57 protein-coding genes (1 of these 57 running past the window's edge) are annotated in these 57,671 nt (G+C 51.8%); 27 read left to right on the forward strand and 30 right to left on the reverse strand.

Features of this window, described 5'->3' with window-relative positions:
* Positions 1-101: 101 nt before the first annotated feature.
* The 4 genes from hemG to pepQ are packed head-to-tail and all read right to left on the reverse strand — an operon-like array spanning position 102 to position 4,094.
* Positions 102-647: a menaquinone-dependent protoporphyrinogen IX dehydrogenase gene (hemG, locus tag BEB54_RS18325; protein ID WP_032185585.1), complete on the reverse strand. Its 546-nt coding sequence runs from the start codon at positions 645-647 to the stop codon at positions 102-104.
* An 11-nt stretch (positions 648-658) separates the two neighbouring features.
* Positions 659-2,110 (reverse strand): Trk system potassium transporter TrkH, encoded by a 1,452-nt coding sequence (gene trkH, locus BEB54_RS18330; protein WP_000545683.1) that lies wholly within the window; start codon positions 2,108-2,110, stop codon positions 659-661.
* A gap of 38 nt (positions 2,111-2,148) precedes the next feature.
* Positions 2,149-2,763, reverse strand: coding sequence for an IMPACT family protein (locus BEB54_RS18335; RefSeq protein ID WP_001353706.1), 615 nt, complete (start codon positions 2,761-2,763; stop codon positions 2,149-2,151).
* Positions 2,763-4,094, reverse strand: a complete 1,332-nt coding sequence (gene pepQ / locus BEB54_RS18340) for a Xaa-Pro dipeptidase (protein WP_000444561.1) — start codon at positions 4,092-4,094, stop codon at positions 2,763-2,765. The genes BEB54_RS18335 and pepQ overlap by 1 nt, the downstream gene beginning before the upstream one ends.
* A 189-nt stretch (positions 4,095-4,283) precedes the next feature.
* On the opposite strand from pepQ, the gene fadB reads away from it, so the two are divergent.
* The gene (gene fadB / locus BEB54_RS18345; protein ID WP_105277608.1) at positions 4,284-6,473 is read left to right on the forward strand and encodes a fatty acid oxidation complex subunit alpha FadB; all 2,190 of its coding nucleotides are present in this window, start codon (positions 4,284-4,286) and stop codon (positions 6,471-6,473) included.
* 9 nt (positions 6,474-6,482) lie between these two features.
* A complete protein-coding gene (gene fadA / locus BEB54_RS18350; RefSeq protein ID WP_000438749.1) occupies positions 6,483-7,646 on the forward strand; it encodes an acetyl-CoA C-acyltransferase FadA in 1,164 nt (387 codons plus the stop codon).
* Between the two features lie 190 nt (positions 7,647-7,836).
* On the opposite strand, the gene fre is transcribed toward fadA, so the two are convergent.
* A complete protein-coding gene (fre, locus tag BEB54_RS18355) occupies positions 7,837-8,538 on the reverse strand; it encodes an NAD(P)H-flavin reductase (RefSeq protein ID WP_032185583.1) in 702 nt (233 codons plus the stop codon).
* Positions 8,539-8,583: 45 nt separating this feature from the next.
* On the reverse strand, positions 8,584-10,077 hold the full coding sequence (gene ubiD / locus BEB54_RS18360) for a 4-hydroxy-3-polyprenylbenzoate decarboxylase (protein WP_105271935.1): 1,494 nt from the start codon (positions 10,075-10,077) through the stop codon (positions 8,584-8,586).
* Positions 10,078-10,243: 166 nt separating this feature from the next.
* On the opposite strand from ubiD, the gene rfaH reads away from it, so the two are divergent.
* Positions 10,244-10,732, forward strand: coding sequence for a transcription/translation regulatory transformer protein RfaH (gene rfaH, locus BEB54_RS18365; protein WP_001192396.1), 489 nt, complete (start codon positions 10,244-10,246; stop codon positions 10,730-10,732).
* Here rfaH and tatD read toward each other — a convergent pair.
* The 8 genes from tatD to rmuC form a co-directional block, all read right to left on the reverse strand.
* Complete coding sequence (gene tatD, locus BEB54_RS18370) at positions 10,729-11,511, reverse strand: 3'-5' ssDNA/RNA exonuclease TatD (protein ID WP_105277609.1); 783 nt, start codon at positions 11,509-11,511, stop codon at positions 10,729-10,731. The genes rfaH and tatD overlap by 4 nt on opposite strands.
* A gap of 41 nt (positions 11,512-11,552) precedes the next feature.
* On the reverse strand, positions 11,553-12,329 hold the full coding sequence (tatC, locus tag BEB54_RS18375) for a Sec-independent protein translocase subunit TatC (RefSeq protein WP_000109943.1): 777 nt from the start codon (positions 12,327-12,329) through the stop codon (positions 11,553-11,555).
* A gap of 2 nt (positions 12,330-12,331) precedes the next feature.
* Complete coding sequence (gene tatB / locus BEB54_RS18380; RefSeq protein ID WP_000459594.1) at positions 12,332-12,847, reverse strand: Sec-independent protein translocase protein TatB; 516 nt, start codon at positions 12,845-12,847, stop codon at positions 12,332-12,334.
* A gap of 3 nt (positions 12,848-12,850) precedes the next feature.
* Positions 12,851-13,120 (reverse strand): Sec-independent protein translocase subunit TatA, encoded by a 270-nt coding sequence (gene tatA, locus BEB54_RS18385; protein WP_001295260.1) that lies wholly within the window; start codon positions 13,118-13,120, stop codon positions 12,851-12,853.
* Positions 13,121-13,198: 78 nt separating this feature from the next.
* A complete protein-coding gene (gene ubiB / locus BEB54_RS18390; RefSeq protein WP_000187541.1) occupies positions 13,199-14,839 on the reverse strand; it encodes a ubiquinone biosynthesis regulatory protein kinase UbiB in 1,641 nt (546 codons plus the stop codon).
* Positions 14,836-15,441 (reverse strand): ubiquinone biosynthesis protein UbiJ, encoded by a 606-nt coding sequence (gene ubiJ / locus BEB54_RS18395; protein WP_001296603.1) that lies wholly within the window; start codon positions 15,439-15,441, stop codon positions 14,836-14,838. The genes ubiB and ubiJ overlap by 4 nt, the downstream gene beginning before the upstream one ends.
* 13 nt (positions 15,442-15,454) lie before the next feature.
* Complete coding sequence (gene ubiE, locus BEB54_RS18400; protein ID WP_000227958.1) at positions 15,455-16,210, reverse strand: bifunctional demethylmenaquinone methyltransferase/2-methoxy-6-polyprenyl-1,4-benzoquinol methylase UbiE; 756 nt, start codon at positions 16,208-16,210, stop codon at positions 15,455-15,457.
* Positions 16,211-16,304: 94 nt separating this feature from the next.
* Positions 16,305-17,732, reverse strand: a complete 1,428-nt coding sequence (rmuC, locus tag BEB54_RS18405; protein ID WP_105277610.1) for a DNA recombination protein RmuC — start codon at positions 17,730-17,732, stop codon at positions 16,305-16,307.
* Positions 17,733-17,947: 215 nt separating this feature from the next.
* Here rmuC and BEB54_RS18410 point away from each other — a divergent pair, with 215 nt between their 5' ends.
* Genes BEB54_RS18410 through BEB54_RS18435 form a run of 6 tightly spaced genes read left to right on the forward strand, consistent with a single transcriptional unit; the run spans position 17,948 to position 23,387 of the window.
* The gene (locus BEB54_RS18410) at positions 17,948-18,715 is read left to right on the forward strand and encodes an IclR family transcriptional regulator (RefSeq protein ID WP_105277611.1); all 768 of its coding nucleotides are present in this window, start codon (positions 17,948-17,950) and stop codon (positions 18,713-18,715) included.
* Between the two features lie 23 nt (positions 18,716-18,738).
* Positions 18,739-19,743, forward strand: a complete 1,005-nt coding sequence (locus BEB54_RS18415) for a 2-dehydro-3-deoxygalactonokinase (RefSeq protein ID WP_105277612.1) — start codon at positions 18,739-18,741, stop codon at positions 19,741-19,743.
* On the forward strand, positions 19,733-20,362 hold the full coding sequence (locus BEB54_RS18420) for a 2-dehydro-3-deoxy-6-phosphogalactonate aldolase (RefSeq protein ID WP_001116474.1): 630 nt from the start codon (positions 19,733-19,735) through the stop codon (positions 20,360-20,362). The genes BEB54_RS18415 and BEB54_RS18420 overlap by 11 nt, the downstream gene beginning before the upstream one ends.
* Positions 20,363-20,386: 24 nt before the next feature.
* The gene (locus tag BEB54_RS18425) at positions 20,387-21,361 is read left to right on the forward strand and encodes a Bug family tripartite tricarboxylate transporter substrate binding protein (protein WP_000589811.1); all 975 of its coding nucleotides are present in this window, start codon (positions 20,387-20,389) and stop codon (positions 21,359-21,361) included.
* A gap of 16 nt (positions 21,362-21,377) precedes the next feature.
* Positions 21,378-21,884 (forward strand): tripartite tricarboxylate transporter TctB family protein, encoded by a 507-nt coding sequence (locus tag BEB54_RS18430; protein WP_105277613.1) that lies wholly within the window; start codon positions 21,378-21,380, stop codon positions 21,882-21,884.
* Between the two features lie 12 nt (positions 21,885-21,896).
* Positions 21,897-23,387 (forward strand): tripartite tricarboxylate transporter permease, encoded by a 1,491-nt coding sequence (locus tag BEB54_RS18435; RefSeq protein ID WP_105271942.1) that lies wholly within the window; start codon positions 21,897-21,899, stop codon positions 23,385-23,387.
* Positions 23,388-23,597: 210 nt separating this feature from the next.
* Here the strand turns inward: BEB54_RS18435 and udp are convergent, their stop codons facing one another.
* Positions 23,598-24,362, reverse strand: coding sequence for a uridine phosphorylase (gene udp / locus BEB54_RS18440; protein ID WP_000045181.1), 765 nt, complete (start codon positions 24,360-24,362; stop codon positions 23,598-23,600).
* A gap of 261 nt (positions 24,363-24,623) precedes the next feature.
* Between udp and BEB54_RS18445 the strand changes: the two genes are divergently transcribed.
* The 10 genes from BEB54_RS18445 (at position 24,624) to BEB54_RS18490 (ending at position 34,851) form a co-directional block, all read left to right on the forward strand.
* A complete protein-coding gene (locus BEB54_RS18445; RefSeq protein ID WP_105277614.1) occupies positions 24,624-25,433 on the forward strand; it encodes a dienelactone hydrolase family protein in 810 nt (269 codons plus the stop codon).
* A gap of 256 nt (positions 25,434-25,689) precedes the next feature.
* Entirely contained in the window at positions 25,690-26,358 is a 669-nt protein-coding gene (locus BEB54_RS18450) for a cysteine hydrolase family protein (protein ID WP_046082265.1), read from the forward strand.
* A gap of 5 nt (positions 26,359-26,363) precedes the next feature.
* Positions 26,364-27,224 (forward strand): DUF2877 domain-containing protein, encoded by an 861-nt coding sequence (locus BEB54_RS18455; protein WP_046082708.1) that lies wholly within the window; start codon positions 26,364-26,366, stop codon positions 27,222-27,224.
* Positions 27,225-27,318: 94 nt separating this feature from the next.
* Positions 27,319-28,878 carry an acyl-CoA synthetase FdrA gene (fdrA, locus tag BEB54_RS18460; RefSeq protein WP_046082707.1) on the forward strand — a complete coding sequence of 520 codons (1,560 nt, stop codon included), beginning with the start codon at positions 27,319-27,321 and terminating at the stop codon, positions 28,876-28,878.
* Positions 28,875-30,299, forward strand: a complete 1,425-nt coding sequence (locus tag BEB54_RS18465; protein WP_105282245.1) for a DUF1116 domain-containing protein — start codon at positions 28,875-28,877, stop codon at positions 30,297-30,299. The genes fdrA and BEB54_RS18465 overlap by 4 nt, the downstream gene beginning before the upstream one ends.
* On the forward strand, positions 30,292-31,248 hold the full coding sequence (gene arcC, locus BEB54_RS18470; RefSeq protein WP_105277616.1) for a carbamate kinase: 957 nt from the start codon (positions 30,292-30,294) through the stop codon (positions 31,246-31,248). The genes BEB54_RS18465 and arcC overlap by 8 nt, the downstream gene beginning before the upstream one ends.
* Before the next feature lie 16 nt (positions 31,249-31,264).
* Complete coding sequence (locus BEB54_RS18475; RefSeq protein ID WP_000214035.1) at positions 31,265-31,654, forward strand: allophanate hydrolase-related protein; 390 nt, start codon at positions 31,265-31,267, stop codon at positions 31,652-31,654.
* Between the two features lie 25 nt (positions 31,655-31,679).
* Positions 31,680-32,903: a cytosine permease gene (locus BEB54_RS18480; RefSeq protein WP_105277617.1), complete on the forward strand. Its 1,224-nt coding sequence runs from the start codon at positions 31,680-31,682 to the stop codon at positions 32,901-32,903.
* Positions 32,904-32,980: 77 nt separating this feature from the next.
* Positions 32,981-33,877: a LysR substrate-binding domain-containing protein gene (locus BEB54_RS18485; RefSeq protein ID WP_105277618.1), complete on the forward strand. Its 897-nt coding sequence runs from the start codon at positions 32,981-32,983 to the stop codon at positions 33,875-33,877.
* 176 nt (positions 33,878-34,053) lie between these two features.
* Entirely contained in the window at positions 34,054-34,851 is a 798-nt protein-coding gene (locus tag BEB54_RS18490) for a fumarylacetoacetate hydrolase family protein (RefSeq protein WP_105282246.1), read from the forward strand.
* A 91-nt stretch (positions 34,852-34,942) separates the two neighbouring features.
* On the opposite strand, the gene metE is transcribed toward BEB54_RS18490, so the two are convergent.
* A complete protein-coding gene (metE, locus tag BEB54_RS18495; protein WP_105277620.1) occupies positions 34,943-37,204 on the reverse strand; it encodes a 5-methyltetrahydropteroyltriglutamate--homocysteine S-methyltransferase in 2,262 nt (753 codons plus the stop codon).
* A gap of 117 nt (positions 37,205-37,321) precedes the next feature.
* Between metE and metR the strand changes: the two genes are divergently transcribed.
* Positions 37,322-38,275 (forward strand): HTH-type transcriptional regulator MetR, encoded by a 954-nt coding sequence (gene metR / locus BEB54_RS18500; RefSeq protein WP_000573618.1) that lies wholly within the window; start codon positions 37,322-37,324, stop codon positions 38,273-38,275.
* On the opposite strand, the gene bioP is transcribed toward metR, so the two are convergent.
* From bioP to pldB, 3 genes are all read right to left on the reverse strand, one after another.
* Positions 38,163-39,062, reverse strand: a complete 900-nt coding sequence (gene bioP / locus BEB54_RS18505) for a biotin transporter (RefSeq protein WP_001196238.1) — start codon at positions 39,060-39,062, stop codon at positions 38,163-38,165. The genes metR and bioP overlap by 113 nt on opposite strands.
* A gap of 75 nt (positions 39,063-39,137) precedes the next feature.
* On the reverse strand, positions 39,138-39,938 hold the full coding sequence (gene yigL, locus BEB54_RS18510) for a sugar/pyridoxal phosphate phosphatase YigL (protein WP_000285353.1): 801 nt from the start codon (positions 39,936-39,938) through the stop codon (positions 39,138-39,140).
* A 7-nt stretch (positions 39,939-39,945) separates the two neighbouring features.
* Positions 39,946-40,968: a lysophospholipase L2 gene (pldB, locus tag BEB54_RS18515; RefSeq protein WP_000487644.1), complete on the reverse strand. Its 1,023-nt coding sequence runs from the start codon at positions 40,966-40,968 to the stop codon at positions 39,946-39,948.
* Between the two features lie 110 nt (positions 40,969-41,078).
* On the opposite strand from pldB, the gene rhtB reads away from it, so the two are divergent.
* Positions 41,079-41,699, forward strand: a complete 621-nt coding sequence (gene rhtB, locus BEB54_RS18520; protein ID WP_000171696.1) for a homoserine/homoserine lactone efflux protein — start codon at positions 41,079-41,081, stop codon at positions 41,697-41,699.
* 61 nt (positions 41,700-41,760) lie between these two features.
* On the opposite strand, the gene rhtC is transcribed toward rhtB, so the two are convergent.
* From rhtC to pldA, 3 genes are all read right to left on the reverse strand, one after another.
* Positions 41,761-42,381: a threonine export protein RhtC gene (gene rhtC / locus BEB54_RS18525; RefSeq protein ID WP_000928844.1), complete on the reverse strand. Its 621-nt coding sequence runs from the start codon at positions 42,379-42,381 to the stop codon at positions 41,761-41,763.
* Positions 42,382-42,444: 63 nt separating this feature from the next.
* Positions 42,445-44,274 (reverse strand): ATP-dependent DNA helicase RecQ, encoded by a 1,830-nt coding sequence (recQ, locus tag BEB54_RS18530; protein ID WP_000035580.1) that lies wholly within the window; start codon positions 44,272-44,274, stop codon positions 42,445-42,447.
* A 131-nt stretch (positions 44,275-44,405) separates the two neighbouring features.
* A complete protein-coding gene (gene pldA, locus BEB54_RS18535) occupies positions 44,406-45,275 on the reverse strand; it encodes a phospholipase A (RefSeq protein ID WP_001259701.1) in 870 nt (289 codons plus the stop codon).
* 164 nt (positions 45,276-45,439) lie between these two features.
* Between pldA and yigI the strand changes: the two genes are divergently transcribed.
* The 4 genes from yigI (at position 45,440) to BEB54_RS18555 (ending at position 48,495) form a co-directional block, all read left to right on the forward strand.
* Positions 45,440-45,907 carry an acyl-CoA thioesterase YigI gene (gene yigI / locus BEB54_RS18540; protein ID WP_001277142.1) on the forward strand — a complete coding sequence of 156 codons (468 nt, stop codon included), beginning with the start codon at positions 45,440-45,442 and terminating at the stop codon, positions 45,905-45,907.
* A gap of 51 nt (positions 45,908-45,958) precedes the next feature.
* Positions 45,959-46,849: an EamA family transporter RarD gene (rarD, locus tag BEB54_RS18545; RefSeq protein ID WP_000379995.1), complete on the forward strand. Its 891-nt coding sequence runs from the start codon at positions 45,959-45,961 to the stop codon at positions 46,847-46,849.
* 303 nt (positions 46,850-47,152) lie between these two features.
* Positions 47,153-48,001: a YPO3983 family protein gene (locus BEB54_RS18550; protein WP_001059681.1), complete on the forward strand. Its 849-nt coding sequence runs from the start codon at positions 47,153-47,155 to the stop codon at positions 47,999-48,001.
* Positions 47,998-48,495 (forward strand): DUF943 family protein, encoded by a 498-nt coding sequence (locus tag BEB54_RS18555; RefSeq protein ID WP_105277621.1) that lies wholly within the window; start codon positions 47,998-48,000, stop codon positions 48,493-48,495. Before BEB54_RS18550 ends, BEB54_RS18555 begins: the two co-directional genes overlap by 4 nt.
* A 35-nt stretch (positions 48,496-48,530) precedes the next feature.
* On the opposite strand, the gene corA is transcribed toward BEB54_RS18555, so the two are convergent.
* Together corA and ysgD are read right to left on the reverse strand one after the other, a co-directional pair.
* Entirely contained in the window at positions 48,531-49,481 is a 951-nt protein-coding gene (gene corA, locus BEB54_RS18560; protein WP_000947159.1) for a magnesium/cobalt transporter CorA, read from the reverse strand.
* Between the two features lie 151 nt (positions 49,482-49,632).
* The gene (ysgD, locus tag BEB54_RS29385; RefSeq protein WP_212723238.1) at positions 49,633-49,689 is read right to left on the reverse strand and encodes a YsgD/CorL family protein; all 57 of its coding nucleotides are present in this window, start codon (positions 49,687-49,689) and stop codon (positions 49,633-49,635) included.
* Between the two features lie 161 nt (positions 49,690-49,850).
* Here ysgD and BEB54_RS18565 point away from each other — a divergent pair, with 161 nt between their 5' ends.
* A complete protein-coding gene (locus tag BEB54_RS18565; RefSeq protein ID WP_105277622.1) occupies positions 49,851-50,615 on the forward strand; it encodes a phosphodiester glycosidase family protein in 765 nt (254 codons plus the stop codon).
* Positions 50,616-50,757: 142 nt separating this feature from the next.
* Here the strand turns inward: BEB54_RS18565 and uvrD are convergent, their stop codons facing one another.
* From uvrD to lptM, 6 genes are all read right to left on the reverse strand, one after another.
* Positions 50,758-52,920: a DNA helicase II gene (gene uvrD, locus BEB54_RS18570; protein ID WP_000383407.1), complete on the reverse strand. Its 2,163-nt coding sequence runs from the start codon at positions 52,918-52,920 to the stop codon at positions 50,758-50,760.
* A gap of 83 nt (positions 52,921-53,003) precedes the next feature.
* Positions 53,004-53,720 (reverse strand): 5-amino-6-(5-phospho-D-ribitylamino)uracil phosphatase YigB, encoded by a 717-nt coding sequence (gene yigB / locus BEB54_RS18575; RefSeq protein WP_001213584.1) that lies wholly within the window; start codon positions 53,718-53,720, stop codon positions 53,004-53,006.
* On the reverse strand, positions 53,720-54,616 hold the full coding sequence (xerC, locus tag BEB54_RS18580) for a tyrosine recombinase XerC (RefSeq protein ID WP_000130685.1): 897 nt from the start codon (positions 54,614-54,616) through the stop codon (positions 53,720-53,722). Before xerC ends, yigB begins: the two co-directional genes overlap by 1 nt.
* A complete protein-coding gene (locus BEB54_RS18585) occupies positions 54,613-55,320 on the reverse strand; it encodes a DUF484 domain-containing protein (RefSeq protein WP_000812785.1) in 708 nt (235 codons plus the stop codon). The genes xerC and BEB54_RS18585 overlap by 4 nt, the downstream gene beginning before the upstream one ends.
* Positions 55,317-56,141 (reverse strand): diaminopimelate epimerase, encoded by an 825-nt coding sequence (gene dapF / locus BEB54_RS18590; protein ID WP_001160654.1) that lies wholly within the window; start codon positions 56,139-56,141, stop codon positions 55,317-55,319. Before dapF ends, BEB54_RS18585 begins: the two co-directional genes overlap by 4 nt.
* 36 nt (positions 56,142-56,177) lie before the next feature.
* The gene (gene lptM / locus BEB54_RS18595; RefSeq protein ID WP_000799889.1) at positions 56,178-56,381 is read right to left on the reverse strand and encodes an LPS translocon maturation chaperone LptM; all 204 of its coding nucleotides are present in this window, start codon (positions 56,379-56,381) and stop codon (positions 56,178-56,180) included.
* A gap of 188 nt (positions 56,382-56,569) precedes the next feature.
* Between lptM and BEB54_RS18600 the strand changes: the two genes are divergently transcribed.
* On the forward strand, positions 56,570-57,671 hold the 5' portion of the coding sequence (locus tag BEB54_RS18600; protein WP_123059748.1) for a DKNYY family protein. It continues 371 nt past the right edge of the window; the window shows 1,102 of its 1,473 coding nt (coding positions 1-1,102); it begins with the start codon at positions 56,570-56,572; the stop codon falls past the right edge of the window.

Genomic DNA, 57,671 nt, shown 5'->3' on the forward strand with positions numbered 1-57,671 from the left:
GTTGTTCCGTGTCAGTGGTGGCGCATTATAGGGAGTTATTCCGGCCTGACAAGAGGAAATTTAAAATAATTTTCCGACCGCGCATTTTTTACTCTTTATGCTTATTTCAGCGTCGGTTTGTCGGTTAAATGGGCGATTTCTCGGGCGAAATTCGCCACCTGCTGCCAATCGGTATAGACAACTTCTTTGCGCGTATCCGTTTCACCGCCTGACATCTTCATAATCAGCTTGATCATAAAGCGGTCGTACCAGCGGTAACGTGGATAACGTAGCGCCCCGGCAATGACGGCACAGCGATCGGGACGCCATTGTGAACTCATCAGAAACTTGCGCGCGTAGCTGTTGGTCTGTGGAGTACGCTTCTCCGGTTTACGCGCCACCAGGTTTACGGAGTAAAAGGCGCTCGGCATCGAATTCAGCCGCGTCGCATGCTTTTTGACAAATTCCTGGAACGCAGAGTGGTAGTGACCATAGCGAATAGAAGCACCAATGACCACACGGTCGTAGTTTTCCCACTGGGGTTCTTCAATGCGGTGCACATTGGCGACATCCGCCTGGATCCCCAGTTCTTTCAGTTCCGAAGCCAGGTAGGAGGCAATCTCGCGCGTTTGTCCGTCCCTTGTTGAGAAAAGAATTAATGTTTTCACGTATTACTCCATCATTCACGCCAGAAAGTCGGGGTAAAGAGCACCAGCAATGTAAAGACCTCGAGACGACCAAACAGCATGTTGGCAATCAGGATCCATTTAGCCACCGGGTTCATACTGGTAAAGTTATCAGCAACCACGCCAAGCCCTGGTCCCAGGTTATTCAATGTCGCAACAACCGAGGCAAAGGCAGAAAAGTCATCCACACCCGTGGCGATAATCGCCAGCATACTGACAATAAACACCAATGCATAGGCGGAGAAAAATCCCCAAACGGCTTCGAGGATACGTTCCGGCAGTGCGCGATTCCCCAGCTTAATGCTATACACGGCGTTCGGGTGCACCAGTCGTTTCAGCTCACGGTTCCCCTGCTTAAACAGCAGCAGAATGCGGATCACTTTCAGGCCACCGCCCGTAGACCCGGCGCAACCGCCAATAAATGCTGAACATAAAAGCAGTACCGGCAAAAAGAGCGGCCAGCGGGCAATGCTATCTGTCGTAAATCCGGCGGTCGTCGCCATCGACACCACCTGAAAAAACGCCTGGTTAATTGTCATCAGCGCCGAACTGTAGACATTATGAAACCACAGCACGAGGGTACAAATAACCACCAGCGTAAACTGTACGCCGATAAACATGCGAAATTCCGGATCGCGCCAATAAACCTTCAGACTACGCCCACTTAACAGCGAAAAGTGCAGACCGTAGTTACAGCCGGAGATCAGCAGGAAGATAGCAATGATGGTGTTAATAGTCGGGCTGTCGAAATAACCGATACTGGCATCATGTGTCGAGAAGCCGCCAATAGCGATAGTCGCAAAGCTATGGCCGATGGCATCAAAGGCATCCATTCCGGCAAACCACAACGCCAGCGCACAGGCGACGGTCAGCAAGACATAAATCAACCACAGGGTTTTCGCCGTTTCCGCAATTCGCGGGCGCATTTTGTTATCTTTCAGCGGGCCGGGCATTTCTGCGCGATAGAGCTGCATCCCACCCACGCCGAGGATAGGCAGTATCGCAACCGCCAAAACGATGATCCCCATCCCGCCAAACCATTGCAGCATCTGGCGATAAAAGAGGATTGCGTGAGGAAGTGTATCCAGTCCCACCAGCGTAGTGGCCCCCGTGGTAGTCAGACCGGAGAAAGATTCAAAAAACGCATCGGTAATCGTGAGGTTTGGGCTTTCCGAGAAGATAAAAGGGAGCGCACCGACGCTACCCAGCACGGTCCAGAACAGCACCACTATCAGAAACCCTTCACGGGATTTCAGTTCGCCCTTCTCTTTGCGGTTCGGCCACCACAGCATAGAGCCAATGGCGAGGGCGACAAAAAAGGTCTGGGTAAAAGCGCGGCCCGCTCCATCCCGGTAGATGAGTGCTACCAGCCCAGGGATAATCATGGTCCCTGAAAATAAGATGACCAGTAGTCCAACAATTCGGGTAATGGCGCGAAAATGCATCTCTGCCGCTTCCTTAGTTCTGCAAAATGAAGTGGGGATTATTCTTCAATCGCTAACAATTGCAATGAACCACGGCTAAAATCCGCCAGTTTTGCGGAAAATTCAGCCACTTTCGCCGCCGGAAGCGCCACCCGCAGCAGAACGAATGCCTGATAATCACTGTTGATAATTTTGCCGCCACACTGCCCCAGCAACGCTTCAATGCCGGTCAACTGACTATATTCACATTGCAAAGTATATTCGGTTAATGGCGTCTTGCGTTGGGTCGTTAGCTGGCGCAGCGCCTGATTCACGCCGCCGCCATACGCTTTCACTAACCCACCGGTGCCCAGCAATATGCCGCCGTAGTAGCGCACCACCACAGCGGTAATTTCCCCGACGCCGCTGCCCATTAGTTGGGCGAGCATCGGTTTACCTGCCGTTCCCGCCGGCTCCCCGTCGTCAGAGAAACCCAGCTGTTGAGAATCATCCGGCGCACCCGCCACCCACGCCACGCAATGGTGGCGGGCATCGGGGTGTTCTGCCCGCACCGATTCAACAAACGCTTTTGCCGCCTCAACGCCATCGGTATGCGCCAACAGCGTAATGAAGCGGCTCTTTTTGATCTCTTCAACGACCGTGACCGGTGCCGCAGGAATTAACCAGCTTTCCATCACGCCAGTTTCAGATCCCGGGTCATGTTTTCCACGTTGTTTTCGTGGATCACCACGTTGTCTTCGATACGAATGCCGCCGAACGGTTTCAGTGCTTCAATTTTCTGCCAGTTGAAGTGTTTGCTGAACTGCCCTTCACGCCACGGTGCCAGAAGCGATTCGATGAAGTAGATACCCGGTTCGATGGTTAAGACCATGCCCGGCTGGAGAATACGGGTGCAGCGCAGGTACGGATATTTTGCCGGTGCCGCGAGGTGCGTACCGCTATCATCCTGCATAAAACCAGCGACGTCATGCACCTGCAGGCCCAGCGGATGGCCGATACCGTGCGGCATAAACGGTCCGGTGAGATCGTTTTCGACCATCGCCTCTTCACTCATATCGGTGATGATTTGATGTTTACGCAGCAGTTTGGCGATGCGCTGATGGAACTGGATATGGTAATCCACATAGCTGACGCCTGCTTTCATGGTGGCGATCAGCGCCAGTTGCTCATCATTTACGTCTTTCACCAGCTGTGCGTAGTCGTTGTCGCTTTTTGCCGACCAAGTACGGGTTAGATCAGCCGCATAGCCGTTATATTCGGCCCCGGCATCCAGCAGGAAGCTGCGCATCTCTTCCGGTGCCTGGTGGTCCAGTTTGGTGTAATGCAACACCGCAGCGTGTTCGTTAAGCGCCACAATGTTGCTATAAGGTACGTCGGTATCACGATGACCGGTCGCGGTCAGATAGGCAATGTTGATATCGAACTCGCTCATGCCAGAACGGAACGCTTCTTCTGCCGCGCGATGACCGTTGACCGCCATTTTCTGCGCTTCACGCATACAGGCCAGTTCGTACTCGGTTTTGAAGGAGCGATAGTAATGCAGGTAGTCGATCACCCCTTTCGGGTTGATATTGCTGGCCTCAATACCCAGTTGCAGCGCACGTTCTGGCACCGGACCGATATAACCGATATTGCCGCGCGCAGCAGGCAACAGACTACCAATGCCATCGGCTTTCGGCAGCGCAATTACTTCCACGTCCTCAGTCCAGAAGGAGGTCGGCAGTGGTTCAACGTTGTGCCAGTAATCAACCGGCAGATAAAACCACAGTTTCGGCTTGTTCACGCCATCTACCAGCAACCAGCAGTTTGGCACCTGGGTTACCGGCACCCACGCTTTGAATTGCGGGTTCACTTTAAACGGATAGGGATGATCGTCGAGAAAAACGTTGAACAGTTCGCCGGAGTGAATAAGTAACGCATCCAGCTTGAAGCGCGCCAGCGCATCGCGAGTCCGTTCCTGTAAGGTAGCTATATGATTTTTATAGAGCGAGGCCAGTGATTCCATTTTTTACCCTTCTGTTTTTTTGACCTTAAGTCTCCGCATCTTAGCACATCGTTCATCCAGAGCGTGATTTCTGCCGAGCGTGATCAGATTGGCATTTCTTTAATCTTTTATTTGCATATTTTTAACACAAAATACACACTTCGTTTCATCTGGTACGACCAGATCACCTTGCGGATTCAGGAGACTGACATGCTTTACAAAGGCGACACCCTGTACCTTGACTGGCTGGAAGATGGCATTGCCGAACTGGTATTTGATGCCCCAGGTTCAGTTAATAAACTCGACACTGCGACCGTCGCCAGCCTCGGCGAGGCCATCGGCGTGCTGGAACAGCAATCAGATCTAAAAGGGCTGCTGCTGCGTTCGAACAAAGCAGCCTTTATCGTCGGTGCTGATATCACCGAATTTTTGTCCCTGTTCCTCGTTCCTGAAGAACAGTTAAGTCAGTGGCTGCACTTTGCCAATAGCGTGTTTAATCGCCTGGAAGATCTGCCGGTGCCGACCATTGCTGCCGTCAACGGCTATGCGCTGGGCGGTGGCTGCGAATGTGTGCTGGCGACCGATTATCGTCTGGCGACGCCAGATCTGCGCATCGGTCTGCCGGAAACCAAACTGGGCATTATGCCGGGCTTTGGCGGTTCTGTACGTATGCCACGTATGCTCGGTGCTGATAGTGCGCTGGAAATCATTGCTGCCGGTAAAGATGTCGGCGCGGATCAGGCGCTGAAAATCGGTCTGGTGGATGGCGTAGTCAAAGCAGAAAAACTGGTTGAAGGCGCGAAGGCGATTTTACGTCAGGCCATTAACGGCGACCTCGACTGGAAAGCGAAACGTCAGCCGAAGCTGGAACCGCTAAAACTGAGCAAGATTGAAGCCACCATGAGCTTCACCATCGCTAAAGGAATGGTCGCACAAACAGCAGGGAAACATTACCCCGCACCCATCACCGCAGTAAAAACCATTGAAGCGGCTGCCCGTTTTGGTCGTGAAGAAGCATTAAATCTGGAAAACAAAAGTTTTGTCCCGCTGGCGCATACCAACGAAGCTCGCGCACTGGTCGGCATTTTCCTTAACGATCAATATGTAAAAGGCAAAGCGAAGAAACTCACCAAAGACGTTGAAACCCCAAAACAGGCCGCTGTGCTGGGCGCAGGCATTATGGGCGGCGGCATTGCTTACCAGTCTGCGTGGAAAGGCGTGCCGGTTGTCATGAAAGATATCAATGTCAAGTCGTTAACCCTCGGTATGACTGAAGCCGCAAAACTGCTGAACAAGCAGCTTGAGCGCGGCAAGATCGACGGTCTGAAACTGGCTGGCGTGATCTCCACGATTCATCCAACGCTCGACTACGCCGGGTTTGATCGCGTGGACGTTGTGGTAGAAGCGGTTGTCGAAAACCCGAAAGTGAAAAAAGCCGTGCTGGCAGAAACCGAGCAGAAAGTACGCCCGGATACCGTGCTGGCTTCCAATACTTCAACCATTCCTATCAGCGAACTGGCCAACGCGCTGGAACGCCCGGAAAACTTCTGCGGGATGCATTTCTTTAACCCAGTGCACCGGATGCCGTTGGTGGAAATTATTCGCGGTGAGAAAAGCTCCGACGAAACCATCGCGAAAGTTGTCGCATGGACGAGCAAGATGGGTAAAACGCCAATTGTGGTTAATGACTGCCCCGGCTTCTTTGTTAACCGCGTGCTGTTCCCCTATTTCGCCGGTTTCAGCCAGCTGCTGCGCGACGGCGCGGATTTTCGCAAGATCGACAAAGTGATGGAAAAACAGTTCGGCTGGCCGATGGGTCCGGCATACTTGCTGGATGTCGTGGGCATTGATACCGCGCATCACGCCCAGGCAGTGATGGCAGCAGGTTTCCCGCAGCGGATGCAGAAAGATTATCGCGATGCCATCGACGCACTGTTTGATGCCAACCGTTTTGGTCAGAAGAACGGCCTTGGTTTCTGGCGTTATAAAGAAGACAGCAAAGGTAAGCCGAAGAAAGAAGAAGATGCCGCCGTTGACGACCTGCTGGTAGAAGTCAGCCAGCCGAAGCGCGATTTCAGCGAAGAAGAGATTATCGCCCGCATGATGATCCCGATGGTCAACGAAGTGGTGCGTTGTCTGGAGGAAGGCATTATCGCCACTCCGGCAGAAGCCGATATGGCACTGGTCTACGGCCTGGGCTTCCCTCCGTTCCACGGCGGCGCGTTCCGCTGGCTGGACACCCTCGGCAGCGCGAAATACCTCGATATGGCACAACAATATCAGCACCTCGGCCCGCTGTATGAAGTGCCGGAAGGTCTGCGTAATAAAGCGCGTCATAACGAACCGTACTATCCCCCGGTTGAGCCAGCCCGTCCGGTTGGCGACCTGAAAACGGCTTAAGGAGTCACAATGGAACAGGTTGTCATTGTCGATGCAATTCGTACCCCGATGGGCCGTTCGAAGGGCGGTGCTTTTCGTAACGTGCGTGCGGAAGATCTCTCCGCTCATTTAATGCGTAGCCTGCTGGCGCGTAACCCGGCGCTGGAAGCTGCGGCCCTCGATGATATTTACTGGGGTTGTGTGCAGCAGACGCTGGAGCAGGGTTTTAATATCGCTCGTAACGCGGCGCTGTTGGCAGAAGTGCCGCATTCTGTCCCGGCGGTCACCGTCAATCGCTTGTGCGGTTCATCCATGCAGGCACTGCATGACGCAGCACGGATGATTATGACTGGCGATGCACAGGCATGTCTGGTCGGTGGCGTGGAGCATATGGGCCATGTGCCGATGAGTCACGGCGTCGATTTTCACCCCGGCCTGAGCCGCAATGTCGCCAAAGCGGCGGGCATGATGGGCTTAACGGCAGAAATGCTGGCGCGTATGCACGGTATCAGCCGTGAAATGCAGGATGCCTTTGCCGCGCGATCACACGCCCGCGCCTGGGCCGCCACGCAGTCGGGCGCATTTAAAAATGAAATCATCCCGACCGGTGGTCACGATGCCGACGGCGTCCTGAAGCAGTTTAATTACGACGAAGTGATTCGGCCGGAAACCACCGTGGAAGCCCTCGCCACGCTGCGTCCGGCGTTCGATCCAGTCAGCGGCACGGTAACGGCGGGTACATCTTCTGCGCTTTCCGATGGCGCAGCTGCCATGCTGGTGATGAGTGAAAGCCGCGCCCGTGAATTAGGTCTTAAGCCACGCGCCCGCGTACGTTCGATGGCGGTCGTTGGTTGTGACCCGTCGATTATGGGTTACGGCCCGGTTCCAGCCTCGAAGCTGGCGCTGAAAAAAGCGGGGCTTTCTGCCAGCGATATCGGCGTGTTTGAAATGAATGAAGCTTTTGCCGCGCAGATCCTGCCATGTATTAAAGATCTGGGGCTAATGGAGCAGATTGACGAGAAGATCAACCTCAACGGTGGCGCGATCGCGCTGGGTCATCCGCTGGGTTGTTCCGGTGCGCGTATCAGCACCACGCTGCTGAATCTGATGGAACGCAAAGACGTTCAGTTTGGTCTGGCGACGATGTGTATCGGTCTGGGTCAGGGTATTGCAACGGTGTTTGAGCGGGTTTAACCACTTGCCGGATGCGGCGTAAACGCCTTATCCGGTCTACCGACCCAGCACTAATGTAGGCCTGATAAGACGCGCCAGCGTCGCATCAGGCATCGTGCAACGATTGCCGGATGCGACATAGATCTAAATGCCACTGTATAAAGTTTTAGTTGCCGTTCTTCCCGCCTGTCAGGGGCGGGTTTTTTATATCTCAGATAAATGCAAACGCATCGCCAAACAGGCGGTCTTCCCGCGCATTACGCTCACTGCAAAACAGGTCACGGGCAATTTTCGCCATCTCAAAACGTCCGGCAATATAGATATCATGCTCTGCCAGCGTACCGTGATCCTGCAATACCGCCGTTAACACAGTGCCAGTACGCCCACGCCAGCCCGCTTCCGGTTGTTCAACCACCGGCACCACTTGCAAACCTGGATGCTTAAGCGAAAGCGCCTCAAGCTCGCAGAGATCATAAAGATGCTGCTCTTCACGCCCACCCCAGTAAATGGTGATATCACGGTTTGGGTTACGCGCCAGCGCCGTCAGCAAAATCGAGCGCGCATAAGAGAAGCCTGTACCGCCCGCAATCAAAATCATCGGACGCTCTTCATCATCGCGCAGCCACGCTTCTCCGTGGGGAATATCGACCACGATTTGATGATCTTTGAGGATACGGTCCATGACTGCTTTCGCGTAAAGGTTGATTTCAGAAGCGCCAATATGCAGCTCGATAAACTCTTTTTCATCCGGCGTCGAAGCCATTGAGAATGGACGTTTATCGCGCTCATCCATCACCACCATCAAATACTGACCAGCACGAAAAGAAAAGGCCGCGTCTGGCACGATTCGAACACGATATACGGTATCGGTGATAGCTTCTACCGAGGTCACTTTACAGCTTAAGGTTGTCATGCGCTTTCTCTGTCGGATCGATAAATAGGGCAAAACAAACGCGCATCAGGCGCTTTTACCGTTGTTAAAAATAGCCAGTTCATCCCAGATGGCGTCAATATGCGCGACAACATCCGGATCTTTTTTGATGGGACGTCCCCATTCACGCTGGGTTTCCCCTGGCCATTTATTCGTGGCATCCAGCCCCATTTTTGAACCCAGCCCGGAGACAGGCGAGGCAAAATCCAGATAATCAATAGGCGTATTTTCGACCAACACCGTGTCCCGCACCGGGTCCATACGGGTGGTAATCGCCCAAATCACATCGTTCCAGTCGCGTGCGTTGACGTCATCATCGCAAACGATCACAAATTTAGTGTACATAAACTGGCGTAAGAACGACCAGACGCCCATCATGACGCGCTTCGCGTGTCCGGCGTACTGTTTTTTGATCGTCACTACCGCCAGGCGATAAGAGCAGCCTTCCGGCGGCAGGTAAAAATCGACAATTTCCGGGAACTGTTTTTGCAGAATCGGCACAAACACTTCGTTCAGTGCGACACCCAGCACAGCAGGTTCATCCGGCGGACGCCCGGTATAGGTGGAATGATAAATCGCATCTTCACGCTGGGTAATATGCGTCACAGTAAATACCGGGAAACTATCGACTTCGTTATAGTAACCGGTGTGGTCGCCATACGGCCCTTCCGGCGCCGTTTCACCTTGTTCGATATACCCTTCCAGCACAATCTCCGCACTGGCGGGCACTTCAAGGTCATTGGAGATACACTTCACCACTTCGGTCTTGGTGCCGCGCAGCAATCCGGCAAACGCATATTCTGAAAGTGTATCCGGAACGGGCGTTACCGCACCGAGAATCGTAGCGGGATCAGCACCCAGCGCCACAGAAACCGGGAAACGTTCGCCCGGATGCGCCGCGCACCACTCCTGATAATCCAGCGCGCCGCCGCGATGCGACAGCCAACGCATAATCAGTTTGTTTTTACCAATCAGCTGCTGGCGATAAATACCCAGATTCTGCCGTTCTTTATTCGGGCCGCGCGTTACGGTCAGCCCCCAGGTAATCAGCGGCGCGGCATCTTCCGGCCAGCAGGTCATAATGGGAATGCGGTTAAGATCGACGTCATCGCCAGAGACGATTTTTTGTTGGCAGGGCGCACCACGCAGTCGCTTTGTCGGCATGTTCAATACTTGTTTAAACTGCGGCAGTTTATCAAACAGGTCGCGGAAACCTTTTGGCGGCTCCGGCTCTTTCAGAAACGCCAATAATTTACCAACTTCACGCAGCGCCGAAACATCTTCCTGCCCCATGCCCATCGCCACGCGCTTTGGCGTACCGAACAGGTTGCACAGCACCGGCATTGAGTAGCCTTTAGGGTTTTCGAACAACAACGCAGGCCCACCTGCACGCAAAGTGCGGTCAGCAATTTCAGTGATTTCCAGATGCGGATCCACCGGGAGAGTGATACGTTTTAGCTCACCCTGCTGTTCAAGCAGCGTCAGGAAGTCGCGTAAATCGTTATATTTCATGGCATCCATTGTAGCCTCTTAATCTGCTCCCATTATACGGCGTTCATCTTTGCGATGCTGTAAATTTGTTAAATTAGCGTGAACTCTGACGGTATAACGCAAACCGGGGAATATAATTAACTTAGCGTAAAGCTTTTGCTATCCTTGCGCCCCGATTAAACGGATAAGAGTCATTATGCAATCCTGGTATTTACTGTACTGCAAGCGCGGGCAACTTCAACGTGCCCAGGAACACCTCGAAAGACAGGCTGTGAATTGCCTGGCACCGATGATCACCCTGGAAAAAATCGTGCGTGGCAAACGTACTGCAGTCAGTGAACCATTGTTCCCCAACTACCTGTTTGTGGAATTTGATCCAGAAGTCATTCATACCACGACTATCAACGCGACCCGTGGTGTCAGCCACTTCGTGCGCTTTGGTGCGTCGCCAGCGATAGTCCCATCGGCGGTGATTCATCAGCTATCGGTATATAAACCGAAAGACATTGTCGATCCGGCAACCCCTTATCCGGGTGATAAGGTGATTATTACCGAAGGCGCGTTCGAAGGTTTTCAGGCCATTTTCACCGAACCCGACGGTGAGGCTCGCTCCATGCTATTGCTTAATCTTATTAATAAAGAGATCAAGCACAGCGTGAAGAACACCGAGTTCCGCAAACTCTAAAACGCAACCCCAAACAGTGTTTTGACATTGGCATCCGTGGTGGCAGCCAGCCATGCGGCATCTTCCCCACGCCATTGCGCGATACGTTGCAAAATATGGGGCAGATAGGCTGGCTCGTTGCGCCGGGATGATGGCTTCGGCGTGAGATCTCGCGGGAGCAGATACGGCGCATCAGTTTCGATCAGCAATTTCTCCGCCGGAATCAACGGCAAGATTTCCCGCAGTTCTAGTCCGCGTCGTTCATCGCAAACCCAACCGGTAATGCCGATATACATTCCACGCGCCGCGCACGCCTGCATCTCTTCACGTGTACCGGTAAAGCAATGAAGAACTGCACCAGGCAGTTTATCCAGCCACGGCTCCAGCAAGGTTATAAACCGATCGTGGGCATCGCGACAGTGCATAAATACTGGCATGTTTAATTCTGCAGCAATGCGTAGCTGAGCAACAAAAGCACGTTCCTGCTCTTCTGGTGTAGAAAAGTTGCGGTTAAAGTCGAGGCCACACTCACCAATCGCCACCACTTCTGGCTGCGAGGCCAGTTCAATGATCGCTTCTTCGGTCGCTGCTTGCCACTGGCTGCTGTCATGAGGATGCACGCCCGCCGTTGACCAACAGGATGAATACTGACGCGCCAGTTTTTGTGCCTGCTGGCTTTCGTGCAGGTTAGTGCCAGTGATGAGCAGCCCATCAACTCCTGCGTCAAAAGCGCGTGCTACAACATCATCACGGTCTTTCGCAAATTGCGAACTGGTCAAATTAACGCCGATATCAAACATCCTGTACTCCATATGACAACCGCCCTGACGGGCGGTTGAATTTATTCTTCAGTTTTTTCGCTTTCTGCTTCAGCGTCGTTTTCCTCTTCCCGGTTTCGACCCTTACCAACGTAAAAGCGTGAGAAGAAGACACCAATTTCAAACAAGCAGTACATCGGGATCGCCAGCAGCGTTTGCGAGAAGACATCCGGCGGCGTCAGCAGCATCCCGACAACAAATGCGCCAACCAGCACATACGGACGTTTTTTGCGTAAGTCTTCTGGCGAGGTAATTCCCATCCAGCACAGCAGCACAATTGCCACCGGCACTTCAAAGGAGACACCAAACGCCATAAACAGCGCCATAACGAAGCTTAAATAGCTGGCGATGTCGGTGGATACCTGTACCCCTTCCGGCGCGGTATTGGCAAGGAAGCCAAATGCCAGCGGAAAGACCACAAAGTAGGCGAACGCCATGCCGATATAAAACAACAGAGAGCTGGAAACCAGCAGCGGCACCACCAGACGACGTTCATGCTTATACAGCGCTGGGGCGATAAACGCCCACACCTGATAGAGAATCACCGGCGCTGACAGAATCAGCGACACCATAAAGGTCAGCTTGATCGGCGTAAAGAACGGTGAGGCCACGTCGGTGGCGATCATCGTTGAACCTTGCGGCAACTGCTTGATCAATGGCGCGGATACCAGGTGATAGATGTCATTGGCGAAATAGACCAGACACAGGAATATCACGATCACCGCGATAATGCAGTTCAGCAGACGCTTACGCAGCTCAATCAGATGCGTGATAAGCGGTTGAGTATCTTCTACAGACATGTTTACGGTTTATCACTCGACGAAGGGGAAGGTGCAGCGGTTTTCGGTTCAGCGTCCGCAGCAGGTTTTACCACCGGCTCTGGCGTGGTTTCTGGCTTCTGTTCCGGCGAACTGGCCTGCGTTTGTGCAGCGGCAGGCGTTACGCCTTCATGCGCAGCTTCATTATCTTTCACCACCGGATTATGGATGGTGTGCGCTTCATCGCTCGCCTTTTCAGGATCGTTTGCAACGTAGGAACGCTTCATCGACTCCGCGGCCTGGCGTAGTTCATCCATCGACGCTTTCAGTTCGGGCGTCAGGTTAGTGAGGCTCGCCTTTTCAACCTTTTTCAGGCTGTCCTGAAACTCCTGGAGTTTTAACTCCTGGGTCAGTTCGTTCTGCACCGTTGTCGCCAGTGAACGCAACGCGCGAATCCAGCCCGCTACCGTTTTTACCGCCACAGGCAGTCGTTGCGGCCCCAGAACGACGAGGCCGATGATGAACACCAATAGCAGTTCGCTAAAACCGATATCAAACACGGATTACACCTGCTCTTTATCGTGGCGCTTCGCGTCTTCTGTTTTAGCCTGTTCCTGATTCGTATCCGCCTGCTTATCGGCGATAGTTTTCGCAGTAAAATCAGCATCCTGACTGGTTTTATCCTGCTTTGGTTCATCATCGCTCATTGCTTTTTTAAAGCCTTTGATCGACGCACCAAGATCGGAACCGATGGAGCCGAGCTTTTTGGTGCCAAAAAGCAGTACAACGATGACGGCAATAATCAATAACTGCCAAATACTGATACCACCCATACATGTTCCTCTGTGGTAGATGATGATTAAACAAGGCCGCATTATACGTTACACGGCCCGCCTTGAGCGATGAAAAAATCAGCGTGTTTTGCGCCAACCGACAAACCAGGCGATCAGACCACCTGCCATTAACCAGCCGGGCATCAACCCCCATTCAGGGCGGCTGACCAACAAGAATGTGCCGCTTAATACTAACGTAGCGCCAATTCCGAGAAAATAACGCGATTGTCCCTGACGTACATGATTTGACTGAAGCTCGCGGGCAATCTTATCAACACTGTGCTGTAAATACTTGCCCTGGCGCAAACTGTCGTAAACCAGTTCAGGCAGTTCTGGCATTTTTTCGACCCAGAACGGCGCTTTTTCTTTAAATGCTCTCACCAGCGCAGGAATACCGACCTGATCTTTAATCCACGACTCCAGGAAAGGCTTCGCCGTTTTCCATAAATCGAGCTGCGGATAAAGCTGGCGACCTACCCCTTCGACGTAGAGCAGGGTTTTCTGGAGTAACACCAGTTGCGGCTGCACTTCCATATTGAAGCGACGCGCCGTATTAAACAGATTTAACAGTACATGTCCAAACGAAATTTCGGCCAGCGGTTTCTCAAAGATAGGTTCACAGACCGTACGAATGGCAAATTCGAACTCTTCAACGTTGGTATCTGGCGGCACCCAGCCTGAATCGACGTGTAGCTCTGCCACTTTGCGATAATCGCGATTAAAGAAGGCGATAAAGTTTTCCGCCAGATAGCGTTTATCTTCTTTGTTTAGCGAGCCAACAATCCCGCAATCAATGCCGATATATTTCGGGTTTTCTGGGTGTTCATAGCTTACAAAGATGTTGCCAGGGTGCATATCGGCATGGAAAAAGCTGTCACGAAAGACCTGAGTGAAGAACACCTGCACGCCGCGTTCCGCCAGCAATTTCATGTTGGTGCCGTTTTTCTCCAGCGCTGCGACATCTGAAACCGGAATGCCGTAAATGCGCTCCATCACCATCATCCCTTCACTACAATAGTCAGGGTAAACTTCCGGGATGTAGAGCATCGGGCTGTCTTCAAAATTGCGCCGAAGCTGAATGGCGTTGGCAGATTCCCGCAGCAAATTCAGTTCATCAATCAATGTCTTTTCGTACTCGCGCACCACTTCGGTTGGGCGCAGACGGCGACCATCCGGCAGCAAACGCGGCACCCAGCGAGCCAGACGGTAGATAAGTTTCAGATCCGCTTTAATGACCGGCAAAATATCCGGGCGGATGACTTTAATCACCACCTCTTTACCATTCGATTTCAATCGCGCGGTATGAACTTGGGCGATAGAAGCAGAAGCCAGCGGCTTGATTTCAAAATCGTCAAACCACGCGTCTACCGGCAAGCCGCCCATTGCAGCTTCAATCTGTTGCTTCGCAAGCTTGCCATCAAACGGAGCAACTTTGTCCTGCAATAACGCCAGCTGATCGGCAATATGCGGAGGAAAAAGGTCGCGGCGGGTTGATAACATTTGCCCGAACTTGATCCATACCGGCCCCAGTTCTTGCAGGGCCAGTCGTAGCCGCTCACCTAAAGGTTTGTCTTTATGCCGATTTGGCATCCAGAATAATGAGTATCGCCATAGCCGTAGCGGCAGGGTGATACGCATTTTGGGGATCAGTTCATCAAGTCCGTAGCTTAAAAAAGTGCGAATGATGAAATATAGGCGCCGTACTTCACCTGGCGTCATTTAGCCTCCAGTTTTTCCAGCCGTTTGGTCAGGGCATCAACAGCACGCTCGACGGCAGCCGTCTCTTCCGCAAACCAGGCCACTTCAAGCGGACCAGGTGCCATACGCCACTCTTCAGTAATGGCTTCTGCCACATAACGTTGCTGGCGTTTAATACCGTGATGCAGGAACTTTGCGCCTCCGCGCAGGGCTTTGCTGATACCTTCAGCGGCGATATCACCGGTATAAGGGGCCAGCAGTTCCGCAGGGTCGAACTCTGCCAGATCTGCCAGCGCAACGAAGTTTTGCACCACCTGAATATCGCCCTGTACTTCCAGCTCACCGCTGCGAATTAACGCAGCAAGCTGCTGGCGATCGCGAAGTTTCGGCAACACGCTGGCGTAGGCGATAACGGTGCAGTCAGCATCTCCTGCCCATTCGCCCAGCACATCGACCTGGCGTTCGCTGAACACCAGAATCAATGACGTCGAAAAGCCTTTTACCTCCACGCGCAAAACTTTACCCAGCAGACGCGAGCGGGCCGTTTTCAGCGCGGGTGAACGATACAGGAAGGTGTTGAGCAGACTTTCAATTCCTGCCGTCACTAAAGGTTTAAAAGGCATTTCCGGTCTCCTGTCAGAACTTATAACCACGATGCAGCGCCACAACCCCTGCCGTCAGGTTGTAATAGTCGACACTTTCGAATCCAGCATCCTGCATCATAGCTTTCAGGGTGTCCTGATCGGGATGCATGCGGATAGATTCAGCAAGATAACGGTAGCTGTCAGCGTCGTTCGCGACCAGTGAGCCAATACGCGGCAGCACATGGAAGGAGTAAGCGTCATAGGCCTTACTTAACGGCTCGATAATCGGCTTCGAGAACTCAAGCACCAGCAGTCGGCCGCCAGGTTTCAGAACGCGATACATTGAACGCAGAGCTTTATCTTTGTCAGTGACGTTACGCAGACCAAACGAAATGGTGATGCAATCAAAGGTGTTATCCGGGAACGGCAGCGCCTCAGCGTTCGCCTGAACATACTCAACGTTGCCAATCACACCAATATTACGCAGCTTCTCGCGGCCCATTTTGAGCATGGATTCATTGATATCAGCAAGGACCACTTTGCCAGTTTCACCCACCAGGCGGGAGAATTTCGCTGTCAGGTCGCCAGTACCGCCTGCCAGATCCAGCACGGTCTGCCCGCGGCGTACGCCACTGCAATCAATCGTGAAGCGTTTCCACAAACGATGTATGCCAAAAGACATCAAATCATTCATGACATCGTATTTCGATGCCACGGAATGGAAAACGTGGGCGACCATATCCGCTTTTTGTTCCTTCGCGACGGTCTGAAAACCAAAGTGCGTCGTTTCTTGTGACTTATCCACCATCTCAATGCCTGCTCATCAAAAAATTGTTCCAGAAGTGTAACAGATTGGGCGTCGATGCCCTAGATTTCTACCCGGCTTAACTACCCCCAATGGGCTAGCGCGACTGCTGATTATATTCATCATCGCGTTGATAAGCTTCATCATTCGGCTGCTCCGGTACCGACCGCAGTCGATACTCTTCATCCTGGCTCACCGCTTGTTCAGCCAAATCCGGATTAATCTCGCGTTTAATTTCTACTCCTAAACCGCGAAACGCTTCTGCTTGCGCCAGCACATTTCCGCGACCTGAAGAGAGTTTTTTCATTGCCTGACGATAGTTGTCCTGTGCTTTGTCCAGACTTTGACCAATCGCGGACATATCATCGACAAACAAGCGCATTTTGTCGTACAACTTGCTGGCACGATCGGCTATTTTCTGAGCGTTGCGGCTTTGATGCTCATAGCGCCAGAGGTTGGCGATAGTGCGCAGCGCCACCAGCAGCGTGGTCGGGCTAACCAGCATGATATTGTTTTTCAACGCTTCGGTGATCAGCTCCGGCTGGCGGTCAAGCGCCAGTAAAAAAGCGGGTTCAACGGGAATAAACATCAGCACGTAATCCAGGGTTCGCAGCCCCGGCAGCTGTTGATAATCTTTGCGTCCCAGCAAACGGATATGGTTACGCACCGACGCGATATGTTCCTGTAGCGCGCTTTCGCGGGTGTAGTCGTCTTCTGCGTTGAAATAGCGTTCATAGGCGACCAGTGTCATTTTTGCGTCGATCACCACATCTTTGCCCTGCGGCAACCGCACGATGACATCCGGCTGCATCCGCGAGCGGGCGTCATTTTCGATGCTGACCTGGGTTTCATATTCATACCCTTCACGCAGACCGGAAGCCTCCAGCACACGCGTCAATACTACCTCGCCCCAGTTGCCCTGGGTTTTATTGTCGCCTTTCAGCGCACGCGTCAGGTTGATCGCTTCCTGGGCCATTTGCGCGTTGAGCTGCTGGAGATTGCGTATTTCGTGAGTCAGGGTATGGCGTTCTTGTGCTTCTTTACCGAAACTGTCCTGAACCTGACGACGAAAACCGTCCAGTTGTTCACGTAGTGGCGACAACAGGCTGTTCAGACTCTGACGGTTTTGCTCATCAACCCGGCGATTGCTGTGCTCGAAAATACGGTTGGCGAGGTTTTCAAACTGCTCACTGAGGCGCTGTTCGCTGTTGATCATTTGGCGAATTTTATCGTCAGCATGTTGCTGTACGGCCTCCATTCGCGTGGTGACTTCACGCAGATCCGCCTCCAGCGAGGTGTTAATGCTTTGCAGACTGCGCACTTCATTATTGAGTAACTCGCACTCAGCACGCCAATGTTCGCTTTGGGTAATTTGTTGTTTTGCCGCACTTAACTCCGCGATCATCTCTTCACGTTCAGCGAATTGCTCGGCTTTTTGCTGCGCATGCTGATAACTGGCAATCAGCCAGCCAATCGCCACGCTCACCAACGCAATAACTGCGTAAACCATGATTGTGATATCCACAACGCCTCCAGCCTCATTACTTACCCGCACAAAATAGAATTGTGCTGTACAAACGTCCAGTTTGAAAGAAGTTTCCTGCGAGGCGCTACGCAAAACGATCCTTAATTTTTATTATTTTATCCCACAATATGAGATGCAGTTTATATTGTGGGATATATCACCTTTTCCCCACGTCATTATGTGGAACACTTCAGCAATATCATCAGGAGAAACGTATGGCAGATACCTCTTCAACCACCGCTGGCGCACAAACGTTATTACGCGGGCTCGCGGTTCTTAATGCTGTTTATAACGGCTGCCATGACCTGAAAAGTATCGGCGAGTTCACCGGCACGACCCGGAGCACAACCCATCGTTTAGTCACCGTTCTGGTGGAACAACGCTACCTGCGCCACGTCCCAACGCAGGGCTACCAACTGGGCGCCAAACTGATCGAATTCGGTGCCAGAGCGCTGGAAAGCACCTCGCTGTACGAAGTTGCGCTGCCCGTTTTGCAACGCCTTGCCCGTTACACCCTGGACACCGTGCATCTGGGGATCGTTGAAGGCGACGAAGTGCTGTATCTGGAGAAGATCAACAGCCAGCGCGGGCTGGAAATGCGCTCACGCCCAGGCCATCGCATGCCACTGGCAATCACCGGCATCGGCAAGGCATTGATCCTCAACCGAACAGAAGAAGAGTGGCGCACGCTGTTTAAGACCTGTGGTGATGAAACAAAACTGGGCGCATTTATTCAGAACATGCGTCGTTATGCCGCGAGTGGTTTTGCTTTTGATCTGGAAGAGAACGAGCCGACTATCCGTTGCGTTGCAGCGCCGGTTTACAACGCCCGGGATGAAATTGTGGCGGCTATTTCTGTCGCCAGTACCACTACGTATATGTCACTGGCGCGTCTGGAAGAACTGGCACCTTACGTCAAATCCTGTGCAGAAGAGATATCCGCTGAACTGGGCTGGGGTAAGCACGTCCGCAAAAATAAATAAACCATGACTAAAGGAAACGGCTAATGTCGGGAAACACCTCATTTATTGCCCTGGACTGGGGAACGTCATCGCTTCGGGCATGGCGTTTTGGCGATTCACCAAATCCACAAGAAAAACGTGAATTCCCGTGGGGGATCATGAAATTACCCTCCCAGGCAGCAACACGTGAGGACGCTTTCCACGATACGTTTTTACGTGTCTGCGGCGACTGGCTGGCACAATCCCCATGCCCGGTTCTGGCTTGCGGCATGATCGGCAGTGCGCAAGGGTGGCAACCCGCAGCTTATTTACCTTGCCCGGTCACTCTCGAGGGTCTGGCAAAGCAGTTGACGCCTGTTATCCACCAGCAGCAGACAATGCTGCACATCATTCCTGGCGTGATTAAAGAAGGTGAAATGCCCGAAGTGATGCGTGGTGAAGAGACACAAATCTTCGGTGCTATCTCGATGGAACCGGCCCTGCAAAACGCGATCCATCAGGGTATGCCTGTGCTGATTGGCTTACCTGGCACACATGCGAAATGGGCTGTAGTTGAAAACAACACCATTACCGATTTCCGAACCTTTATGACTGGCGAGTTATTTGATGTTTTATCCCGCCATTCGATTCTCGGTGCCACCATGCGTTCGGGAGATGAACCGCACTGGGATGCCTTCACCCATGGGCTGACAGCAGCACAAGAGCATCATCAGACCGGATTATTATCGACGCTGTTTTCGACCCGTTCGCGCCTGCTGACCAGTAATCTTACGCCGTCCTCACAGGGGGATTACCTTTCAGGATTACTGATAGGCCATGAATTATGCGGTCTGGCATCCAGTTTGCTACGTGATTTACCCGCCACAACACCGATCGCCTTAATCGGTAGCGCCACTCTGAACAGCCGCTATTCACAAGCATTCAGCCACGTTTTTCCCGACAGACAGCTACACGCCATTCCTAATGCCACTGAACAGGGGTTATGGCGAATCGCCCACGCTGCCGGGCTACTCTCCACCAACGCCAGGGAATGTACCCATGCCATTTAATACGCTTTTGCAAAAAACCGGGTTAGTCGCCATTTTACGCGGCGTGAAACCGGATGAGATTGTCGCCATCGGTGAAAAGCTGTATGCCGCTGGATTTCGCCTGATTGAGATTCCCATGAACTCGCCGGAGCCGTTGCAAAGTATCAGTTTACTGCGCGACGCCCTGCCTAAGGACTGCCTGGTCGGAGCCGGAACGGTGCTTTCGGTGGAGCAAGTCGTCGCGGTTAAAGAGGCTGGAGGCCAGATTATCGTAATGCCGCATTGCGATACTGCGGTGATCCGTCGTGCCCGTGCGCTGGGTATGTATTGTGCGCCTGGCGTCGCTACGCCCACCGAAGCTTTTGCTGCCATTGAACATGGCGCCAATGCCATCAAGCTGTTCCCGGCTGAACAAATTACGCCTGAAGTCACCAAAGCCTGGCGTGCGGTTATTCCACAATCCGTTCCGATGTTACCGGTTGGCGGTATCACTCCAGACACAATGGCGCGTTATCTGAGCCACGGCGCAAACGGCTTTGGCCTCGGTTCTGCGCTATATCGCCCCGGCATGACGCCAGAGCAAGTCTATGAAAATGCAGTACTGTTTATGAACGCATGGAACAATTTAAATAGCAAATAACTGATAAATAAGGATATAAAAGCAATGATAAAACATCTTACCTTACCGAAAAAAATGGCTGCAATGGTACTTCTTGCCGGCGCTGCCCTCAGCACTGCGCCTGTGCAGGCGGCCTCCTGGCCAACCAAACAGATCGAGTTAGTCGTACCCTACGCGGCCGGAGGCGGTACGGATCTGGTTGCCCGTGCCTTTGCTGATGCCGCCAAAAACCATTTGCCCGTCAGCATCGGGGTTATCAATAAACCTGGCGGTGGCGGCGCTATCGGCCTGAGTGAAATCGCCGCTGCCCGCCCTAACGGTTACAAAATGGGTTTAGGCACGGTTGAACTGACCACCCTTCCCAGTCTCGGAATGGTGCGTTTTAAAACCAGCGACTTTAAACCCATTGCCCGTCTGAATGCGGATCCTGCGGCTATCACCGTCCGTGCCGATGCACCGTGGAATAGCTATGAAGAATTTATGACTTACGCCAAAGCGAATCCCGGAAAAGTACGCATTGGTAACTCAGGCACCGGAGCAATCTGGCATCTGGCGGCAGCTGCACTGGAAGACAAAACGGGCGTGAAGTTTTCTCATGTCCCATATGACGGCGCAGCCCCTGCCATTACAGGCCTGTTAGGCGGGCATATTGAAGCGGTTTCCGTAAGCCCAGGTGAAGTTATCAATCATGTGAAAGGCGGCAAGCTGAAGACACTGGTAGTGATGGCGGATGAACATATGAAAACCATGCCTGACGTACCGACGTTAAAAGAGAAAGGCGTTGATCTCTCCATCGGCACCTGGCGCGGTCTGATCGTGTCGCAAAAAACGCCGCAGGATGTGGTTGATGTTCTGGCTAAGGCCGCAAAAGAGACGGCTGAAGAGCCTGCATTCCAGGATGCACTGCAAAAGTTGAATCTCAACTATGCATGGCTTGATGGTGCCAGCTTCCAGACCCAAATCAACGAGCAGGAAAAGTACTTTGACGAGTTACTAACTCGGCTGGGCTTGAAAAAATAATCCCGAGGTACGGTCGATGAACACAAAACAGTCTGTTGCTCAACTCGCCGTACCGCACCGCAAGCGCCTTTCATCCACTGTGGTGGTGGCGCTGTTACTTTGTGTAGTTGCTGGCACGGTGATGATTAATGCCGCTGATTTTCCAGCAACTGCCATTGAAACGGATCCCGGTGCAAGTGCCTTCCCTTCTTTCTATGCCTGCGCTCTGATTGTGCTCGCTGTCTTACTGGTGATACGCGATCTTTTGCTGGCAAAACCAGTCCCTTGCGCCAACGCACAGGAAAAACCGGCATTCAGGAAAACGGCAACAGGAATTGCGGCAACCGCGTTTTATATCGTGGGAATGAGCTACTGCGGTTATCTCATTACTACTCCTGTGTTCCTCATCGTCATTATGACGTTGATGGGCTACAGGCGATGGGTACTCACACCGGGTATTGCGCTGCTGTTAACGGCAATCCTCTGGTTGCTGTTTGTCGAAGCGTTACAGGTGCCATTGCCTGTCGGCACATTTTTCGAATAACAGGGGCCTGCAATGTTTGAAAGTGAACTTTTAACTCAGGGGTTTTCGACATTACTCAGTAATCCTCAGGCGCTGCTGTTTGCCACGTTTGGAGTGATGCTGGGTATTATGATTGGCGCTCTGCCTGGCCTGACAGCGACCATGGGTGTGGCGATTTTGCTGCCTTTCACCTACGGCATGGAGCCTGTTTCTGGCTTATTGATGATTTGCGGTGTCTTTTTTGGTGGTGTGTATGGTGGTTCTATCACCGCAATTTTGCTCAAAATTCCCGGTACGCCTGCCGCCGCTGCCACCGCCATTGACGGATATGAGCTGACGAAGCAGGGAAAAGCCGGGCTGGCGTTAAGTGCCGCCACGTTCTCTTCTTTTAGCGGTGGAACGCTCAGCATTATCGTATTGATGTTTCTCTCTCCGGTACTTGCCAGTTGGGCGTTGAAATTTAGTGCCTCGGAGTCCTTCGCCCTGGCAACCTTCGGACTGAGCATTATTGCCAGTATTTCCGGTGAGTCGCTGATTAAAGGGCTGATCGCCGGGATTGGCGGATTAATGATCGCAACGATAGGCCTCGATCCGATGGGCGGTTTTCCACGCTTTACGGGCGGGTTTGTGGAACTGATGAATGTGCCATTTATCCCGGTGATGATTGGTCTGTTTGCTGCTTCAGAAGCGTTCCGTTCTATGGAACAAAACCAGCAAATTCGTCAGGGTGCGAAAGTGGCTATTGGCAGTCTGTTACTGCCCTGGCAAACACTACGCCGCATCACATTAACCATTTTGCGCTCATCAGGATTAGGGGTTTTTATCGGCATGATCCCCGGTGCGGGGGCGGATATTGCGGCTTTTGTTGCCTATAACGAAACTCGTCGTTTCAGTAAGACACCCGAAAACTTTGGTAAGGGTGAGATTAAGGCGGTGGCCTCCTGTGAGGCAGGCGCGAATGGCTGCACAGGTGGCGCGTTGTTACCTATGCTGACGCTGGGGATTCCAGGCGATGCGGTAACTGCCATCATGCTGGGCGCGTTAACGTTACAAGGGATGCAGCCAGGCCCACTGATGTTTACCGACCACGGCGATATGGTTTATACGCTGTTTGTCGGCATGATCTTTTGTTACTTCATGCTGCTAGTTCTTGGACTGCTCTCTTTGAAAGTCATCGGTAACGTGGTGAAGATCCCCGGCAATATTCTCACGCCGATGATCCTCGCGCTTTGTGTTGTTGGGACTTATGCGCTGAACAACAGCCTGTTTGATGTTGGCATTATGCTGATTGCAGGCGTGGTGGGCTATTTCATGCAAAAAGGGGGGTATCCGGCGTCACCCGTAGTGCTGGCATTGATTATGGGCCCAATGGCGGAAAGTAATTTTCGCCGTGCGCTGTCGCTTTCTGGTGGGTCACTCGACTTTCTGTATACCCGACCGATCACTCTGGCATTGCTGACACTGGCAGCCTTTACGCTACTGACGCCAATAATACGCAAAATTATGCGCTTACGGCGTCAGTAATTGATATCGCTCCCCGACGTTGGGGAGTATGAGACTGATGACAAACGCTAAATTGCCTGATGCGCTGCGCTTATCAGGCCTACCACAGAAATGCAATATATTGAATTTGCATGCTTTTGTAGGCCGGATAAGGCGATCACGCCGCATCCGGTATGAACAAAGGACACGTTAACAACAATCGGAATGCTCCCCTAAGCCAGGGAGCGTTTTTTATTTCAGCAGACGACGCGCCGCTTCCACCACGATTTTCACCGCCTGGCTTTCGGTTTGTTTCATCGTCTCAGCATTCGGGATCTCTTGCTGGGTACGATTGACGATAACGCCCGCCACCATACCCGCACGCAGGCCCTGGCTTGCACACATGGTCAGCAGGGTTGCAGATTCCATTTCATAGTTCATTACGCCCATCGCCTGCCACTCTTCCATAGAACCTTTAAAGTGACGGACTACGCGACCAGAGTAAGTATCGTAACGTTCCTGACCCGGGTAGAAGGTATCAGAAGAAGCCGTCACACCAACGTGAGTGGTGGCACCAATTGACTTCGCCGCTTCAACCAGCGCGGTCGTACATTCGAAATCTGCCACAGCCGGGAACTCCAGCGGAGCGAAGTGCAGGCTCGCGCCATCCAGACGAACAGACGCCGTGGTCACCAGCACATCACCCACATTAATATGCGGCTGGATAGCGCCCGTTGTACCGATACGCAGGAAGGTGCGAATGCCCAGCTGTGCCAGCTCTTCAACCGCAATAGAGGTAGACGGGCCGCCGATACCGGTAGAGCAGACGATAACAGGTTTACCATCCAGCTCTGCACGCCAGGTGGTGAATTCGCGGTGAGATGCCAGCTTAACCGGCTTATCCATCAGCGCGGCGATCTTTTCCACACGATCCGGGTCGCCAGGGACGATGGCAAGCGTAGCCCCTTGTAAATCGTTTTTAGTGAGGCCGAGATGAAAAACATCAGACTTGGACATATACAACTCCTCTGTGAATCGGTTTAGTCAGAAGAAGCAAAAAGACACTTTACCGAAGGGTTTAACATTTTTTCGTGACACTCATCACCTTGATGCAAATGCGTTGCATAAATTTACCCAGCAAAAGTGATGCGAATCACATAAATCACTCTTCATTCTGCATGACTGCATAAAAGATGAGCCGATTCAGGCAATGTGATTTGTTGCATGCTGACTATAGTTAACATTGCGCAACATTTTTATAAGGGTACGGAGAATACCATGGCAACAACACAACAATCTGGATTTGCACCTGCTGCATCACCTCTCGCTTCGACCATCGTTCAGACCCCGGATGACGCGATTGTAGCAGGCATCACCTCTATCCCTTCACAAGGGGATAACATGCCTGCTTACCATGCCAGACCAAAGCAGAGCGATGGCCTATTACCAGTGGTCATTGTAGTGCAGGAAATTTTTGGCGTGCATGAACATATCCGCGATATTTGTCGCCGTCTGGCGCTGGAGGGGTATCTGGCTATCGCACCTGAACTTTACTTTCGCGAAGGCGATCCGAATGATTTTGCCGATATCCCTACGCTGCTTAGCGGTCTGGTAGCAAAAGTGCCTGACTCGCAGGTGCTGGCCGATCTCGATCATGTCGCCAGTTGGGCGTCACGCAACGGCGGCGATGTTCATCGCTTAATGATCACCGGATTTTGCTGGGGTGGGCGCATCACCTGGCTGTATGCTGCGCATAATCCACAACTGAAAGCAGCGGTGGCATGGTACGGCAAATTAACCGGCGATAAGACGCTGAATTCACCGAAACAACCTGTTGATATCGCAACCGATCTTAACGCTCCGGTTCTCGGCTTATATGGTGGTCAGGATAACAGCATTCCGCAGGAGAGCGTTGAAACCATGCGCCAGGCGCTGCGGGCTGCTAATGCGAAAGCAGAGATTATCGTCTACCCGGATGCCGGGCATGCATTCAACGCCGATTATCGCCCGAGCTATCATGCCGAATCTGCGAAAGATGGCTGGCAGCGAATGCTGGAGTGGTTTAAGCAGTATGGTGTTAAAAAGTAACGCCATAGCCGCTAAATCTGATGATTAAGCTCACACAATTTCAACGATTTTTTTAATCTCAAAACCATACAGCATCAAAAAATTTGTTGCTGTATGCCACTCTTTGACTCCCTTCACATTCGTCATCACACCACCTGTTGAATGCAAAAATTTCGTTGCTGTGCGGCAAACTTTTTTCCTGTTTTATGCCGCTTTTCTCCTGAATACTCGCTCTCAGAACAACTGGATCGTTTAAACATCAGACAGGAGATTTACCATGACGCAATCCATTTTTCAGGCTCAACCCTTTGAATTACCTTTTGATCCGCGCACAACTGCACTGGTCATGATCGACATGCAGCGTGACTTTGTCGAAGCAGGGGGCTTCGGTGAGGCACTGGGCAATGATGTTTCACTGGTACGCACGGCTATCGCACCATGTACAGAGGTGCTGGCAGCCGCACGTCAAAAAGGAATTATGGTTATTCATACTCGTGAAGGCCATCGTGCAGACTTAAGCGACTGCCCGCCAGCCAAACTGACGCGCGGCGGAAAAACCTTTATTGGTGAACCAGGACCGATGGGACGCATTCTGGTCAGAGGTGAAGCGGGTCATGACATCATTCCTGAACTGTACCCAGTGACAGGCGAACCGGTGATTGATAAGCCCGGTAAAGGCGCTTTTTATCAAACCGACTTACATCTGATTTTGCAAAACCACGGTATCAAGACGCTGATAGTTTGTGGTGTAACAACCGAAGTTTGCGTAACCACCACCGTGCGCGAAGCAAATGACCGTGGCTATGAATGCATTATCCCGGAAGATTGTGTCGGCTCCTATTTCCCGGAATTCCAGAAATATGCCCTCGAGATGATCAAAGCACAAGGTGCCATTTTCGGTTGGGTGAGTGATTCCAAAGCCATTATTGCAGGTCTGGAAGGCTAACGCCGATGGTACAGGTGACGCTTTGCGCATCATCGTTGGGATATCTTTTCCCGCAAAATGAAACGCAAGATTTACGTCTGCATAGTGCTTTTAAACATGCGGTAAATCTGTATTCAGAAGCGGGAACATTCATCACTCTGTTGTGTGCGCAAACGTATCTGAATCTCCCTGATGCCGCCAGAGTCAACCTGCCTGAGAATTGGGACTGGCGAAGAGAGATTGCCCATTCAGATCCCATTCAGTTAACCCCAGGCTTGTTACAAACACCTCGCTTTTGCGTGGTGCTTCATAACACAACACTTTGGCAACCGCCATTTGTGGGGGGAATGCTGACACTTGAGGCATTCCCTTTGGTTTTCCAGCACTACCCAACGATGGCATCGCAACGGCTTTTATTTTGTCTGGAGCATAACGTTCAAAGCACATTGCACCTGCCGGATAGTCTCACGCACCAGGGATTAGCGATTATGGAACATCCAGATGCACTGGAACGCCAGGTGCCACAACTGATCGGCTTTGGTAAAGGCTTAACGCCCGATGGAGATGACTATTTGTTGGGCTATCTGGCAGCGCTCTGGTTATGGCAACTCCCTGCAACACTTGCCGATCATCAATACCGGTTGCAGCAGGCAATTGATCAACATGCGCACAACACCACGGATATCAGTCGTCATTATCTGGAGCGTGCGCTTCAGGGGCATTTTTCAGAACCGATTTGCCAGTTACTCGCACAACTGGTTGGGGGCGCATCGGAAATGACAATCGCATCCTGTGCAGAACAGGTCATGCAATTTGGCGCAACGTCAGGAGTAGATTGCCTTGCAGGAATGCTGCATGGCTTTCGAACCCTGAACACCATGAATTGATTTCAACCTTTTCTCCCGTAGCCCATTTATGGCGCTACACGGGGATGCTTTGCCCGAATTTTGCTATCGGGCGGAATAAAACAGGCGTAACAGCATGAAAGTTAAATATAAAGTTTTCAGCAATCTTTATCAGGACTCGGTTTCTCTGATGCAGATTTCCGCGCAAATCAGTAAGTTGCCCGGTATTCAACAGGCCTCGGTCGTCATGGGAACACCCAATAATCTCGAACAATTGCGCGATGCGGGTCTGGGTAACGAAATCAACGCCAGTCCCAATGATTTAGTGATTGCAGTCATGGGTGAAGAAGATATTTGCAATGAAGCACTGATACTGGCCCAGCAACGTCTGACCAGCAAACCCGATGATGAAACGGATAGTGGCATTAAAACACCGGAAAATGTCAGCCTGGAAATGGCACTGGAAGCCGACACCGAAGCCAACCTGGCACTCATTTCTGTACCGGGAGACTACGCCGCCGCCGAAGCAATTAAAGCGTTAAACCTCGGAATGAACGTGATGATGTTCAGCGATAACGTCAGTATCGGGCAGGAAAAATCCATCAAAACACTTGCCCGAGAACGTCAGCGCATCGTAATGGGACCTGACTGTGGAACCGCCATTGTTAACGGCATTCCGTTAGGCTTCGCTAATGTGGTGAAACGCGGAGCAATTGGTGTTATTGGCGCGTCAGGCACCGGGCTACAGGAAGTGACTTGCCGAATCGACCAGCTCGGAGCGGGTATTTCTCAGGCGTTGGGAACAGGCGGGCATGATCTCAGTGAAGAGATTGGTGGAATATCGATGCTCTTCGCTTTAGATGCGCTGGCGCAAGACGATGAAACTCGCGTGATTGTGCTTATTTCAAAACCGCCTTCACCGATCGTTGCCCGGGCTATTCTGGAGCGCGCCGAGGCTTGTGGAAAACCCGTGGTGGTGAATTTCCTCGGTGCGAATCCGCATGATCTGGCACGTCCCAATATCACCGCTGCCGCCACACTTGCCAGCGCCGCAAATATCGCCGTGGCAGTACTGAATGATCAGCCACTTCCGACTGTCGAGACCGAGATTTCCTGCGACGATCTCACAATGTTACAAAACGCCTGCCAGCGTCTGCCAGCCCATCGCCAGGCGATACGCGGTGTTTTCGCCGGAGGAACCTTCTGTTACGAAGCGCAACTTATCTGCCAGCAAAAGGGATTCAGCGCCGCCTCCAATACGCCAGTTGCGGGTAATCGTACTCTAGCAAATATCTGGCAAAGCGAAGGTCACACGCTGATCGATATGGGCGACGATGATTTCACCCGTGGCAAACCGCATCCAATGATCGACCCGACTCTGCGCAATCAACGTCTGCTCAACGAACTCAACGACTCACACACTGCCGTCGTGTTATTCGACCTGGTACTTGGTTATGGCGCTTCCGCTACGCCTGCCAGCGAATTACTGGACCAACTTTCACACATCGACATGAATAACGCACCGTTGCTGATTGCGCACGTTTGCGGAACGGAAGCTGATCCGCAAATACGCAGTCAGCAGATAAGCGCACTACAAAATGCGGGCATCATCATTGCCAGCAGCAATGCACAGGCGGCGCTATGGGCGAGCGCCGTTGCGCAGACTCAGTTGCAGAAAAAGGGGCTAAACGCATGAATACCTTATTTAATCAGCCTTTGAAGGTCGTGAACGCGGGACTACACAGTTTTGCTGACAATATTCAACATGCCGGGGGAAGCGCAATTGCACTCAACTGGCAGCCACCAGCACAAGGCGATATTGACGCTGGATTGGATCTGGCATCGTTGCTACGTCATCCACTAGTAGAAAATGCCAATCAAATCGCCATGACACGTTATCTCGAAGCACAACCCGTGCTGGTGGATGTCATGCTCGCTAAAGAGGCCATTCCAGCAATGGCTGAACAAAAACGTATTTTGCACTCTGGCCCGCCGATTGCCTGGGAAGAGATGTGTGGTCCGGTAAAAGGGGCGATTATTGGTGCCATGCTGTACGAAGGTTGGGCCACCAGCCAGCAAGACGCTGAAAACCAGATAAACGCAGGCGAAATCGACCTTGCCCCTTGTCATCATTATCACGCGGTTGGACCAATGGCAGGCATCATCAGCCCGTCGATGCCGTTATGGGTGGTAGAAAACAAAACCAACGGCCACCGTACTTTTAGCAATTTCAATGAAGGTCTGGGTAAGGTTCTCCGTTTTGGTGCCAATAACGATGAAGTTCTCAATCGTCTGGCCTGGATGCGCGATGAACTGGCACCGGCAATGAAAGCAGCAATCGCACAACACGGCGAGCTGGAACTCAAGCCATTAATGGCGCAGGCGCTGCATATGGGGGATGAAGTTCATAACCGCAATGCTGCCGCTACCGGTTTGCTGATTAAGCGCCTGCTCCCGGCATTGCTGGCCTGCTCTCTTCCACAGGAACATATCCAGCGCGTCGTGGCATTTATCACCAGTAACGATCACTTCTTCCTCAATCTGTCGATGGCTGCCTGTAAAGCGATGATGGATGCCGCCGCCAATGTACCGTTCAGTTCAATGGTTACGGTGATGGCGCGTAACGGGGTGAATTTTGGTATTCGGCTTTCCGGTACTGGCGATCGCTGGTTCCAGGCTCCTGCCAATGCAGTTGAAGGTCTGTTCTTCCCCGGATTTGGCGTCGACGATGCCGCTGCTGACCTGGGTGATAGCGCAATTACCGAAACCGCAGGTGTGGGTGGCTTCGCGATGGCGTCATCTCCAGCGATCGTCAAATTTGTGGGAGGCACCCCTGCCGATGCCACCAATAACAGCCGTAGGATGCAAGCAATCACCCTCGGTGGTAACCCCGCATTTACACTTCCTGCCCTCAATTTTGCCCCCACCGCAGCAGGGATTGATGCGCGTAAAGTGACCGATCGCGGCATTTTACCGGTCATCAATACGGGTATCGCCCACAAACAAGCGGGGGTCGGGCAAATTGGTGCCGGGATCACCACTGCGCCGATGGCCTGTTTTGTCGCCGCTGTACGTGCACTGTCTGAGATCGTCGCAAAGGAGAACCATCATGGTTAAGCCACTGGCTGTTGTCGCAGTTGGCGGCAATGCGCTCATTCAGGACGAGCAACGCAATAGTATTCCCGATCAATATGTTGCAGTGATGGAAAGCGTGCAGCATATCGTTGATATGGTTGAAGCCGGATGGGACCTGGTGCTTACCCACGGTAATGGCCCGCAGGTGGGCTTTATTCTGCGCCGCTCTGAACTCGCCAGTAACGAAGTTTCTCCGGTTCCACTTGATTACGCCGTGGGTGATACACAAGGTGCAATTGGCTACATGTTCCAGAAAGCGCTGCATAACGAATTGGCTCGCCGTGGCATAAACAAACCGGTAATTGCGATGGTGACACAAACGCGAGTCTGCCCACATGACGATGCTTTCACCAGCCCCAGTAAACCGATTGGCGCGTTTCTCGATGAAGCAACGGCCCTACAACGCCAACAGCAACTCGGCTGGACGCTGATGGAGGACGCCGGGCGTGGTTGGCGGCGTACAGTTCCCTCTCCTGCGCCACTGGAAATTATTGAGCACGACACCATCGCTCACCTGGTGCGCCAGGGATATCTGGTTATTGCCTGCGGCGGTGGCGGTATTCCGGTGGTGCGAGACGGACAACAACTGAAAGGTGTGGAAGCCGTGATCGATAAAGATCTGGCCTCCGCGCTGCTCGCCAGTCAGTTAGGCGCAGATCTGCTGGTGATCCCCACCGGTGTAGAAAAAGTGGCGATTAACTTTGGTACACCACAACAACAGTGGCTCGACGCTATCAGCGTTGCCGAAGCGCAAACGCTGTTACGGGAAGGTCAGTTTGGTGTCGGCAGTATGCAGCCCAAATTGGAAGCCATTGTTGATTTCATCAATGCCAGCCAACAACAAGGCAAACAGGCCAGCGGCCTGATTACTTCACCGCAAACCATAAAAGCAGCCCTTTCGCATCAGAGCGGCACATGGATAACCCTTTAATTCTCTGGAGAACTCAATGACTACAACACTTTTAGCCGTTAACGGAACGCTGATGCGTGGCCTGGAACTCAACCCAAATATGCAAAAAGCGGGCGGCATTTTTGTCCGTGAAGACCGAACTGACGCCCATTACAGGTTGTGGAGTATTAACGATCGTCATCCGGGAATGATTCGCGTGAATGAAGGAGGAACACACGTCGACGTAGAAATTTGGCAATTACCACTGGCCAGTTTTGCCGCTCTGTTAATGAGCGAACCCGCTGGGCTGGCAATTGGCAAAATCAAACTTGCCGATGGTAGCGAAGTGCTGGGCGTACTGGCAGAAAACTGGCTGACCGAAGGCCAACGGGAAATTACAGAACTGGGTAGCTGGCGCAAATACACCGGGCATTTTCATACTGTGTAACGCGCATTTTTAAAGGGAACATACTATGCGTAAAAAAGAAGAGAATCTGAATACAGCATCAGGATTGCGTATTGCCATGATTTTACTGGGTATTGCCGTCACACCTGTGCTGTTGTCATCCTCAAGCCTCGGCAATCAACTTTCCAGCGGCAGTTTAATTAGCGTCGTATTGTTAGGCGGCGTCATTCTGACCTTACTTTCAGCCATCACCATTAGCGTGGGAGAAAAAGCCCGCCTGCCAACGTATGGCATTGTGAAATATTCGTTTGGCGAAAAAGGGGCCATCGCCATTAACATTTTGATGGCGATAAGTCTGTTCGGCTGGATTGCCGTTACCGCCAATATGTTTGGTCATTCGGTACATGACTTACTGGCTCAACATGGACTGGAAGTTCCACTAGCACTGTTAGTGGCTGCTGGCTGTGTCATTTTTGTCGCCTCTACAGCATTTGGTTTTGCCGTTCTGGGAAAAATTGCCCAGGTTGCCGTGCCGGTTATCGCGCTGGTGCTGTGTTACATCCTCTATGTGGCAACCCATACCGAAGTGGCAGCACCAGCGGTGATTGTGGAGATGAATACAGGTGTCGCCGTTTCCACCGTTGTTGGCACCATTATTGTGCTGGTTGCCACACTGCCTGATTTCGGTAGTTTTGTGCATAACCGCAAACATGCGCTGATTGCCGCAGGCGTGACGTTTCTGGTTGCCTACCCTCTGCTCTACTGGGCGGGTGCAACGCCGAGCGCCATTAGTGGTCAGGGATCTTTACTGGGTGCGATGGCGGTATTCGGTGCGGTTCTGCCCGCGGCGCTGTTGTTGATTTTCGCCTGCGTCACCGGTAACGCGGGCAATATGTTCCAGGGCACGCTGGTGGTTTCCACACTGCTTACCCGCTTTCCCAAATGGCAGATTACCGTGGCGCTGGGTATCCTTTCCGCCATCGTAGGCAGTCTGGATATTATGGCGTGGTTTATTCCGTTTCTGCTGTTCCTGGGTATCGCCACGCCACCCGTTGCCGGAATTTATATCGCTGACTTTTTCCTTTATCGCCGTAATGGCTATCAAGAGTCAGTGTTAGCCCAGGAGTCACAGATTAAAGTGCTGACATTCGCAGCATGGATCATAGGTGCAGCGGTTGGCTTTATGACCGTAAAAGGCTTATTCACCCTGACAACAATCCCTTCGGTGGACTCCATTCTGGTGGCATGTATCGCGTATGCAATTCTCAGCCGGGTAAGTCAACGCAGCTAGTTCCTGGGTATACTAAAGCAATAATTACGGCTGAATCTGGAGAGATTCAGCCGCTTTACCACTGACCAGGGAGCCTTATGTTCATCTCTGACGAAACGCTTCGTGTTATTCATCTGGTCGCCAGACACCAGAGCATTACCACCGCAGCCGAGCAGTTAAATAAAGTACCTTCCGCCATCAGTTACACCATTAAGAAAGCAGAAGAGAGTCTGGGCGTTGAGCTGTTCATTCGTAAGGGACGCTATATTGAATTATCCCCGGCGGGGAGTTATTTCATCGAACATAGCAAAACTATTTTGGGCGATCTGGAGGCGTTAAAGCGCAACACAGTGTTGATTCACGATGGTATTGAACGTGAACTGACAATTGCTGTGAACAATATTATTCCTGGTGATTTGCTGGTGGCATTTATTCGTGATTTTGAACGGCAATTCACATCAACAACGCTGACGGTTGATCTTGAGGTATACAACGGCTGCTGGGATGCGCTGTACAGTAAGCGTGCCGATCTGGTCTACGGTGCTCCTCATGCAGTGCCAAGCAGTGAAGGCATCATTAGCGAACCGATCGGACAAATGGAATGGGATTTTGTCGTCAGCCCACTCCACCCACTGGCAGCGAAGCGGCATCCATTAGAAAACAGTGAATTGCGTCATTATCCGGCGGTTTGTATCCGCGATACCTCCGTTAACTTTCCCCCGATGCAAGCCTGGCTGTTGGAAGGACAAAAACCCATTTTTGTTCCTGACTTCGCTACGGCAATCGCCTTAATAGAACAAAACGTCGGTATTGGCTATATTCCACATCATCTGGCATTGCCATTATTAAACAGCGGTAAATTGCTTAAAAAGCCAATGCGCGAACATAAACACGCCACCAAGTTATTTCTTGCCGCTCGTTCCGATGGTATGGGCAAAGCCTGCCAGTGGTGCATAGAATATTTAAGAAATCCGCAATTAATTTTCTGCTCCTGAAAAGTCCCTTAATACCTGACACACATAACAAAATAGCTTCCAGTGTGGTGGCGTCATAACCACAATGGGCTTTTGATTGTAATACCCGAACTGCATGGATTGCTGATGACTACCGGGTTTCTGGCCCACCTTCCTGCAGATCTCCTGTTATCTGATGATTATCCCGTGAGCTATTAATGAAACTCGTTAGTTTTACCCACAATAACGCCCATCGTTATGGGATCCTCCAGGATAGCGGCGTGACGGATTTAACGCTGCATTTTCCACAATACCCAACCTTACGGTCATTTCTGGAAGTACTGGAAAATATTCCTCCTTCGACCCTGGCCACACTGGAAATCAACTATCCGCTGGACGACATCACCTTTTTACCGCTGATACCCGATCCGCAAAAAATTCTTTGTGTTGGGATGAACTATCAGGAGAAGCGTCTGGAGTTTGATGAAGAAGATCCGGCACCGACGTTGTTTGTGCGTTTCCCTGATTCGCAATGTGGACATATGGGAAACATCATCAAACCCGCAGCCAGTCAGGAATTTGACTATGAAGGTGAGCTGGCACTGGTGATTGGAAAAGGTGCGCGCAATATTTCAGCAGACAATGCACTGCAACATATTGCGGGATATAGCTGCTATATGGATGGCTCTGCCCGTGACTGGCAACACGCCTGGTTTACCGCCGGGAAAAACTGGCCCTCAACCGGGGGATTCGGTCCGTGGTTGGTAACGCGTGACGAAATTAAAGATCCCAATACGCTTTGTATCAAAACGCGTCTTAATGGCGTGGAAGTTCAAAACGAAAACACGCTCAATATGATACACAGCGTTCCAGAGCTGATTGCCTATATCAGCACCTTTTGCCAGTTATTCCCCGGCGACGTGATTTTAACGGGTTCTCCTGGCGGGGTTGGGAAGAAACGCACGCCACCGTTATTTTTAAAAGATGGCGATACCATTGAAGTGGAAATCGAATAGATCGGTTGTTTATATAACCGGATTATTGATGAGATTCCTGAAAATATCGCCGTTTGATCAATCACGGAGGCTTTCGCCTCCGTTCTTATTATCATCCCCGACGCAAATTCTGCGCCGCCTGCACCATGTTCGCCAGCGCGGCGCGGGTTTCTGGCCAGCCGCGCGTTTTCAGACCACAGTCCGGGTTAACCCACAGACGCTCTGCCGGAATGCGTTTTGCCGCTTTCTTCAGCAGGGACTCAATCCATTCCACGCTCGGTACGTTTGGCGAGTGAATGTCATAGACGCCTGGACCAATTTCATTTGGATAATCAAACTCTTCAAACGACTCCAGCAACTCCATGTCGGAACGCGAGGTTTCGATTGTGATGACGTCAGCATCCAGCGCCGCAATCGAATCCATGATGTCGTTGAACTCGCAGTAACACATGTGAGTGTGGATTTGCGTGTCATCTTTCGCTACGGCAGCGTTGATACGGAAAGCCTCCACGCCCCACTGAAGATAGGCATCCCAGTCGCTGCGACGCAGTGGTAAACCTTCGCGCAATGCCGGTTCATCAATCTGGATGATGCCAATTCCAGCCGCTTCCAGATCGGCCACTTCATCACGAAGCGCCAGCGCAATTTGTTTGGCGATGGTTTCACGGCTGACATCTTCACGCGGGAACGACCAGCAGAGAATGGTCACCGGACCAGTCAGCATCCCTTTCACCGGTTTGTCGGTCAGCGATTGCGCATACTTCGCCCACTCCACAGTAATCGGTGCCGGGCGGCTAACGTCACCAATAACAATCGGTGGCTTCACGCAACGGGAACCGTAACTCTGTACCCAACCGTTTTGCGTAAAGACAAACCCGTCGAGGTGCTCGCCAAAGTATTCCACCATGTCATTACGCTCGGCCTCACCATGCACCAGCACATCCAGACCCAGACGTTCCTGCTCAACAATGGCCTGCTTGATATGTTCTGCAATGCCCGTACGATAGTTGTTGGCGTCGAGATTACCCTTTTTGAAATCCAGACGCAGGGTACGGATTTCTGTGGTTTGCGGGAAAGAGCCAATCGTGGTGGTCGGCCACGCGGGCAGTTTAAAACGCGCACGCTGGGCTTCAGCACGCACTTCATAGACATTCGCACGCTGACTGTCCTGGGCGGTGATCGCCGCCAGACGCTTTTCTACCGCCGGATTATGGACGCGGGTTGAGTGACGACGCGCCTGAATCGGTGCACTCCACTCTGCCAGAGCTGCCGTGTCACCACTGTTCAGCGCATCGCGCAGCAATGCCAGTTCATGGCATTTTTGCAGGGCGAAGGCAAACCAGCTTTTCACTTCTGCATCAAGACGCGTTTCCACGCTCAGGTCGATAGGGCTGTGCAGCAATGAGCAGGAAGATGCCACCCACAAATCACGTTTGCCGACAATGTCCTTAATTTGCGCATATTTCTCGGTAAGATCGGCGCGCCAGACGTTACGACCATTGATAAGACCAGCAGATAGCAGCCAGTCAGAAGGCAGACGCTTGTGCAGTTCAGCAACGTCATCTTTACCATGTACGAGATCGACATGCAGACCCTGAACAGGCAGCGCAGTAATGGTGTCGAGGTTTGGCGTTACGCCTTCAAAATAGGTAGTCAGCAGCAGTTTCACCTGGCCCTGGAGCGCGTCGTAAGCGGGTTTATAGGCGTCCAGCCACGCCTGCGGCAGTTCCAGCACCAGCGCGGGTTCGTCGATCTGTACCCACTCAATGCCGCGTTTTGCCAGTTCTGCCAACACTTGCTGATAAACCGGCAGAATGTCGTTTAGCAGGCTCAGGCGATCAAACTGTTCACCTTTCACTTTACCCAGCCACAGGTAGGTAACCGGTCCCAGCAGCACGGGCTTGACCTTGTGGCCCAGCGCCAGCGCCTCGTCCACTTCCTCCAGCAGCTGCGTCCAGGTCAGTTTGAACTGCTGGCCTTTAACGAACTCCGGCACCATGTAGTGATAGTTGGTGTTAAACCATTTGGTCATTTCCGCTGCCGCCGCAGGTTCGCCAGTCGGTGCACGTCCACGACCAATACGGAACAGAGTGTCGATATCTACCGAACCATCTTTGTTCTGGTGACGCGCCGGAACGTTACCCAGCAGCAGGCTGGTGGTCAGTACATGATCGTACCAGGCAAAATCGCCCACCGGCAGCAGGTCGATACCCGCTTGCTTTTGTTGATCCCAGTGACGAGCACGCAGTTCACGCCCTACTGCCAGCAGTTCTTCACGCGTGGTGTTCCCGGCCCAATAACTCTCTTGCGCTTTTTTCAGCTCGCGACGCAGGCCAACGCGAGGGAAACCGAGGGTGTGATTAAGAATTGTCATTATATGCCCCTTATGGAATTTTTAGTATTTAGCCGTCCAGATGTTTACACATCCATAATTGGCGGTTACTGTATATTCCTCAAGCGCAAATTATTCATGCCGAAGTGAAGGACTTTCATGATCGAAGTAAAACACCTGAAAACGCTACAAGCGTTGCGGAACTGCGGCTCACTCGCAGCCGCTGCGGCGACGTTGCATCAAACGCAATCCGCCCTGTCTCACCAGTTTAGCGATCTGGAACAACGCCTTGGCTTCCGGCTATTTGTGCGTAAAAGCCAGCCGCTTCGGTTTACACCGCAGGGAGAAATCCTGTTGCAACTGGCGAATCAGGTGCTGCCGCAAATCAGCCAGGCACTGCAAGCCTGCAATGAACCGCAGCAGACGCGCCTGCGCATTGCCATTGAGTGCCATAGCTGTATTCAGTGGCTGACGCCCGCGTTAGAAAATTTCCATAAGAACTGGCCGCAGGTGGAGATGGATTTTAAATCGGGCGTGACGTTTGACCCGCAGCCCGCGTTGCAGCAGGGTGAGCTGGATCTGGTGATGACCTCCGATATTCTGCCGCGCAGTGGCCTGCATTATTCGCCGATGTTCGATTATGAAGTGCGTCTGGTGTTAGCGCCTGACCATCCACTGGCGGCGAAAACGCGAATCACGCCGGAAGACCTCGCCAGCGAAACGCTGTTGATTTATCCGGTGCAGCGTAGCCGACTGGATGTCTGGCGGCATTTTCTTCAGCCCGCAGGCGTTAGCCCGTCACTGAAAAGCGTCGATAACACCTTGTTGTTGATTCAGATGGTTGCCGCGCGGATGGGCATCGCTGCGCTACCGCATTGGGTGGTGGAGAGTTTTGAGCGCCAGGGTCTGGTCGTAACCAAAACCCTGGGCGAAGGATTGTGGAGCCGACTGTACGCCGCCGTGCGCGATGGCGAGCAGCGTCAGCCGATTACAGAAGCGTTTATTCGCTCAGCGCGCAATCACGCCTGCGATCATCTGCCGTTTGTGAAGAGCGCGGAGCGACCCACTTACGATGCACCCACAGTGAGGCCAGGATCACCAGCGCGCCTGTAATAAACGTTGGCCAGTGCGGCTGTTGGTGCCAGATAGCCAGGTTAACCAGCAGCCCTGCCGGAACGTGCATATTATTCATAATGCCCAGCGTTCCGGCGTCCACCTGCGTCGCGCCGTAGTTCCACATAAAGTAGCCAATTCCGGAGGCCACCACGCCAAGAAACACCAGAATGCCCCATTGCAGCGTGGTTTGCGGCATTTTCTGCGCATTTCCCAGCAAAAACCATGCAATCACTGCCACCAGAAACGCGCCAAGATAGAACCACGCAAAGGCGTTATGCTGTGGCATCGGACGAGTTTCCATCAGGCGTTTGTAACCCACCATGCCGATGGCAAAAGTGATATTGGAGAGTTGTACCAGTAACAGGCCGGTCCAGAAGTGGTCGGTGACCTGATCATAGCGAATAATTCCGGCACCAATCACCGCCAACAAGGCGCTAAAAGCATAGCCCCAGCGCAGACGGCGCTTACTCATGATGTCATAAATCAGCGTGATGTAGAGCGGAGTCAGTACGGTGAACAGCAACAGCTCGGAGACCGTCAGGTAGAGATAGGCGCGAAAACTCAGCATATACATCACGCCAAGCTGCATCGCGCCCACCAGCATATACAGGCCAACCGTTTTCAGGCTATTGCCACGGGTACGCAGAAACGGCAGAAACACGAGTGCCGCCAGGCCAACGCGCACCAGCACTGCAAAATAGCTATCGACGTGCCCCGCAAGGTACTCGCCATAAAAGCTAAAGGAGAAGGCCCACAGAATCGTGGTGATGATAAGTAGCGCCACAATGGAAAACTCTTTGATTAACGAGTATCCATTGTAGCGAAGTATCAGGTTGACAACTGACCAAATAAAGAACGATTACGATAAATAGAGTTTACGCAGATAATGCGGCACCGCGTCTTCGGCATTAGTACCAATCACTTCCAGCTCCGGATGCAGATCTTTCAGACGCTGGTGCGCACTGCCCATAATGCAGCCTTTACCTGCCATCGACAGCATTTCGGCGTCGTTCATCCCGTCACCAAAGGCAATACAATCTTTCAGACTGTAGCCCAGTTTCTTCGCCACCGCTTCCAGGGCATGGCCTTTTGAAACGCCGCCCGCCATCACTTCCAGACAAGTTAGGGTAGAGAAGCTGACGTTGACGCGATCGCCCCAACGAGCGTTGATTGCCTGCTCCAGCGGCAGCAGTTGTTCATGAGAATCACAGGTGAAGAACACTTTGCTGACGCCTTCCGGCTCCAGTAATCCTGGCTCATACAGCGCATATTTGAACACCGCCTCTTTAAAAAAGCGCATCTCTTCCGGGCGGTGGCGATTCATAAACCATTCGTCGTCGCGATAAACGTTAGTAATGATGTCCGGGTTGTCGTTGACCACGCCAAACAGGTCGCTGGCAATGTCGCGATCCAGGTTATGAGCAAAAATCAGATTGCCATCCAGATCGTGAACGCGCGCGCCATTGGAGGTAATCATGTAAGACTTAATCTCCAGATTATCGCGAATTTGCCCCACATCAACGTGGTGACGACCGGTCGCAAACACAAAGTTGATGCCGCGCGCGGTGAGCAGCTTCAGAGTTTCTTTGGCGTAAGGGGATAACGTATGGTCGGGAGAAAGTAACGTGCCATCTAAATCAGACGCAACAACCTGGTACATAAGAAATTTAAACCTCTGTAGAGCGGTTTCCGCTGGGTGAGTTATGCCTGTTGAAAAAATCAACAATGGCGTGGAGCGCGACTGAGCGCATTGCGTCCTTTTCAAAAAGGATCTCATGGTACGCACCTTTAATTACCAGCGGTCGTCCTCCTTCGACAGGATGGCCCGCAGCGGTGCGGAGTTCACAAAAACGGTCGTGCATGCGGTTATCCACCACGCGTTCCTCTTCAGCCTGCAAGAGAAGCGTTGGCGTGGCGTCATCACCCGCTCCGGCTAACACCTGTTCGCCAGCCAGAATACTTTCGCGTACCCAATGGTAGGTCGGCCCACCGACGCGAATCGTTGGGTCATCAGCATAGAAGCGTAAGTTACGTCGATATCGCTGTCTGCTGTGGGTCAGTACGTTGATAGCAAACGGCAACGCGCGCCAGCGCCCGGTGCCTATTGCATAGCCATCACGGAAACGTGGATGCGCTTCGGCCCAGTTAAGGATCTGCCGCGCCATAAATGACGGCATACGAATCACGATCCCAAACATTGGCGCAGTTAGCGCAATGGCGTCACATACACCTGGATGGCGTTGCAGAAATAACGTGGAGATCGCACCGCCCATCGAATGTGCCAGTATATAGCGCTTACGCCACGGACCGGGCTGGACCTCCTGTTGCCAGAATGCCGCCAGATCATCAACATAATCATTAAAGCGATTAACATGCCCAAGATGCGGATCGGCTAACAGGCGACCGGAACGTCCCTGCCCGCGATGGTCGATGATTAAGACATCAAACCCCAAATGGAACAGGTCGTAGGCCAGTTCCGCATATTTTACGTAGCTCTCAATACGCCCCGGGCAGATGACTATCACCCGGTCATGGTGCTGTGCGCGAAAACGGACAAAGCGCACCGGAATGTCATCCACACCAGTAAACTCTGCTTCATCACGCTGACGCCAAAAGTCTGTCAGCGGTCCCATGGTAAAAGCAGCAAACGCGTTTTCTCTTGTTTCCCAGTCTTTTTGCTGCTGAAACATCGGGTAATCTGCCTCTTAAACCACGTAAAATCGTTTTTTTAAGCGTGCCTGACACAACGCTTCGACAGTAGCGTATTGTGGCACAAAAATAGACACACCGGGAGTTCATCATGACCTTAGAATGGTGGTTTGCCTACCTGCTGACATCGATCATTTTAAGCCTGTCGCCAGGCTCTGGTGCAATCAACACCATGACCACCTCGCTCAACCACGGTTATCGTGGTGCGATGGCGTCTATTGCTGGGCTTCAGACCGGACTGGCGATTCATATTGTGCTGGTTGGTGTGGGGTTGGGTACGCTATTCTCCCGCTCAGTGATTGCGTTTGAAGTGTTGAAGTGGGCAGGAGCAGCTTATTTGATTTGGCTGGGTATCCAGCAGTGGCGTGCTGCTGGCGCAATTGATCTTAAATCGCTGGCCTCTACTCAATCGCGCCGACATTTGTTCCAGCGCGCAGTTTTTGTGAATCTCACCAATCCCAAAAGTATTGTGTTTCTGGCGGCGTTATTTCCGCAATTCATCATGCCGCAACAGCCACAACTGATGCAGTATATCGTGCTCGGCGTCACCACTATTGTGGTCGATATTATTGTGATGATCGGTTACGCCACCCTCGCCCAACGGATCGCATTATGGATAAAAGGGCCAAAACAGATGAAGGCATTGAATAAGATTTTTGGCTCGCTGTTTATGCTGGTAGGAGCGTTGTTGGCATCGGCGAGGCATGCGTGAAAAATAATGTCGGATGCGGCGTAAACGCCTTATCCGACTTACTCTGATGACGCGTCTGGCATCAACGCGAAATAATCAAATGAATACCAAATCCGGCAAATAACGCCCCGGCAAAACCATCAATCCACTTCGCCAGACGTTGATAACCACGGCGCATTTGCGGCAGGGCAAACAGGCTGGCAACGACGGTAAACCACGCCAGTGTTTCGATAATAATCAACGCGAAAATGCCCCAGCGCTCAGTAGTGCCGACGTTATCGCCGACAAACAGCGAGAATACCGAACCAAAGTAGATAATCGCTTTCGGATTGGCGAGATTGGTCAGTAAGCCTTTCAGGAAACTGCGCCCGCTTTTTGCCAGTTCTACCTGTGGCGCAGGCGCAGAAACGACCTCTTTTTTCAGTGCGCTACGCAGCATCTGATAACCCATCCAGCAGAGATACAGGCCACCGCCCACCATAATCAGCGTATGCAGCCAGGCCATTTTTTCGATAATCAAATGCAGGCCAAGCAACGCGATCCCTGCCCAGACCATTACGCCGCAGGTAATGCCCAGCACGCCCATCATCGCTTCTTTGCGCGAACGGCTAACGGCAGTCTGGGAGACAAAAAAGAAATCGGGACCGGGGCTCATAAGCGCCACGATATGAACCATGGCGACGGTGAGGAATAACATCAACATACAATTGACTCGCGGGGAAATCGTTTACGGAGTCTTCATCCTGGCACTTTTTTATGCTGCTGACTACTCTTCGTCATCGCCATCGACATGCGCACGGATAAGTGCCATAAACGGTTTGCCAAAGCGTTCCAGCTTGCGCATCCCAACGCCGTTAACGCTGAGCATTTCGCTGGCGGTGATTGGCATCTGTTCCGCCATCTCAATCAAGGTCGCATCGTTAAACACCACATACGGCGGGACATTACTTTCATCGGCAATCGATTTACGCAGTTTGCGTAATTTAGCGAACAGTTTACGATCGTAATTGCCGCCGAACGATTTCTGCATCGCCTTCGGTTTAAGCGCCACAATACGCGGCACGGCAAGTTGTAAAGAGGATTCGCCGCGCAACACCGGGCGTGCGGCTTCTGTCAGTTGTAATGCCGAATGCTGGGCGATATTTTGCGTCACAAGGCCGAGATGAATCAGCTGGCGGATCACGCTGACCCAATGTTCATGGCTTTTATCACGGCCCATGCCATAGACTTTCAGTTTGTCATGACCATAGTCGCGGATACGCTGATTATTAGCACCGCGAATCACTTCCACCACATAACCCATACCAAAACGCTGATTCACCCGACCAATGGTGGAAAGGGCAATCTGTGCATCGGTTGAACCATCGTACTGTTTCGGCGGATCGAGGCAGATATCGCAGTTCCCGCACGGCTCCTGCCGCCCTTCGCCAAAATAGTTCAGCAGCACCAGACGACGGCAAGTTTGCGCTTCGGCAAACGCGCCCATCGCATTGAGTTTATGACGTTCGATATCCTGCAACTGCCCCTGCGGCTTCTCTTCCAGGCAACGGCGCAGCCACGCCATATCCGCTGGATCGTAAAACAGCATTGCTTCCGCGGGCAGGCCATCACGCCCGGCGCGTCCGGTTTCCTGATAATAGGATTCGATATTGCGCGGAATATCAAAGTGAACCACGAAGCGGACGTTAGGCTTGTTGATGCCCATGCCGAACGCTACCGTCGCCACCACAATTTGCAGGTCATCGCGCTGGAATTTTTCCTGCACGTCCGCACGGACATCGTTTTCAAGCCCGGCGTGATAAGCCGCTGCGCTGATACCCTTGCTTTGCAGACGCGCGGCGGTGTCTTCTACTTTCGCACGACTATTACAGTAAATAATCCCCGACTTACCGCGTTGTTCCTGCACGTAGCGCATCAGCTGATCGAGCGGTTTGAATTTCTCCATCAGCATGTAGCGAATGTTCGGGCGATCAAAACTGCTGATTTGAATCAGCGGATCGTTCAGCCCCAGCAGGCGCACGATATCCTGCCGCGTGGTGTCGTCGGCGGTGGCGGTTAGCGCCATAAACGGCAGAGTAGGAAAACGCTGACGCAGCTGACCGAGGGCAGCGTATTCCGGGCGGAAATCGTGCCCCCATTGGGAGATACAGTGCGCTTCATCAACGGCTAATAACACTGGATTCCAGTGCGCCAGATGCTCAAGGAAGTTATCCAGCATCAGGCGTTCCGGCGCGATATACAGCAGGCGGATTTGCCCGGTGCGGCAGCCTGTCATTACTTCAAGCTGCTGCTCGCGGGTTTGCGTCGAGTTAAGGCACGCCGCCGCCACGCCGTTGGCCTGTAGCTGATCCACCTGATCTTTCATCAACGAAATCAGTGGTGAAACAACCACGGTAAGACCGTTTAGCAGTAAGGCAGGAATTTGATAGCAAAGGGATTTTCCGCCACCAGTGGGCATGACGACCAGGCAATCGCGACCGGAAAGTACGGTGTCGATAATCTCTTCCTGGCCGGGGCGAAACTGTTGGTAGCCAAAGGTTTCTTGTAAAACCTGTTTAGCCCCGGACTCCAGATTCAACACTTCCGCCTGCGCCACATTAACCCCGATTGCCTGAAATAAAAACAGGCGCTATTTTCAGCGCCTGCGCGAGAAACTGCAATGCTTTTAGTCTCTGAGAGGGTAATCCTGGATGCTGGATTCCAGTTTTGCCTTTCAATCAACTCACATTAGAACAAGTCGTTCAGCATAACCCCCACACCCACACGGGTCTGGTTAAAGTTATAGTCGATGAGCGATTCGCCATAACCGCTGTAAACCTGGGTATAAAGGCGCACATGCCTGGTGATCGGGTAACTTAAGCCTAACTCCGCACCACCGTAACCGGTGTTCCAGTTGTACTGTCCTTTCGCACTCAGCACCGCATCACCCAGGTGATAGCCGATTTTAAGCTGGTAGTAACCCATATATTTGGTGATATCTGGGTTATCGTCAGTATTCCCCACCACATACCACGGCTTCACCTCTACCAGCCAGTTACCGTTTTCTGCCATCAGACGGGTATAAAGGCGGTTCCAGCTGCGGGAAGTCGGGTCTGAACGCCCGTTAGAGTCGTGGTTATAACCCATCTCCACATCGCGCAGCGTCCAGCCAGCAAAGCGGTAATCTGTGGCAAAACCAAGGAACAATTGCGGTTCGTAGTTGGTTTCACGAAACGGTGAAGACTCTTCGCTATTGGACAGTTGCCACCAGGATTTTTGCGTGTAAGAAGCTCCCAACACCGAATTTGGCCCCAATATTCCGCGCCACAGCGGAAATGCCAGGCTCAACTGGAATTTCACTTCATCCTTACGCGCGTTTTCCGCCCAGTCATAACTGGCGATCGCTTCTTTGTTCAGATCGCTGGTTTGGGTGTAGATGAGGTAGTTGGTGTCATAAGGATAGAGCGTGAAAGGATTGTCATGCTCCTGCAGCATATTCGCAATAATACTGCCACGCACCGCAGGCGCGTCATGCACCTCTTTTACCGTTGCCTCTTGCGCATACACTGCCATTGGCAACATAAACACCGGCAACAACCAGCCCTGCAGAGTCCGCATCGGTCGTGTTCTCCGTAACGAATTATTGATTAGATGAATATTTTTCTGCGGGCTATTTTACATACTTAACTCCTTTGCCGTTAGTTATCCCTTCCTAAAGTAGAAACCAACAAAAAAGAAGCATAAAATCAACATTTCATTAACTAATGAAGTGTAAGGATGATATGTCTGCCGTACTGACCGCTGAACAAGCCCTGAAATTAGTGGGTGAGATGTTTGTTTATCACATGCCATTTAACCGCGCATTGGGGATGGAACTGGAGCGTTACGAAAAAGAGTTCGCACAGCTGGCCTTTAAAAATCAGCCAATGATGGTGGGTAACTGGGCGCAAAGCATTTTGCACGGCGGGGTCATTGCGTCGGCGCTGGATGTCGCCGCAGGTCTGGTGTGCGTGGGAAGTACCTTAACCCGCCACGAAACCATCAGTGAAGATGAACTGCGCCAGCGGCTATCGCGGATGGGGACCATTGATCTTCGCGTCGATTATCTGCGCCCAGGCAGGGGTGAGCGTTTTACTGCTACCAGTAGTCTGTTGCGTGCGGGCAATAAAGTCGCCGTCGCCCGCGTTGAATTACACAATGAAGAACAGCTTTATATAGCCAGTGCCACCGCCACCTATATGGTAGGTTGATAACGTAAAAGCAGGTAAACTGCTTTTACCAATAAAAAATGAGTTTTGCCAATGGACACCAAACAAACGCGGCAGGGCGTATTACTCGCTCTTGCCGCTTATTTTATTTGGGGTATTGCGCCAGCGTACTTCAAGCTGATTTACTACGTGCCCGCCGATGAGATCCTGACGCATCGCGTGATCTGGTCGTTTTTCTTTATGGTGGTGCTGATGAGCATTTGCCGCCAGTGGTCCTATTTAAAAACGCTGATTCAGACACCAAAGAAAATCTTCATGCTGGCAGTCTCTGCCGTGCTGATTGGTGGCAACTGGCTACTGTTTATCTGGGCGGTGAACAATCACCATATGCTGGAAGCGAGTCTTGGTTACTTTATTAACCCGCTGGTGAACATTGTGCTGGGGATGATTTTCCTCGGCGAGCGATTCCGCCGGATGCAATGGCTGGCGGTGATTCTGGCGATATGTGGTGTATTGGTCCAGCTCTGGACTTTTGGTTCGCTGCCAATCATCGCGCTGGGGCTGGCGTTTAGTTTTGCCTTCTACGGCCTGGTACGCAAGAAGATTGCTGTTGAAGCGCAAACCGGCATGTTAATCGAAACTATGTGGTTGCTGCCCGTGGCGGCGATTTATCTGTTTGCTATTGCCGACAGCTCAACCAGCCATATGGGGCAAAATCCGATGTCGCTGAATTTACTGCTGATCGCCGCCGGTATTGTCACTACCGTACCGCTGTTGTGTTTTACTGCGGCTGCGACACGCCTGCGTCTCTCAACGTTAGGCTTTTTTCAGTATATTGGCCCGACGCTGATGTTCCTGCTGGCTGTGACGTTTTATGGTGAAAAACCGGGTGCCGATAAGATGGTGACCTTCGCCTTTATTTGGGTGGCGCTGGCAATTTTTGTGATGGATGCGATTTATACGCAGCGTAGAACGTCCAAATAAATATATTCTGAAAAAATATGCCGACTCTTGCATGAGAGTGGGCATATTGCCATGCTGACAGGAGACTCACACAAGGAAAGGCAGAATTTCCAGACGTCGTTGTATATTTTCATTTGCTTTAATAAATTTCATTTTTGGTAAATTCAGCATTATGTTATTAGCGATGAGCAAGACCAATCATTAACCAAGTTCTCTTCAGAATGTAATGAAAAATGTGAAGTGCATTTCTTTTTTAAATTTTTTTTACCCTATTATTTCTTATCAAATTAACATTTCCCTTAATTATAAGAAAGGAGAATATAAATGAACAACATATTAGGCTCATCAATTAATATGCCCTGTACACTTTTCGAAACTATTACTTTATTCGATGATTTTTCTGCTGATGATATGCAGTATGGGGATATGGAAGAACAAGATTTTCTCTCACTCGGCTTAAGCGACATCTCTGCAAAAGTTGATCCTTACCGCCTCATTAAATACCATTTTCCTGGGCCGAATTCTACTTATGGTGCTTTTAGTGTTCCAACTTCTGGAACAAAAATATCACAAAGTGAATGTATTGATATTTTATTTGCAGAAATGAAAGATCTGGCAAAAATGTTTTCCTTTTTTGGACAATACAAAACACTCACCCAGGATCTGATTGATCATTTTAGATATGGAAATGGCAACAGTTTCCATAGCCAGGAATTGAACTTATCTTTTCATGAACGAATAAACAAATATGATTATAATAGCCCAATACGTGTAATCAAAGAATGTATCGAAAATGATATTTCTTCAACACCTACGATAGGATACCGGCCTCTTCTCCTACAAAAGATTAAGACCGAATTACTTTCATCAAGACTAAATAAATTCAATGATTTTAAAGATAATTTTAATGGCCTGGGAATCAGCATTCATGATATCTCAGCTCAAAAAATATCTCTTTTAAATTTTCAAAAATATCCTATGGGCTGGAGCGCTACCATTCATTTCATAGCACAAGACCACTTTGGTTTGGATGTGACTGATATAAAAAACAAGATTTACAACAAGTATAGATTTTTTCGCATATGGTTCTTTTTACAACGGCATAAAGACTTTGCTTTCAAACCTTTTTTCACCAATTTTAACACTATCGAAAGAATCGAAAATTATCTATGAAAAGCAATCTCCAGAAAATTATATTATATTTATTTCTTCTATGCTGCATCTATAATTTATGGACATTGCGTCCTGTACAGATTTTGTATACATACTCTGATGCTGGCAATTCAGTCTTTCTGGTCGTTGATCATCTGCCATGGACTGATAGCGATAAAATAAATTGGTATCTGAAGCATCAGGATGAAATTAAAAGTCAAAATCCCCTACCAGAAGGTAGTTGGCATACCTGGTATGTTATTGATATCGGTAATGGCTTCACTGACTATAAAAAATATATCGAAGGGCCGTATGAAGATCTCTACTGTTTCCCGACGATTAAGAGCAATGATAATTGCATCGTAAAAAAATATTTAATGGTTATTAATGAATATCCTTACCGTAATACTCATTTTTTTATTGCTGATAACAATGAGTATCAACTAACCCAGGAAAATAAGATAGAGCGAGTGTTCAACCCGCATGACTTTGAAAAAGACAATTTTCAGCAATAAGCCGGATAAAGAACAATCTTTACCCGGCATTTATATTACAACCAGTTCTTCCGCTTAAAGTACAAATACGGTGCCAGGCCCGCGAGGATCATAAAGATAATCGCGCCTGGGTAGCCGAAGCTCCACTTCAGTTCCGGCATAAACTCAAAGTTCATCCCGTAGCTGGAAGCGACCAGCGTCGGTGGCAGGAACACCACGGATACCACCGAGAAGATTTTGATGATGCGGTTCTGCTCGATATTGATAAAGCCCATCGCCGCCTGCATCAGGAAGTTCACCTTCTGGAACAGGGATTCGTTATGCGGCAGCAGGGATTCGATATCTCGCAGGATTTCACGCGCCTGTTCCAGTTGTCCACCCGGTAAGCGTGCTTTACGTACCAGGAAGTTGAGCGCGCGCTGGGTATCCATCAGACACAGGCGAACTTTCCAGCCGATATCTTCCAGTTCCGCCAGCGTGGAGAGCGCCTCGTCGTACTCATCGCCCTGATGCCCTTCCATAATTACCCGGCTCAACTGCTCCAGGTCGCTGTAGATATTTTCAATTTCATCTGCCAACTGTTCGATTTTGGTTTCGAACAGATCCAGCAGCAGCTCGTAGGCGTTACCGTCCACCATTGACTGGCTACGGGCGCGCATACGATACAGACGAAAAGCGGGCAGTTCACGCTCACGCAGAGTAAACAGACGACCATCACGGATGGTAAATGCCACAGTGGAGTTACCGGCGTGATCTTCCGCATCTTCAAAGAAGAAGAAGGAGTGAATATGCAGGCCGTCATCGTCTTCAAAGAAACGTGCCGATGCTTCGATGTCTTCCAGTTCCGGGCGGGTTGCCAGGCTCTGGCCAAGTTCAGATTGTACGCGCAGTCGCTCGTCGTCGTCCGGTTCGACAAGATCAATCCATACTGCATTTACAAGGGGTTGTGACTCTTCGACTTCCAGCCGGGTCAGTCGGTTATTTTCCAGTTGAAATGCGCTCAGCATGACCGGGACTCCCAATGCTTAAAATATCGGACAGTTCGGTGGGCACACAGAAACAAATTGGGTTTCAGACCATTAAACAGCCTGACTCAGCGCGACGGGAAAAATTGAGGTCGCTGACAACCGCTAAGGCTATCAGCAAAAAGGGATAGCCTTAGGAGTTGATCCTGGATGACAGGATAATGAGCCAGTATCTACTGGGTGTGTCCAAGGCGAATGTCCTCTTAGAGTGATCGTGCGCGCATGTTACGCCAGCAAAATTTTGCCGTCAACACGCAACAGAACACCACAGAACAATAGTTGAACTTCGCGCTTTTTGGTACTCGTCAAGGTCGCTAACAGGATAAAAAAATCCCACATCCAGGACCTATAATGGCGCATCGGCTACTCATTGGTAAAGGAATGATCACCTTGAATCTCAAACGGATTTTTCTCGCCCTCACCTTACTTCCCTTGTTTGCTGTTGCCGCTGATGATTGCGCACTATCAGATCCGACACTGACCGTACAGGCGTATACCGTTAATCCTCAAACAGAGCGGGTGAAAATGTACTGGCAAAAAGCCAATGGCGAAGCGTGGGAAACGTTACATGCGCTGCTGACGGATATTAATAGCCAGGGTCAGGTGCAAATGGCGATGAACGGCAGCATATATGATGAAAGCTATGCGCCGCTCGGTTTGTACATCGAAAACGGTCAGCAGAAGGTGGCGTTAAATCTCGCTTCAGGTGAAGGGCATTTCTTTATCCGTCCTGGCGGTGTGTTTTATGTCGCGGGAGATAAAGTCGGCATCGTTCGTCTGGATGCCTTTAAAACCAGTAAAGAGATTCAGTTCGCGGTGCAGTCAGGGCCAATGTTGATGGAAAACGGCGTCATTAATCCGCGTATTCATCCCAACGTCGCCTCACGCAAAATTCGTAACGGTGTTGGGATTAATAAACAAGGGAACGCCGTGTTTTTGTTGAGCCAGCAGGTGACAAATTTTTATGATTTTGCCTGTTATGCCAAAACGAAACTGAACGTTGAGCAACTGCTTTATCTTGATGGCACGATTTCACATATGTATGTGAAAGGCGGGGCAATCCCGTGGCAACGCTATCCTTTTGTTACCATGATTTCCGTCGAGCAGAAAAGTTAAAACAACCGTTTTGTGTCACTGAATATGGTGCAGATGCCGGATGCGGCGTAAACGCCTTACCCGGCCTATATGACATTGCAATTTATTGAATCTACATGATTTTGTAGGCCGGATAAGGTGCGCAGCACCGCATCCGGCAACGTTATACCGTCTCCAGCCGGGCGTAAGCCGCCACCAGCCATTTAATACCCTGGCCCTGGAATGCCACCTGCAAACGACTATGTTCGCCGCTGCCTTCCATATTGACGATAGTCCCTTCACCAAACTTGGCGTGCCGTACGCGCTGGCCGAGTTTGTAACCGCTGTCGTTCTCAACCATCGGCGTACCCATCCGCTGATGGCTGACAGGACGGCTTACCGTAGCGCGCAGGCGCACCTCTTCCACACACTCTTCCGGCAACTCGCCAATAAAACGCGACGGGCGATGGTAAACCTCTTTGCCATACAGACGCCGGGTTTCCGCGTAGGTCAGCGTCAGTTTCTGCATCGCGCGGGTTACGCCAACGTAGGCCAGACGGCGTTCTTCTTCCAGACGCCCGCCTTCATCCAGCGACATCTGGCTTGGGAACATGCCCTCTTCCATACCGACAATAAACACCTGCGGGAATTCCAGACCTTTCGCCGAGTGTAGCGTCATCAGCTGTACCGCATCCTGCCAGGTATCCGCCTGCCCTTCACCTGCTTCCAGTGCCGCATGGGAGAGGAACGCCTGCAGCGGCATTAAATCTTCGTCTTCTTCGTTGTAGCTGAACTGGCGCGTTGCCGTCACCAGTTCCTCTAAGTTTTCGATACGCGTCTGGCCTTTTTCGCCCTTCTCTTGCTCGTACATGGTGCGCAGGCCGGAGTCTTTAATTACCCGATCAGTCTGTACATGCAGCGGCATATCGGCAGTTTCTTGCGCTAAGGCGTCGATCAGTTCCATAAACCGTTGCAAAGCGCTGGCAGCACGTCCGGCGAGGGCTTTTTCCTGCAACAGTTCACGACATGCCTGCCAGAGTGTTAACTGGCGATCGCGCGATGTCTGACGTACCACGTCCAGCGTCCGGTCACCAATACCCCGCGTTGGCGTATTCACCACGCGCTCAAAGGCCGCGTCGTCGTTACGGTTGGCAATCAGGCGCAGATACGAGAGCGCATCTTTGATTTCCTGGCGTTCGAAGAAGCGCATCCCGCCATAAATACGGTACGGCATACTGGCTTGTAATAACGCCTCTTCCAGTACACGCGACTGGGCATTGCTACGATAGAGAATGGCGCACTCGGCGAGCGCCCCGCCGTTGTCCTGCCAGGTCTTGATGCGGTTAACAACAAAACGCGCTTCGTCGAGTTCGTTAAAAGCGCAATAGAGGGAAATCGGCTCACCGTCCGCGCCATCGGTCCACAACTTTTTACCCAAACGCCCGTTGTTGTTTTCAATCAAGGCGTTCGCCGCGCTCAGGATATTGCTAGTGGAGCGGTAGTTTTGCTCCAGACGGATAGTTTCGGCACCGGGGAAATCATTGAGGAAACGCTGAATATTCTCCACCTGCGCCCCGCGCCAGCCGTAGATTGACTGGTCGTCATCGCCAACGATCATCACTTTGCCAGTATCGCCCGCCAGCAGGCGGATCCACGCATACTGAATGTTGTTGGTATCCTGGAATTCGTCCACCAGGATATTGGTAAAACGTTCGCGGTAGTGTTGCAGGATATGCGGCTTGTTAAGCCACAGTTCGTGGGCGCGTAGCAGTAGTTCAGCGAAGTCTACCAGGCCCGCGCGGTCGCACGCTTCCTGATACGCCTGGTACACCTTCTGCCAGGTCTGCTCCACCGGATTACCGTAGCTTTGAATATGATGCGGACGCAGCCCTTCATCTTTCTGGCTGTTGATGTACCACATTGCCTGGCGCGGCGGCCACTGCTTCTCGTCGAGGTTCATGGCTTTGATCAGACGCTTAAGCAGGCGCAGCTGGTCTTCGCTGTCGAGGATCTGGAAATCCTGCGGCAGGTTGGCGTCCATATGGTGCGCACGCAGCAGACGGTGTGCCAGCCCGTGGAAAGTGCCGACCCACATACCGCCCTGGCTGGTACCCATCAGTTGCCCGATACGATGGCGCATTTCCGCCGCCGCTTTGTTGGTAAATGTCACCGCCATAATCGAGTACGGCGAGCAGTTTTCCACGCTCATCAGCCAGGCGATACGATGCACCAGTACGCGCGTCTTACCACTGCCCGCGCCCGCCAGCACCAGAAGGTTGCTGCGTGGCGCGGCCACCGCTTCGCGCTGTTTGTCATTAAGGCTGTCGAGCAGGTAAGAAACGTCCATTGGCACCGCCGCGTAAAAATAGGTTGGGCGGAGAAGCGCAACGCCCTCCGCCAAAAAGCTGGGTATATATACAGATTTGCTGATTATATCAGCGAGGTCAGAGATGCCAACCGGGAAATTTCCAGATGCGGGAGTAAACGGCTGTCCCAGGTTTGCATCAGATCGCCATTTTCCGGTCTGATCCAACAGGCCTGCATTCCGCTTCGAATTGCCCCACCCACGTCAGTGGTGAGATCGTCCCCAACATGTAAGATCTCGCCGATCGGCACGTTGAGTTTTTCCGCCGCCAGGAAGTACATATCGCTGAACGGTTTCGAGCGCCCGTGCGGGCCAGCGCGCAGCACAAACTCAAAATAATCCCCCAAACCAAACAGCTCCGGCTGGGCGTTACCGTTGGTGATCGCCACCAGCGGCCATTTCTTCGCCAGCTGTTTTAAGGTGTCGTGGGTTTGCTGCGGAACATCGATCCGGCTGCGCCATTTGGCAAAGTTGATCATTGCCGCGTGTGCGCCTGCACTGGCTTCTTCGGCACTCAGCCCGGCGTCGAGCATCGCTTGTTCAATCGAACGAAAACGCCAGCGCGTCACGTCGTGATAAATCTCGGGTTCCGCTTCCCGTACCGCCTGGCGCAGGCGTTGCAGATCTTCATTCTGGAAGCTGCGCAGCGCTGGATGATAATTTTGCACAAAAGTCAGCGCCTCCCGCTCGGTGCGCAAAATCACCGGACGGTTATCGTAAAGGGTATCATCCAGGTCAAAGGTGAGCGCCGAGATGCGCCCCAAAGGCCGGTAAAAACGCATTATTTCCCCCGTTTGGCGCGTGGATGCGCCGCATCGTACACCGAGGCAAGGTGTTGAAAATCAAGATGAGTATAGATTTGCGTGGTGGAGAGGTTGGCATGACCCAGCAGCTCCTGCACACCACGAAGATCGCCGCTCGACTCCAGCATATGCGTGGCGAATGAGTGGCGTAATTTATGCGGGTGAACGTGATTATTCAGCCCTTGTTTTATGCCCCATTCGGCAAAACGTTTCTGCACATTACGCGCGGAGATGCGCTTGCCCAGTTTCGACAGGAAAAGCGCATCGTCTTCGCTTCCAAACAGGTCACGCAAATCAAGCCAGTGCTCAATCCACGCCACGGCGTTGCGACCAATCGGCAGGCGGCGCTCTTTGCTGCCTTTCCCCATCACCCACACTTCACCGGACTCCAGGTCGAGGTGTTTGATATCGAGCCCCACCAGTTCGGAAAGACGCAGACCCGCGCCGTACATCACTTCCAGCATTGCCCGATCGCGCACGGCGAGGGGATCGTTGATATCAATATCCAGCAGCCGATTTATATCATCGACGTCGATATTTTTCGGCAGATGACGCGGCGCTTTCGGTGCCGAAACACCTTTCGCCGGGTTGGCTTTAAGTTCGTTCTGGCTGACCAACCAGTCAAAAAAGCTACGTAGCGCAGAGAGGCGTAATGCGAGGCTTGCCGCGCCCAGCCCTTTACGGCGACTGCGTACAGCGAAATTGCGCACCATCGCCGCATCACATTGCTGCCAGCTTTGCAGGCCGTTTTCGCTGGCAAAATTGATGATCGCCTCAAGTTGGCGCTGGTAGTTAAGCAGGGTTATCGGGCTAAGCTGACGCTCCACGCTCAGATAACGTAGGTAGCGTTCTACATCGGTGTGTAAATCGGTCATACGCGTTCAATCCAACGCTCCAGAAGCTCCGGCAACATCAGCGCAATTTCATGAAGTAACTGCGTTCCCTGCCCTTGTTGATAGTGACTGGCATCGCGGCTGGTGAACAGCACGACACCCAAATCAGCATCGCTTCCCAGCATCGACATCGCCACCGATCCCACCGCTTTCGCTTCCGGTAGCACCACCAGCAGCTCCGGTCCGTTAAGCGGCCCAAGATAGTGCTGTTCCTGCCCCAGACGCTGAATACGCAGCGGTTCGAAAGACTGACGGCTTAATGCGAGATGAGTGTGGTTCGACGGCGCACCTAAGCGCCAGCGATCCGGAAACAGGCGCAGACTCGCACCTGCCAGGCCGAGATCGCGTGCCCAGCGGTGAAAACGCATCAGCATATCGTCGAGACTGCTGGCGGCGGTGAGACTACGCTGCAGGTAAAGTAAGCGATAGAACAAGCCTTCGTTGGCGATAGCCTGTTCCATCAACAGCGCCATGTTCTCTTCCAGAACATGAATATGATGACGTGCGCGGGCCATGTGCCACTCGACCAATGAAACGGTGCCGCGTACCGGATGCGGCACACGTATCGCTTCTACTGCGCGCGCATTGCGGATAAAAAACTCAGGATTTTTAATCAGATAATCGACAACCGCCCGGTCATCTAGCTCCGTGAGTGTTTCCTGTAGTTCTTCCCCTGGTTGCTTCATAGATGAATAAATCCGTCGTAGACATGTACCGCCGGCCCCGTCATATATAACGGGTGACCCGGACCTTTCCAGGCGATATCAAGACGACCGCCGGGGAGTTCCACGCGTACTTCTTCGGCCAGCAAACCTTGCTGAATCCCTACCGCCACCGCCGCACACGCGCCGCTGCCGCAGGCCTGGGTTTCTCCTGCCCCACGCTCATAAACGCGTAAACGAATATGCTCGCGCTTAACCACTTGCATAAAACCGATATTAGCGCGCTCCGGAAAACGTTCGTGGCTTTCCAGAACAGGACCAAGCGTTTCTACCGCCGCAGTATCGACATCATCAACCTGAATCACGCAGTGCGGATTTCCCATCGACACCACGCCGCATAAGATTGTCTGCTCGGCGGCGCGCATAATATAGGTCTTTTCCGCTTTGTTAGCGCGAAATGGCACGGCAGAAGGTTCGAAGTTGGGTTCGCCCATATTGACGCGCACCAGATCGTCATCGGTGACGGTCAGAACCATCCGCCCGTTGGCAGTGCTGACGCGGATATCGCGCTTATTGGTCAGCCCTTTCAGGCGCACAAAGCGGGCAAAGCAGCGCGCGCCGTTGCCGCACTGCGCCACTTCACTGCCATCAGCATTGAAAATGCGATAGTGAAAATCCAGTTCAGGATCATACGGCGGCTCAACCACCAGCAGTTGGTCAAACCCTACCCCCAGGTGCCGATCCGCCAGGCGACGAATCAGCTCCGGTGAAAAAAAGACATTCTGCGTTACCGCGTCGACGACCATAAAATCGTTGCCAAGGCCATGCATTTTCGAGAACTGCATCATTTACTCCAATCACGCGGGTACAGAAACTGACTTTTAGTAATTCACCTGGGATGGACCATCGCCAGTGGCGCGGTCGTTTTTATCCGGCACCGTGGATTGCGTTTGCGTCTCTACCGGTTTGGTCGGTGGCGGTGCGTTTTTATCTGCAGGCGGGAAATAGAGCGGACCTTTCAGACCGCAGCCCGTCAGGCTGAAGAGAGTAAGTAATACAGTGAGTGCCTTAAACACGTTTTTCATTATGGATTGCCTGTAAAGTTCATCGCTTTCTGCTTTCTATCATCGCAGGAGAAGACGTAAAAGCAAGCGTTTAGCGACTCTTTATGAAGTCTGAAAAATGAGGAATTGCTGCGAGTATAACGCTTACACGTGCGGATTTATGTTTTGCTGGTAGTTTCGTGATCGGCACCTCGCGCCAGGATGGCTTTATGCACTATCGCAATGTGGTTTGTTTGTTGTCTTTTTTAGTTCCGTCAGCGTGGGGATGCTCGCTCGGTGAACCTGATCATAATATTTACCAGAAACAGGGAAAAGGCGTGGTGTACCTGCGCCCTTATCAGAAAACAAATCTTTCTCTACCTGACGTGAATTACAAGAGTTTGCGTCGTTTACCTAATTTATTAATAGACGCAACAGCACTAGACGAATGGGATAAAGAACCTCCTCTGACCGATCTGACAACCGACTATCTCTATGAAGGCGCACAAGCCTGGTATCCTCATTATTCCTGGCATAGCGATGGTCGCTATATCCTCTACGCAGGTGAAGTTGTGCAAAACCCTCCCGGCACTCCTCCCGTCGATGTCGCCTCGTTCAAGGCATGGGGTGATTTTGCCGCAGATAAACACAGTCTCTATTTCGAAGGCAAGCGCACCGATGACAATGGCGGAGAAAATAGTTTAGATATCAAAACGCTGCATCAGGTGAAATTCCGTTTCCCCTGGAAACCTGACGTTCTGGGGCTGATATTACGTGACGCTAATTCCTTATATGTTGATGGACATCGCCTCGCTGACCCCGAGAGTTTTCGCGTGCTGGCGCAAAAGTCCTGGGATCAGCGAGGAAAGTTTTCCACCACGTTTAACCCCTGTGTGGCTATGCCATTTGGCCCCTGGGATACCCTGGCTCGTACACGGACCAAAATCCTGATCAACGGCGAACAGCTTGATGCCGACCCGGACACCTTTTCCGTCGTGCGCTGGATGCCCGGCTCACTCTTGACCTGGCGTGATAAAAACGGGCTACAGCGTAAAGTCCTCGACAAGGAAAATCTGGCGTGGGATGAAGATTTAACAAAGCACTGTCTGGATTTTTCTCTGCTGGAAAAGAAAGTGTTCTGGCGTAAAGGGCCTGCTTGTAAACAGGAAGAATTACCGGGGCTCGATCCTGAACAGTTCCACCCCATCAGTGATGCTGTCGCCCAGTATCAGGATTCGCTTTATACCATCATCGAAACAGAGTCTGGTGACCGCAAGCTGGAGATCGTAAAACTTGATGATCCCAATCTTATTATCAACAAACGTTTCAACG

The sequence above is a fragment of the Escherichia sp. MOD1-EC6021 genome (assembly GCF_002965245.1).
Classification (GTDB): Bacteria; Pseudomonadota; Gammaproteobacteria; order Enterobacterales; family Enterobacteriaceae; genus Escherichia; species Escherichia coli_F.

Excerpts from the sequence above, each read along its gene's own strand:
- BEB54_RS18475 (WP_000214035.1), top strand. The coding sequence starts at position 31,265 with ATGACTACAACACTTTTAGCCGTTAACGGAACGCTGATGCGTGGCCTG.
- metE (WP_105277620.1), bottom strand. The coding sequence starts at position 37,204 with ATGACAATTCTTAATCACACCCTCGGTTTCCCTCGCGTTGGCCTGCGT.
- trkH (WP_000545683.1), bottom strand. The coding sequence starts at position 2,110 with ATGCATTTTCGCGCCATTACCCGAATTGTTGGACTACTGGTCATCTTA.
- fadA (WP_000438749.1), top strand. The coding sequence starts at position 6,483 with ATGGAACAGGTTGTCATTGTCGATGCAATTCGTACCCCGATGGGCCGT.
- rhtB (WP_000171696.1), top strand. The coding sequence starts at position 41,079 with ATGACCTTAGAATGGTGGTTTGCCTACCTGCTGACATCGATCATTTTA.
- pldB (WP_000487644.1), bottom strand. The coding sequence starts at position 40,968 with ATGTTTCAGCAGCAAAAAGACTGGGAAACAAGAGAAAACGCGTTTGCT.
- BEB54_RS18550 (WP_001059681.1), top strand. The coding sequence starts at position 47,153 with ATGAACAACATATTAGGCTCATCAATTAATATGCCCTGTACACTTTTC.
- yigL (WP_000285353.1), bottom strand. The coding sequence starts at position 39,938 with ATGTACCAGGTTGTTGCGTCTGATTTAGATGGCACGTTACTTTCTCCC.
- BEB54_RS18420 (WP_001116474.1), top strand. The coding sequence starts at position 19,733 with ATGCCATTTAATACGCTTTTGCAAAAAACCGGGTTAGTCGCCATTTTA.
- rhtC (WP_000928844.1), bottom strand. The coding sequence starts at position 42,381 with ATGTTGATGTTATTCCTCACCGTCGCCATGGTTCATATCGTGGCGCTT.
- fdrA (WP_046082707.1), top strand. The coding sequence starts at position 27,319 with ATGAAAGTTAAATATAAAGTTTTCAGCAATCTTTATCAGGACTCGGTT.
- ubiD (WP_105271935.1), bottom strand. The coding sequence starts at position 10,077 with ATGGATGCCATGAAATATAACGATTTACGCGACTTCCTGACGCTGCTT.
- BEB54_RS18445 (WP_105277614.1), top strand. The coding sequence starts at position 24,624 with ATGGCAACAACACAACAATCTGGATTTGCACCTGCTGCATCACCTCTC.
- BEB54_RS18555 (WP_105277621.1), top strand. The coding sequence starts at position 47,998 with ATGAAAAGCAATCTCCAGAAAATTATATTATATTTATTTCTTCTATGC.
- pepQ (WP_000444561.1), bottom strand. The coding sequence starts at position 4,094 with ATGGAATCACTGGCCTCGCTCTATAAAAATCATATAGCTACCTTACAG.
- udp (WP_000045181.1), bottom strand. The coding sequence starts at position 24,362 with ATGTCCAAGTCTGATGTTTTTCATCTCGGCCTCACTAAAAACGATTTA.
- BEB54_RS18335 (WP_001353706.1), bottom strand. The coding sequence starts at position 2,763 with ATGGAAAGCTGGTTAATTCCTGCGGCACCGGTCACGGTCGTTGAAGAG.
- BEB54_RS18490 (WP_105282246.1), top strand. The coding sequence starts at position 34,054 with ATGAAACTCGTTAGTTTTACCCACAATAACGCCCATCGTTATGGGATC.
- BEB54_RS18485 (WP_105277618.1), top strand. The coding sequence starts at position 32,981 with ATGTTCATCTCTGACGAAACGCTTCGTGTTATTCATCTGGTCGCCAGA.
- ubiB (WP_000187541.1), bottom strand. The coding sequence starts at position 14,839 with ATGACGCCAGGTGAAGTACGGCGCCTATATTTCATCATTCGCACTTTT.
- dapF (WP_001160654.1), bottom strand. The coding sequence starts at position 56,141 with ATGCAGTTCTCGAAAATGCATGGCCTTGGCAACGATTTTATGGTCGTC.
- BEB54_RS18425 (WP_000589811.1), top strand. The coding sequence starts at position 20,387 with ATGATAAAACATCTTACCTTACCGAAAAAAATGGCTGCAATGGTACTT.
- BEB54_RS18410 (WP_105277611.1), top strand. The coding sequence starts at position 17,948 with ATGGCAGATACCTCTTCAACCACCGCTGGCGCACAAACGTTATTACGC.
- uvrD (WP_000383407.1), bottom strand. The coding sequence starts at position 52,920 with ATGGACGTTTCTTACCTGCTCGACAGCCTTAATGACAAACAGCGCGAA.
- BEB54_RS18435 (WP_105271942.1), top strand. The coding sequence starts at position 21,897 with ATGTTTGAAAGTGAACTTTTAACTCAGGGGTTTTCGACATTACTCAGT.
- xerC (WP_000130685.1), bottom strand. The coding sequence starts at position 54,616 with ATGACCGATTTACACACCGATGTAGAACGCTACCTACGTTATCTGAGC.
- BEB54_RS18455 (WP_046082708.1), top strand. The coding sequence starts at position 26,364 with ATGGTACAGGTGACGCTTTGCGCATCATCGTTGGGATATCTTTTCCCG.
- BEB54_RS18415 (WP_105277612.1), top strand. The coding sequence starts at position 18,739 with ATGTCGGGAAACACCTCATTTATTGCCCTGGACTGGGGAACGTCATCG.
- pldA (WP_001259701.1), bottom strand. The coding sequence starts at position 45,275 with ATGCGGACTCTGCAGGGCTGGTTGTTGCCGGTGTTTATGTTGCCAATG.
- yigI (WP_001277142.1), top strand. The coding sequence starts at position 45,440 with ATGTCTGCCGTACTGACCGCTGAACAAGCCCTGAAATTAGTGGGTGAG.
- BEB54_RS18565 (WP_105277622.1), top strand. The coding sequence starts at position 49,851 with ATGGCGCATCGGCTACTCATTGGTAAAGGAATGATCACCTTGAATCTC.
- tatD (WP_105277609.1), bottom strand. The coding sequence starts at position 11,511 with ATGTTTGATATCGGCGTTAATTTGACCAGTTCGCAATTTGCGAAAGAC.
- tatC (WP_000109943.1), bottom strand. The coding sequence starts at position 12,329 with ATGTCTGTAGAAGATACTCAACCGCTTATCACGCATCTGATTGAGCTG.
- BEB54_RS18465 (WP_105282245.1), top strand. The coding sequence starts at position 28,875 with ATGAATACCTTATTTAATCAGCCTTTGAAGGTCGTGAACGCGGGACTA.
- arcC (WP_105277616.1), top strand. The coding sequence starts at position 30,292 with ATGGTTAAGCCACTGGCTGTTGTCGCAGTTGGCGGCAATGCGCTCATT.
- BEB54_RS18430 (WP_105277613.1), top strand. The coding sequence starts at position 21,378 with ATGAACACAAAACAGTCTGTTGCTCAACTCGCCGTACCGCACCGCAAG.
- ubiE (WP_000227958.1), bottom strand. The coding sequence starts at position 16,210 with ATGGTGGATAAGTCACAAGAAACGACGCACTTTGGTTTTCAGACCGTC.
- fadB (WP_105277608.1), top strand. The coding sequence starts at position 4,284 with ATGCTTTACAAAGGCGACACCCTGTACCTTGACTGGCTGGAAGATGGC.
- lptM (WP_000799889.1), bottom strand. The coding sequence starts at position 56,381 with ATGAAAAACGTGTTTAAGGCACTCACTGTATTACTTACTCTCTTCAGC.
- corA (WP_000947159.1), bottom strand. The coding sequence starts at position 49,481 with ATGCTGAGCGCATTTCAACTGGAAAATAACCGACTGACCCGGCTGGAA.
- rarD (WP_000379995.1), top strand. The coding sequence starts at position 45,959 with ATGGACACCAAACAAACGCGGCAGGGCGTATTACTCGCTCTTGCCGCT.
- BEB54_RS18450 (WP_046082265.1), top strand. The coding sequence starts at position 25,690 with ATGACGCAATCCATTTTTCAGGCTCAACCCTTTGAATTACCTTTTGAT.
- tatA (WP_001295260.1), bottom strand. The coding sequence starts at position 13,120 with ATGGGTGGTATCAGTATTTGGCAGTTATTGATTATTGCCGTCATCGTT.
- yigB (WP_001213584.1), bottom strand. The coding sequence starts at position 53,720 with ATGCGTTTTTACCGGCCTTTGGGGCGCATCTCGGCGCTCACCTTTGAC.
- ubiJ (WP_001296603.1), bottom strand. The coding sequence starts at position 15,441 with ATGCCTTTTAAACCTTTAGTGACGGCAGGAATTGAAAGTCTGCTCAAC.
- BEB54_RS18480 (WP_105277617.1), top strand. The coding sequence starts at position 31,680 with ATGCGTAAAAAAGAAGAGAATCTGAATACAGCATCAGGATTGCGTATT.
- fre (WP_032185583.1), bottom strand. The coding sequence starts at position 8,538 with ATGACAACCTTAAGCTGTAAAGTGACCTCGGTAGAAGCTATCACCGAT.
- rfaH (WP_001192396.1), top strand. The coding sequence starts at position 10,244 with ATGCAATCCTGGTATTTACTGTACTGCAAGCGCGGGCAACTTCAACGT.
- BEB54_RS18585 (WP_000812785.1), bottom strand. The coding sequence starts at position 55,320 with ATGAAGCAACCAGGGGAAGAACTACAGGAAACACTCACGGAGCTAGAT.
- metR (WP_000573618.1), top strand. The coding sequence starts at position 37,322 with ATGATCGAAGTAAAACACCTGAAAACGCTACAAGCGTTGCGGAACTGC.